The sequence below is a fragment of the Planctopirus limnophila DSM 3776 genome (assembly GCF_000092105.1).
GTDB classification, from domain to species: domain Bacteria; phylum Planctomycetota; class Planctomycetia; order Planctomycetales; family Planctomycetaceae; genus Planctopirus; species Planctopirus limnophila.
The window spans coordinates 815,514-873,184 of the sequence record NC_014148.1 but is presented as its reverse complement, the minus strand read 5'-3'; the positions used below and the strand labels follow the sequence as shown (position 1 = coordinate 873,184).

At 53.5% G+C, this 57,671-nt stretch carries 41 protein-coding genes and 1 tRNA gene (2 of these 42 cut by a window edge); 20 read left to right on the top strand and 22 right to left on the bottom strand.

Features of this window, described 5'->3' with window-relative positions; translation table 11 throughout:
* From PLIM_RS03575 to PLIM_RS03565, 3 genes are all read left to right on the top strand, one after another.
* Positions 1–824: the 3' portion of an efflux RND transporter periplasmic adaptor subunit gene (locus tag PLIM_RS03575; RefSeq protein WP_013108948.1), read on the top strand. 727 nt of this gene lie to the left of the window's left edge; 824 of the gene's 1,551 nt are visible here — the last part of the coding sequence; its start codon lies beyond the left edge, outside the window; it ends in the stop codon at positions 822–824.
* Between the two features lie 14 nt (positions 825–838).
* Entirely contained in the window at positions 839–4,117 is a 3,279-nt protein-coding gene (locus PLIM_RS03570) for an efflux RND transporter permease subunit (RefSeq protein ID WP_013108947.1), read from the top strand.
* Positions 4,118–4,228: 111 nt separating this feature from the next.
* Positions 4,229–4,816, top strand: coding sequence for a hypothetical protein (locus tag PLIM_RS03565; protein ID WP_013108946.1), 588 nt, complete (start codon positions 4,229–4,231; stop codon positions 4,814–4,816).
* Between the two features lie 293 nt (positions 4,817–5,109).
* Here PLIM_RS03565 and PLIM_RS03560 read toward each other — a convergent pair whose 3' ends face one another.
* From PLIM_RS03560 to PLIM_RS03540, 5 genes are all read right to left on the bottom strand, one after another.
* Positions 5,110–8,655: a PVC-type heme-binding CxxCH protein gene (locus tag PLIM_RS03560; RefSeq protein ID WP_013108944.1), complete on the bottom strand. Its 3,546-nt coding sequence runs from the start codon at positions 8,653–8,655 to the stop codon at positions 5,110–5,112.
* Between the two features lie 131 nt (positions 8,656–8,786).
* A complete protein-coding gene (locus PLIM_RS03555) occupies positions 8,787–9,788 on the bottom strand; it encodes a GDSL-type esterase/lipase family protein (protein ID WP_013108943.1) in 1,002 nt (333 codons plus the stop codon).
* A 269-nt stretch (positions 9,789–10,057) separates the two neighbouring features.
* Positions 10,058–10,130: transfer RNA gene (locus PLIM_RS03550), tRNA-Phe, on the bottom strand.
* Between the two features lie 170 nt (positions 10,131–10,300).
* Positions 10,301–10,981 carry a hypothetical protein gene (locus PLIM_RS03545; RefSeq protein WP_013108942.1) on the bottom strand — a complete coding sequence of 227 codons (681 nt, stop codon included), beginning with the start codon at positions 10,979–10,981 and terminating at the stop codon, positions 10,301–10,303.
* Positions 10,978–11,910 carry a DnaJ C-terminal domain-containing protein gene (locus PLIM_RS03540; RefSeq protein WP_013108941.1) on the bottom strand — a complete coding sequence of 311 codons (933 nt, stop codon included), beginning with the start codon at positions 11,908–11,910 and terminating at the stop codon, positions 10,978–10,980. The genes PLIM_RS03545 and PLIM_RS03540 overlap by 4 nt, the downstream gene beginning before the upstream one ends.
* Positions 11,911–12,604: 694 nt before the next feature.
* Here PLIM_RS03540 and PLIM_RS03535 point away from each other — a divergent pair.
* Entirely contained in the window at positions 12,605–14,248 is a 1,644-nt protein-coding gene (locus tag PLIM_RS03535) for a S41 family peptidase (protein WP_013108940.1), read from the top strand.
* A gap of 255 nt (positions 14,249–14,503) precedes the next feature.
* On the top strand, positions 14,504–16,042 hold the full coding sequence (locus tag PLIM_RS03530) for an SEL1-like repeat protein (protein ID WP_013108939.1): 1,539 nt from the start codon (positions 14,504–14,506) through the stop codon (positions 16,040–16,042).
* Between the two features lie 84 nt (positions 16,043–16,126).
* Here PLIM_RS03530 and PLIM_RS03525 read toward each other — a convergent pair whose 3' ends face one another.
* The 4 genes from PLIM_RS03525 to PLIM_RS22345 all read right to left on the bottom strand — a co-directional run bounded on the left by PLIM_RS03525 (position 16,127) and on the right by PLIM_RS22345 (position 20,150).
* On the bottom strand, positions 16,127–17,386 hold the full coding sequence (locus tag PLIM_RS03525; protein WP_148226960.1) for a glycosyltransferase family 2 protein: 1,260 nt from the start codon (positions 17,384–17,386) through the stop codon (positions 16,127–16,129).
* A gap of 190 nt (positions 17,387–17,576) precedes the next feature.
* Positions 17,577–18,716 carry a glycosyltransferase family 4 protein gene (locus PLIM_RS03520; RefSeq protein WP_013108937.1) on the bottom strand — a complete coding sequence of 380 codons (1,140 nt, stop codon included), beginning with the start codon at positions 18,714–18,716 and terminating at the stop codon, positions 17,577–17,579.
* A gap of 71 nt (positions 18,717–18,787) precedes the next feature.
* Positions 18,788–19,489: a class I SAM-dependent methyltransferase gene (locus PLIM_RS22350; protein WP_013108936.1), complete on the bottom strand. Its 702-nt coding sequence runs from the start codon at positions 19,487–19,489 to the stop codon at positions 18,788–18,790.
* A complete protein-coding gene (locus PLIM_RS22345) occupies positions 19,479–20,150 on the bottom strand; it encodes a class I SAM-dependent methyltransferase (RefSeq protein WP_013108935.1) in 672 nt (223 codons plus the stop codon). Before PLIM_RS22345 ends, PLIM_RS22350 begins: the two co-directional genes overlap by 11 nt.
* A gap of 287 nt (positions 20,151–20,437) precedes the next feature.
* On the opposite strand from PLIM_RS22345, the gene PLIM_RS03505 reads away from it, so the two are divergent.
* Complete coding sequence (locus tag PLIM_RS03505; RefSeq protein ID WP_013108934.1) at positions 20,438–22,357, top strand: tetratricopeptide repeat protein; 1,920 nt, start codon at positions 20,438–20,440, stop codon at positions 22,355–22,357.
* 39 nt (positions 22,358–22,396) lie between these two features.
* Here PLIM_RS03505 and PLIM_RS03500 read toward each other — a convergent pair whose 3' ends face one another.
* On the bottom strand, positions 22,397–24,451 hold the full coding sequence (locus PLIM_RS03500; RefSeq protein WP_013108933.1) for a hypothetical protein: 2,055 nt from the start codon (positions 24,449–24,451) through the stop codon (positions 22,397–22,399).
* 137 nt (positions 24,452–24,588) lie between these two features.
* The gene (locus tag PLIM_RS22335; protein WP_013108932.1) at positions 24,589–25,722 is read right to left on the bottom strand and encodes a nuclear transport factor 2 family protein; all 1,134 of its coding nucleotides are present in this window, start codon (positions 25,720–25,722) and stop codon (positions 24,589–24,591) included.
* A 324-nt stretch (positions 25,723–26,046) separates the two neighbouring features.
* Between PLIM_RS22335 and PLIM_RS03490 the strand changes: the two genes are divergently transcribed.
* Positions 26,047–27,342, top strand: coding sequence for a putative sugar nucleotidyl transferase (locus PLIM_RS03490; RefSeq protein WP_013108931.1), 1,296 nt, complete (start codon positions 26,047–26,049; stop codon positions 27,340–27,342).
* Positions 27,343–27,532: 190 nt separating this feature from the next.
* Here the strand turns inward: PLIM_RS03490 and PLIM_RS03485 are convergent, their stop codons facing one another.
* Positions 27,533–27,757: a hypothetical protein gene (locus tag PLIM_RS03485; protein ID WP_013108930.1), complete on the bottom strand. Its 225-nt coding sequence runs from the start codon at positions 27,755–27,757 to the stop codon at positions 27,533–27,535.
* Positions 27,758–27,903: 146 nt separating this feature from the next.
* Between PLIM_RS03485 and PLIM_RS03480 the strand changes: the two genes are divergently transcribed.
* Positions 27,904–29,511, top strand: coding sequence for a sulfatase (locus tag PLIM_RS03480; protein WP_013108929.1), 1,608 nt, complete (start codon positions 27,904–27,906; stop codon positions 29,509–29,511).
* Positions 29,512–29,595: 84 nt separating this feature from the next.
* Here PLIM_RS03480 and accD read toward each other — a convergent pair whose 3' ends face one another.
* The 4 genes from accD to gap all read right to left on the bottom strand — a co-directional run bounded on the left by accD (position 29,596) and on the right by gap (position 33,495).
* Positions 29,596–30,453 (bottom strand): acetyl-CoA carboxylase, carboxyltransferase subunit beta, encoded by an 858-nt coding sequence (gene accD, locus PLIM_RS03475; protein WP_013108928.1) that lies wholly within the window; start codon positions 30,451–30,453, stop codon positions 29,596–29,598.
* Positions 30,454–30,733: 280 nt separating this feature from the next.
* On the bottom strand, positions 30,734–31,534 hold the full coding sequence (locus PLIM_RS22330) for a histidine phosphatase family protein (RefSeq protein ID WP_013108927.1): 801 nt from the start codon (positions 31,532–31,534) through the stop codon (positions 30,734–30,736).
* 5 nt (positions 31,535–31,539) lie between these two features.
* Positions 31,540–32,244: a ribulose-phosphate 3-epimerase gene (rpe, locus tag PLIM_RS03460; protein ID WP_013108926.1), complete on the bottom strand. Its 705-nt coding sequence runs from the start codon at positions 32,242–32,244 to the stop codon at positions 31,540–31,542.
* 228 nt (positions 32,245–32,472) lie between these two features.
* Entirely contained in the window at positions 32,473–33,495 is a 1,023-nt protein-coding gene (gene gap, locus PLIM_RS03455; protein WP_013108925.1) for a type I glyceraldehyde-3-phosphate dehydrogenase, read from the bottom strand.
* Between the two features lie 400 nt (positions 33,496–33,895).
* Between gap and PLIM_RS03450 the strand changes: the two genes are divergently transcribed.
* Complete coding sequence (locus PLIM_RS03450) at positions 33,896–34,486, top strand: HD domain-containing protein (protein WP_013108924.1); 591 nt, start codon at positions 33,896–33,898, stop codon at positions 34,484–34,486.
* Between the two features lie 127 nt (positions 34,487–34,613).
* On the opposite strand, the gene PLIM_RS03445 is transcribed toward PLIM_RS03450, so the two are convergent.
* From PLIM_RS03445 to PLIM_RS03430, 3 genes are all read right to left on the bottom strand, one after another.
* Positions 34,614–35,876, bottom strand: coding sequence for a hypothetical protein (locus PLIM_RS03445; RefSeq protein WP_148226959.1), 1,263 nt, complete (start codon positions 35,874–35,876; stop codon positions 34,614–34,616).
* Between the two features lie 91 nt (positions 35,877–35,967).
* Positions 35,968–36,975: a hypothetical protein gene (locus tag PLIM_RS22325; protein WP_013108922.1), complete on the bottom strand. Its 1,008-nt coding sequence runs from the start codon at positions 36,973–36,975 to the stop codon at positions 35,968–35,970.
* Between the two features lie 228 nt (positions 36,976–37,203).
* Positions 37,204–38,070, bottom strand: a complete 867-nt coding sequence (locus PLIM_RS03430; protein WP_013108921.1) for a DUF3299 domain-containing protein — start codon at positions 38,068–38,070, stop codon at positions 37,204–37,206.
* Positions 38,071–39,071: 1,001 nt separating this feature from the next.
* Between PLIM_RS03430 and PLIM_RS24510 the strand changes: the two genes are divergently transcribed.
* From PLIM_RS24510 to PLIM_RS03365, 11 genes are all read left to right on the top strand, one after another.
* Entirely contained in the window at positions 39,072–43,853 is a 4,782-nt protein-coding gene (locus tag PLIM_RS24510; RefSeq protein ID WP_449300296.1) for a hypothetical protein, read from the top strand.
* A gap of 333 nt (positions 43,854–44,186) precedes the next feature.
* Complete coding sequence (locus PLIM_RS03420) at positions 44,187–45,320, top strand: aminotransferase class V-fold PLP-dependent enzyme (protein WP_041402801.1); 1,134 nt, start codon at positions 44,187–44,189, stop codon at positions 45,318–45,320.
* A gap of 73 nt (positions 45,321–45,393) precedes the next feature.
* Complete coding sequence (locus PLIM_RS03415; RefSeq protein WP_013108917.1) at positions 45,394–46,770, top strand: lipopolysaccharide biosynthesis protein; 1,377 nt, start codon at positions 45,394–45,396, stop codon at positions 46,768–46,770.
* Between the two features lie 41 nt (positions 46,771–46,811).
* The gene (locus PLIM_RS23570) at positions 46,812–48,149 is read left to right on the top strand and encodes an O-antigen ligase family protein (protein WP_196349522.1); all 1,338 of its coding nucleotides are present in this window, start codon (positions 46,812–46,814) and stop codon (positions 48,147–48,149) included.
* Positions 48,150–48,208: 59 nt separating this feature from the next.
* Positions 48,209–49,360 (top strand): glycosyltransferase, encoded by a 1,152-nt coding sequence (locus PLIM_RS03395; RefSeq protein ID WP_013108915.1) that lies wholly within the window; start codon positions 48,209–48,211, stop codon positions 49,358–49,360.
* Positions 49,361–49,395: 35 nt separating this feature from the next.
* Entirely contained in the window at positions 49,396–50,082 is a 687-nt protein-coding gene (locus tag PLIM_RS03390) for a class I SAM-dependent methyltransferase (RefSeq protein ID WP_013108914.1), read from the top strand.
* A gap of 1 nt (position 50,083) precedes the next feature.
* Positions 50,084–51,250, top strand: a complete 1,167-nt coding sequence (locus PLIM_RS03385; protein WP_052301476.1) for a glycosyltransferase family 4 protein — start codon at positions 50,084–50,086, stop codon at positions 51,248–51,250.
* Positions 51,250–52,290, top strand: a complete 1,041-nt coding sequence (locus PLIM_RS03380) for an NAD-dependent epimerase/dehydratase family protein (RefSeq protein ID WP_013108912.1) — start codon at positions 51,250–51,252, stop codon at positions 52,288–52,290. Before PLIM_RS03385 ends, PLIM_RS03380 begins: the two co-directional genes overlap by 1 nt.
* A gap of 43 nt (positions 52,291–52,333) precedes the next feature.
* Positions 52,334–52,924, top strand: coding sequence for a sugar transferase (locus PLIM_RS03375; protein ID WP_013108911.1), 591 nt, complete (start codon positions 52,334–52,336; stop codon positions 52,922–52,924).
* A gap of 108 nt (positions 52,925–53,032) precedes the next feature.
* On the top strand, positions 53,033–55,252 hold the full coding sequence (locus tag PLIM_RS03370) for a prenyltransferase/squalene oxidase repeat-containing protein (protein ID WP_013108910.1): 2,220 nt from the start codon (positions 53,033–53,035) through the stop codon (positions 55,250–55,252).
* Positions 55,252–56,061, top strand: a complete 810-nt coding sequence (locus PLIM_RS03365; protein ID WP_013108909.1) for an RluA family pseudouridine synthase — start codon at positions 55,252–55,254, stop codon at positions 56,059–56,061. Before PLIM_RS03370 ends, PLIM_RS03365 begins: the two co-directional genes overlap by 1 nt.
* Before the next feature lie 101 nt (positions 56,062–56,162).
* Here the strand turns inward: PLIM_RS03365 and PLIM_RS03360 are convergent, their stop codons facing one another.
* The 3 genes from PLIM_RS03360 to PLIM_RS03350 all read right to left on the bottom strand — a co-directional run.
* A complete protein-coding gene (locus PLIM_RS03360) occupies positions 56,163–56,585 on the bottom strand; it encodes a DoxX family protein (RefSeq protein ID WP_013108908.1) in 423 nt (140 codons plus the stop codon).
* Between the two features lie 129 nt (positions 56,586–56,714).
* Positions 56,715–57,413, bottom strand: coding sequence for a pirin family protein (locus PLIM_RS03355; RefSeq protein WP_013108907.1), 699 nt, complete (start codon positions 57,411–57,413; stop codon positions 56,715–56,717).
* A 108-nt stretch (positions 57,414–57,521) separates the two neighbouring features.
* Positions 57,522–57,671: the 3' portion of a MarR family winged helix-turn-helix transcriptional regulator gene (locus PLIM_RS03350; protein ID WP_013108906.1), read on the bottom strand. The gene runs 324 nt beyond the window's last position; 150 of the gene's 474 nt are visible here — the last part of the coding sequence; its start codon lies beyond the right edge, outside the window; the stop codon is at positions 57,522–57,524.

The window sequence follows — 57,671 nt, the reverse complement described above, 5'->3', positions numbered from 1 at the left end:
TCCTGAGAGACCTGCAGATCCGGGTGCCCTCTCCGGATCGACATGCTGAAGATGAGATCGAACTGACTGATAACAGCATTGCGCAGGTTCGTTTCCGTGAGAGTGATCACGATTCCCATCCAGCGGGTGAACCGCATCTTCGCCGTGATGGGCATGCGGCGGGGCAGGCAGAGAAAACGGCTCTCATTCTTCAGGAAGTCCTGGTCAGCAAAGGGGAGCGTGTTCAGGCGGGAGAGACTCTGGCGGTGCTATCGGATATGTCGGAATTGTATATCGAAGGACGGGCCTTCGAGCAGGATGCTCCACTCCTGGCGACGGCAGCCGCCAATCATTGGAAAGTGACGGCTGTGTTTGAGCGGGCCGGGAAGCCAGCCGATCAATTACCAGGGCTGGAATTGCTCTATGCAGCCAGTGATATCAACGTGCAGTCGCGAAGTCTTCCGTTTTATGTTCGCTTGCCGAATGAACTCACCCGCTCAGTTCCCTCTCCGAACGGACTGCGTTTCAACGAGTGGAAATATCGACCAGGCCAACGCTTGCAGCTCCGGGTTCCTGTCGAGGAGTGGCGTGAGCAGATTGTGCTACCTGTCGATGCGATTGCCCAGGAAGGCGCTGAAGCATTTGTCTTCCAGCAGAACGGGAAACATTTTGAACGTGTTCCTGTGCATGTGATTTATCGCGATCAGTCGTTTGCCGTGATCAAGAATGATGGTTCGGTCTTTCCGGGAGATGTTGTCGCGCTACGTGGTGCGCATCAATTGCAGATGGCCCTCAAGAACAAGTCCGGTGGCGGCGTTGATCCGCATGCCGGGCACAGTCATTGATCGAGAGGTTCGTCTTGCTCAACGCGATGATTCGATTTGCACTGCGGCAGCAGATGATTGTGATGGTTGTGGCTGTATTCCTGATGGGATACGGAACGTGGCAGGCCTGGCAGGCAACGATTGATGTCTTCCCGGATTTGAATCGACCGCGGGTGGTCATTATGACCGAAGCTCCGGGTCTGGCTCCGGAAGAGGTCGAAACGCTCGTTACGTTTCCGATCGAAACGGCCATCAATGGTGCCAATGGCGTTCAGGCGGTACGCAGTTCATCAGGGATCGGGATTTCGGTCATCTATGTCGAATTCGACTGGGGGACAGATATCTATACCGACCGTCAGATTGTCATGGAACGATTGCAACTGGTGCAGGACCGTATGCCTGCGGGAGTCGTGCCCACTCTGGCACCGATTTCTTCCATCATGGGACAGATCCTCATGCTGGGGATGTGGAGCGAAGATGGCAAAACCAATCCTGTCGAACTGCGAACGCTGGCCGACTGGGTGGTGCGTCAGCGTCTGTTAACTGTCCCGGGAGTTTCGCAAGTCTTCACGATGGGTGGTGGCAGGAAGCAGTTTCAAGTGCTGGTCGATCCCGACGCACTGCTGCAATACGGAGTGACATTACAACAGGTCAAACAGGCAGTTGTTGACAGTAATCAAAATGCGACGGGGGGTTATCTCGACCAGCAGGGGCCCAATGAATTGCTAGTGCGAGCGCTGGGGCGGATTCAATCACTCGAGGATCTGCAAAAGGTGGTGGTCACGGTACGCGATGGCCGGCCGGTGGCTTTAGCGCAAGTTGCCCAGGTGATGGAAGGGCCGCAAGTCAAGCGGGGGGACAGCAGTGTCTTTGTGCGTCTGAAAGATGAATTGGCTACGACCACTCCCGATGAATCTGCTGCAAAAGCAGAGCAGTTCAAATTTTCCGGAGGGCCGGCAGTCATCCTGACCATCAATAAACAACCGGGCGCAGATACTCGCCTCATTACAGAAAACATTCTTAAGGCTGTCGAAGAACTCAAAGCGGGATTGCCCTCTGATATTCGTATTCAGCCGACCTATTCACAAAAGGATTTTATCGACCGAGCGATCGAGAATGTGATGGAAGCCCTGCGCGACGGGGGCATTCTAGTCGTCATCATTCTGTTCCTCTTTCTGATGAATTTCCGCACGACCTTCATCACATTTACCGCAATCCCCTTATCACTCGCCTTGACGGCAGTGGTCTTTTCGATTTTTGGCTTATCGATCAACACGATGACGCTGGGAGGATTGGCAATTGCCATTGGTGAACTCGTCGACGATGCGATTGTCGATGTCGAGAATATCTTCCGCCGGTTGAAAGAGAATCGGCAGGCAGCGCATCCCAAGCCGGCATTGCTGGTGGTTTATCAGGCCAGCACAGAAGTTCGCAACTCGGTCGTGTTCGCGACGATCATTGTCTGCCTGGTGTTTGTGCCGCTGTTTGCTCTCACGGGGATGGAAGGGAAGCTGTTTACGCCCCTGGGTGTGGCGTACATCGTGTCGATTATGGCATCGCTACTGGTTTCCCTAACTGTGACCCCCGTGCTCTCTTACTGGCTGTTAGGGAATGCCCGATTGATGGAACACGGGCAGGACAGTTTTGTATTGAGAGGTCTCAAATGCGTCGCCGAGAAGATCATTCGCTTCAGTCTGACATTTCCACGGCTGAACCTCACGGTGACGATGGTCATGGTGGTGATTGCCGGAGTCTTTGTGGCTCATCTGGAGAAGGATTTTCTGCCTCCATTTAACGAAGGGACCATTCAGCTCAATGTGGTCTTGCCGCCGGGAACTTCGCTGGCGACCTCGAACGAGATCAATCGTAAAGTTGAAGAGCGATTACAGGCGGTCGCAGAGATTGACTCTTTTGCCCGCCGCACTGGGCGAGCTGAACTCGATGAACATGCCGAGGGCGTCAACATGAGTGAATATCTCATAGAACTCGACCCTCAATCATCACGCAGTCGGGAAGAATCGCTCAACGAAATTCGCGAAGCGATGGCGGATATTCCGGGAATTGTGACCGCCGTGGAGCAGCCGATTGCTCATCTGATATCGCACATGATCTCGGGAGTGAAGGCCCAGGTTGGTATCAAAATTTATGGTGACGATCTCGATGTGCTGCGGCGTAAGGCCGAAGAGATGCTCTCAGTCATGAAAGGGATTCCCGGAGTGAAAGATCCACTCCTTGAACCACAAGTGATGATCCCTCAATTGAGGATCGAGGTGGATCGCGACAAATTGCTGCTCAACGGGCTCTCTGTGAGTGAGATCAATGAATTCATAGCGACAGCGATGAATGGAGAAGTGGTCTCTGAGGTGCTGATGGGGCAGCGTCAATTCGATCTACTTGTCCGTTTGAATGACGGTGCCAGAGAGAATCTGGAAGCACTGAAAAGGCTGACCATTGATCTGCCTGAAGGTGGACAGGTGCCTTTGGAAGCGGTGGCGAAGATCTATCAATCAGGCGGGCCCAATACGGTGAACCGAGAAAATGTGCGCCGCAGGGTTGTCTTACAATGCAATGTCTCTGAGCGGGGCGTCGTCGATGTGGTGCAGGACATTCAAAAGAAAATCGAACCAGTGATCGCCAGCCTCCCGGAAGGCTATTTCGTGGAGTACAGCGGGCAGTTTGAGAGTCAGCAGTCGGCCAGTCGGATGATTGCTCTCCTCTTTGGTATTTCGCTGATGGGAGTCTTTCTAGCGCTCTATTCGATGTTTCGCTCTGTCAATTTATCACTCCAGGTGATGACGGCTTTACCCATGGCATTTATCGGTTCAGTGGTGGCACTAGTGATGACCGGGCAGACACTGACAATCGCTGCCATGGTGGGCTTTATCTCGCTGACAGGGATTGCTTCACGAAATGGAATTCTACTGCTGAATCATTATCTCCATCTCGTCCGTTATGAGGGTGAAGGCTGGACGAAAGAGATGATTGTGCGTGCCGGTCTCGAGCGGCTGGCACCTGTGTTGATGACGGCACTGACGGCGGGAATTGGCCTGGTGCCATTGGTGCTGGCAGCCGATGAACCGGGGAAAGAAATCCTTTATCCGGTCGCGACAGTGATCCTGGGAGGGGTCATCAGTTCGACGATGCTCGACTTCTTTGTCCACCCGGCTTTGTTCTGGCTGTTTGGCTTGAGATCGGCTGCACGGGTCGTCAGTCAGACAGATACAGAGATCCCTTTAATAGAACATGACGAGTTGGCAACTTTTCACGTTAAGGAAGACTCTGTCATTTCAGGATCATCAGTGGATGACAGATAGCCACGGCTATCTCTGGAGGCGGTTGTCTCAGCGAGTGCTGGCACAATCGCAGAATACTGCCTTTAACAAGACGCTGTTTATAGTTTGCTACCGACTCAAGGATGGAAAAACATGCTTACGACAACTTGTGTTCATCATCGTTTGGCAGGACGGTTCATTCCGGTGATTTGCCTGGCTGGACTGGGCCTCGCCGGGAGTTTAATGGCAGGTTGTGGAGGAGAGCCAAGCTCTGCGAAACAAACCACAACTTCCGCTACCCCTGCGAAGCCCCATGACGATCACGGGCATGCTCATTCGGCAGAAGGGCCGCATCATGGGCAACTCGTGGAATTAGGTAATGATGAATACCATGCGGAAGTCGTACACGACGACGAGGCGGGAACCGTCACAATCTATCTACTCGATGGAAGTGCAAAAAACAGCGTCCCGATTGAAGCGACCGATGTCATTGTCAATGTGTCACTGGAGGGAAAAGCCGAACAATTTAAACTGCCCGCGACGCCAGATACGAATGATCCAGCAGGAAAATCGTCGAAATTTGTATCACAGGATAAAGTGCTCTGCGAAAAGCTGGATGCGCACGGAGTCTCTGCCAAACTGGTCGTGACGGTCGATGGCAAGCCCTTTAGTGGTAAGCTCGCACACAGCCATGATCATGGGCATGATCATGAAGGTGGTGACCATAGTCATTCGAAGTGATTAAACGATTCGCGATGGTCGCTTTAATACGGATTCCAAAAAATAACTGCGGCGGGTGGCTGGGGTTGAGTCTTCGAACCCCCAGCGATTTTCGGCACGAACTGGGGGTTCGCGAAGTCGCTCAACCCCAGCTACCCCATACCAAAGAGCGCAGTTGAATACGGGAATCGGTATAATTGGTGCGTTTTAGCACCAGCGATATCAACCCAGAAATTCAAATACGACTTGAAGTGGTTGGCTTTCAAGTCGCATTTGATATCGACTCCAGACATCAAGGGCTCACTGATGACGATTTATGGCTTAATCTGCCATTTCGCCTGGGCCCCCTTCTCTGCCGCGAGTTCTAACTGCACTTCGTTCGTTCTTTTCTGCAGATCAATTGCCAGATGGATGACATGATTGCCGGCACCTAACGATTTGCGAACAATCTGCCCTTGAGGTATCGACTCGCCATCAATCCAGATCTCGACCCCTTCGGAATCATTGAGGCTCAAGACCACTTCCCCAGCGGTTGTCACTGTGGCGGTCGTCTTGAGGAACATCACCTGCCGGGCCTTTTCTGCCAGTCGGTCGCGTGTACGGAAGGCGGGCAGGTCAGCCAGTGGCAAGGCTCCATCCACCTGACTGTAGGCAGTCTTCCATTCCAGGCCCTGTCCTTGTCGCAATAACTCGGTATCCGAAGTGCGATACAGCTTCGTCCAGGCCGGATCTGTCGGCACCAGGACTTCCCAGCGCATCGCATACTTTCCGGAAGGGGGAGCATAGGGCCCGATCTTTCCCAGTTGTGAAAGGAAGGTGATCAAGTCGGCCAGTTCCGTTTGAGTCAAACCATCCGCCAGACCAGCCGGCATTAGCGAAGTCCCGGCACTCTGCTCTTCAATCTCTTTGACTGGCACAACAACTTCAACATCGTTGGCATCCCGCAGCACGATCTCACTGGCTGATTTGCGAGTGACAATCCCGCTTTGAACGCGACCATCCGCCAATGCCAGAATCACAGTGTTGTAATTCTCCTTGACCTGCTTATTCGGAGTGACCATCGAGTCGAGCAGATAATCGAGCTGGGCACTGGCACCAATACTCACCAGATCGGGCCCCACAGCTCCTCCGGCACCACCAATCGCGTGGCACTTCATGCAAGCCAGTTCGGCCCGGCGGAAGACTTGCTCGCCTCGGGCGGCATTCCCTTCGGTCGAGACCTTTTTGAGAATGCTCTCCAACTCCTCCGTTGACCAAACCTTCGGGCCGCTTCCCAGATGGCCAGATTCTCGCAATGCCGCTTGAAGCTGAGGTTCTTCCCGGCCCGAGCCTGTGACTGAACGCAACGCGAGCTTGGCGGTATCTTCGCTGAGTTTCACCGTGACCAGACTTTTGGCCAACAGCACGGCACCACCCTTTTCCCGCAGGAATGTCTGCAGCAGTTCACTTACGACATCAGGTGCTGGCCCTTCGGCCAACCAGAGAGCCGCTGCCTGAGACGACGCTTCGCTGGCTGAGACCATCAGCCCGCGAATCGCTGCCAGCCGCACTCCATCGGCCTCATTGACATCCGGAGCATTGGCCACCTTCTCGGAAGGCTTTGAAAGCTGCTCCAGAAGTGTCTGGTTCTCTGCTCCTCCCAATTTCGCGAGCGTCTGAACTGCCGCCACGCGCAGGCTGACATCCCGATTTCGATCACTTGCCAACTGGCGAATTTCGCCCGCTAATTGGGCCTGCTTCCACAACCCGGCCAGTTCCACGGCCACAAACTGCTCACGCAACTCTTTTGACTGAACGAAAGGAGCGATCTTTTCCAGATTTCCAGCAGGCTGAATATCCCGCGACTTCTTTGCTCCCGCGAGAGCTTCCAAAAGTATGGATCGCTGGGTGGCCTGAGTCGTCTGATCGATTGCGGCATTTAAAACGAGGCTTAGTTGAGGAGGGCCACCGAGACTCCCAATAATCTCCATCGTCGAGGCAATCTCAGCTTCAGGGATCTTTCCAGCCTGCAGCCATTGCACAAGCACCGGAATGAGCTGCACAGCTTTGGTCGCCTTGATGCCATACAACCAAGGTTCAATCGAACTCTTTGACGTAGCGGGTGATGTCGCTTGATCTCCGGGAGACCACTTTCCCTGGAGAACAGCCGCATGCCAGACAGGCGCCAGCTCATTGGCCGAAAGCCATACGGCATACTCCAGAAACTCATCCATGGGCTCTGCAGCGACATTCAATACGGCTCGTGCCGCATCGGCCGTTCCTAAGGCGGAAAGTGTCCGCACCACTTCCATTCTCACTTGCGAATGTGGGTCTTTCGCCAGTTGCAGCAATTTGACCATCACTGGCGATTCGGAATTCAAATCCTTCTGCCAATGGCCCAGCACACGCACTGTCGCGGCACGAAGGCGATAGTCGCTGGAATTCAGCAGTACTTCGCAGGTCTTAAAGTCTGGGGCTTCATGGGCGACTCTCACCCACAACGATTCCAGTAGCCAGTCATTCTTTAGGGGATCGTCGGCCGACAGACTGGCTGCGTGCTTTTCCAGCGTAGAGATCACCTCGCTTTGGGGTCTTTCGCGCAAGACGAGTTTGGCCTGCTGGCGGGTAAACTGCTCCGGAGCTGTCAGCAATGCCACGAGTTCTGCAGTCGATAGACTTTGCAGAGCAGGAGTTTTCACCAGTGGACGCCCCTTAGCCGTCACGCGCCAGATGCGGCCATGTGTGTGATCGCGACGGGGATCGCGAAAATCGACTTCACCATGCTGAATGATCGGATTGTACCAGTCGGCAATGTAAATGGCCCCGTCAGGCCCCTGCTTGATATCGATTGGTCGGAAAGCGACGTGATTGGTGCGAACGAGATCGGGCATAGGCTTGGAAACGTACCCTGTCCCTTCCGGTGTCAGTTTAAACCGACAGACGCGATGGCCGCGAAAATCGTTGGTGATCAAGTCACCCTGCCAGTCATCAGGCAGATGCCGACCATCCACCACTTCCAGTCCACAATGTTTGGGGCTTCCGGGATTCAGGCCATGGAGAATTCGCGGGCTGTTCGCCGCCGTCGGATACGAAGCCCCAGGCACCACAAAGTTAATCCCTTCACCACCCGCACCGTCTGTCGCAAACGACTGCCCATATCGATCAAAGTGATGTCCCCAGGTATTCACCCATCCTCGCGCAAAGACTTCGAGTTGTCCCGTCGGAGGACGATACTGCCAGATCCCACCCGCATTCAGCCGCCGCACTCCAAAGGGTGTCTCAATATGGCTGTGAATATAAATCGACTGATTCATATAGAGCAGCCCATCAAACCCCCAGCGGAAGGTATGCAGAATATGGTGGGTATCTTCTGTTCCAAATCCTGACAGGATCACTCGGGATTCATCAGCTTTGCCATCCCCATTGGTATCTTTGAAGTGCACGAGTTCGGTACTGTTGGCCACATAGGAGCCGCCATCTCCGGGGATGACAGCTGTGGGAATCAACAGCCCGTCGGCAAACACTGTTGTCTTGTCGGCCTGACCATCACCGTTCGTATCTTCAAGTACGAGAATCTTATCGTTGGCCACTTTGCCAGGTTCGATCTGCGGATAGATCTCCGATGCCGCCACCCATAACCTTCCCTGAGCATCGAAGTTCATTTGAATTGGCTTGTGGATCAGCGGATCAGCAGCAAACAGATTGATCTCAAACCCGTCGGCCACTTCCAGCGATTTGAGTTCTTCAGCCGGATCAGGAACCGGAATGTTCTTCAGGTCGCGCTGGGCGAACCCTTCATTACCCCAACTCAAGAGAGCGAACATGGCCAGAAGCAGCAGCCGCAGGCTGGGGAACTGATCTCGATGACACGAAGAAGACATAGAAAATCACCCTGTTGAATCAGGAAGTTCATTACATAGAGAGCAGGCCGGGGAAACCAGCCCGTCAGGATTAACGAGGGGCTCAATACAGTTTCAGTAGGCTCTGTATTGAGTACGCTCTATTCGAGAAATCAGTTGGTCGCAGGCGTTATGGCTTTCGCCTGATGACTTTTCAGCCAGGCAGCAATTGCCTTTTCGGCTTCATCGACCAGTGGATCGAACTGGGCAATCTCAACGGCGTTATTCCCCTGTTCATGCTTACGAAAGCCGGTCAGGTAGGTAATGTTCTGTGGCCGCCAGCGATGAAAAAAGAGCGTATTCTTCGCCACGATGGCTTTGCGAAGCTCTTCCTGTTCGGCCTGTGTCAGCTTCAACCCTTTGACAGCCTGGCCCTCTGCATTAACAAATTGAATCTGATCTGCCAGCCGACGGGCCAATCGACGCTCACCTTCCGGTTCCAGATGAATTCCGTTCATCGATTCCAGGGGCGGTTCCCCCTTTACTTCGGCAAATAAATCAATCACCGGAGCCTGCTGCTCGGCTGCCAGCTTGCGGATGGCTTCAACATACAACGCCATGTTCCCATTCTGCGAAGAAGGATCACGGTATTGCCCACGCGAATGAACAAACGCAAATGGCGTTACAAAAACGATTTTTGCCCCTGTGCTGGATGTGAAATCGTGGGCCAGCTTTTTGTACTGGCTGACAAATTTTTCCAGACCAGCCGGCCCGGCCCAGGACTCATTCGCCCCATAGCTGAGCCAGATCGTGGTGGGCTTCAGCTCTTTGGCCAACTCCAGCATTCGCGAATAACCAGCTGCTGGCGGGTCAAAAATCCCCCGGCTCTCCGCCCAAACCGTATCACCACTCCAGCCGAGATTCCTGAGTACAAACGTCTCACCTCCCAGGCGGCTCTGGAGTTCGGCTTCCATGGCACCTGTTCGCACATCCTGCTCGACCCATGTCGGGCCAATCCACACCAGTCGATCAGTGCTGGATAACGTCGCTTGCTGAGGTGAAACAGGTGCTTCCGCAGCCACGGCAATGCTGTCCTGTGCCAGGAACCCTACCATCAATAGGAAAACCATCAATCCTGCAGAAGTGCGCCAAAAATAGATCGGGGCGTTTGGCATGCCAGGTCTCACGGTGGGATCATTGAGGCAGGAAAGTCATTGCGACACACCACCTCAATATATCCACACTCATTGATGGATTCCAGCTTTCCCCAGCAAAGATCGAGGGCAACTCGTCGATGAGTACCGCTCAACAGAACGTCGGGCGAGAGAATCACACGCAGGTTGATCACGTTTTAGACTCACCCAAAGCTCGACAGACAGGAGCAGTGGGGAACACGAGCAAGCATCGATCGCCGGAAGCATTTGGCGAGACGCATAAAAGAAAATGGCTAGGGCCGGGATCGAACCGGCGACACCAGGATTTTCAGTCCTGTGCTCTACCAACTGAGCTACCTAGCCATGCAAAACCAAGCATCAAATCTGGCGCTTGCGTACTACGGGGATGAGTATAGGGAAGAGGAATGTGCGCTGCAAGTTGACGGACGAAGATCACTTCAACCGGGAAAAGCGGCTCTTGCCAGCTGCGGTTTAAGACAGATCTTCACTTTCAGTTGATGGGAAACTGAAATTTACGCCCCATGATCCGGAGGGGTGGGTCGGTCATCTTCGAGAATTGGTGGAGAAACTTTTTCCTGATTGCCAGGCGATGAGCCACTGGAAAGTTCCTGATTCGCAGAACTTTTCTGAGCACCAGGGGGCAACACAGGAGGAGATTTATTGATAAACCAGTATTCTGGAATCCGATGCTGCTGAGGAAGTGGACGACGGTTCAACCGCTTCAGCCGCCGAGCCCCGACAAGCGTTAACAGGATCAGCATCCCACCGGCTATCAGAATTCCAGCCAGCGCGACCAACCCGGCCCACGCCTTCGCTCGCAACTGCTTTCGCTTAACGTCATCTGCTAATAAACGGGATCTCGCCGCCTCCCCGTTATCACGAGCCTCTTGGGTGTCACCAGTCTCTCCACCCGCCTGGTTCACGGCAGATTTTACACCATTCTCTGATGGGAGAAGTGATTCTGCCGGTTCGACGAGTTCTATGGGTTGTTCAGACGCCCGTTGGACTGGATCGACGGTAGATTGTTCTGCACCAGGGGCAGCCGGCAGTGGATGAGAACCCAATAACAGCAGCACAGCAAGAAGCCACCAACTTCTTTGCCCATCAGTTTTAGTCGCTGGCGCAGCATTTATATCGACAGACGCTGGTCCGGGAATTGGACGTTTCCAGAGACCATCCACAGCTCTGTTCATATCCAGATTCCGTCACGGGGAGCGGCCTGACCGACGAGCTTCAATTTTTCGTAAAGTTCTCTCTCTTCAGCAGTTAATGACTTAGGAACCACGATCTTGATCACGACAAACTGGTCGCCAGCCGTCGCCGTTTTCGTCGCTGCCACCCCTTTTCCCCGGACTCGTAAACGTGCACCAGAAGATGTGCCGGGCGGGATGGTCAGAGTAATCATGCCATCAGCCAATGTGGGGACATCGGCCTTACAACCGAGCGCTGCTTCAGCCGGCGTCAGTGGAAGATCGACGAGAATATCCCGGTTTTCACGACGGAAAAATTTGTGGGGCGCGACAAAGACATCCAGCAGCACGTCACCCTGATTCTCCGGGCCCATTCCTCCCAGACGAATCTTCTTGCCAGTCTCAATCCCTGCCGGAACTGAGACCGAGACGTTTTCTCCACCATTTAAATGCGAAAGATGGACATCGATCTTTCCGCCAAGAATGGCCTTTTCAAAGGGAACGGTCACAGACATTTCAATATCGCGCGGTGCAGATCTTCGAGTCCTGCCACCTTCCCCACGACCTGCTCTGGCGCCGCCACCAAAACCACCAAAGCCAAAGCCACCGAGAAGTTCTTCCAGATCAACTGCCGATGCACCACCGGCTCCACCTCCGCCAAAAGGTGAACGACCGTAGGGGTTTGCGCCGCCTTCGCCATTGGAGGCTTTGTAGAAATCGTGCCCTAACTGATCGTACTTGCGACGCTTCTCTTCGTCTCCAATGACGTCGTAGGCTTCCTGGATCTCTTTGAACTTCTGGGCAGCCGCAGCATCCCCCGGACGGGCATCGGGATGGTACTCGCGAGCCAGCTTGCGATAGGTCTTGCGAATCTCATCAGCCGTTGCAGTTTTTGTTACACCAAGTGCTGAATAGTAATCCTGAGCAGGCATGTAGACTTTCCGGGTCCCGAGAAGAACACATTTTTGACAGATTATACGATGATTCGCTTCCGATTGTGGAGTCAGAACTTAAGTTGGCCGGTCCGCTGACGACAAATCGGCAAGCTGCTCGATCGCCCCACTGCGGAACGTGACTTGCTGACATCTCTTGCGGACATGACGTTTGCCAAGGAAGGAGCATATTCCAGCGGTACGAGACCTTGGGTCGAAGATCCCTGTTTGATGGCACCCATTTCGAAAAGGCGGTCGATGGTCAGCAGGCCATCGTATCGCTCATTGATATCGCCAGTTTGACTCGACCGCAGACCGCTGAATAGGCCCAGGCTTCAGGGAGCAGTTGTTTTCATAGGACGTCTGCTGAAGGATTCGAACATTTCGAACAACGATTGAAATCGTTGCTCGAAATATTGAGTCTCATCAGGCAGATTTCCCAAGAATCAATGAGCTGCTGTCCGTTTGTGACGGTTCTTACAAAGAGCGAAAATTGGCAAGAGGAATCCAGTTTGACCTGTGCACGGGGCGACCTATAGTCGTTTTGTACGGACAACAGAAGTTTCATTAAAGAAACATTGCTGTTGCCCACTTCCACTCGTCACGCTGTCTGAAGAAGGTTTTGCCACGCGGGTAGCGCAAAGCCTTCTCCGATTGCCGACGTTCTTGTTCGATCCTTGAGGGGGGCTTCAAGGTGCATCCACCATTTGGACTGCGCTCAAATTCCGTTTGGACTTATCTCGCATTTCTGGCATTGGGCTGGTCCGTGGCATTCGCCCCGACGGCTCAAGCAACAGAAAGCGAACCAGCCACTGAGAAAGCCGCCATCGAGCGCGCGGCTGATTTCGAAAGAAGTCGACAGTGGGTGGACGCCATCGGCCTGTACGAGAAGGCCCTCAAACAGTGGCCAGAAAATCCCCAGCTCAAATACGGCCTCAGACGAACTCGCATTCAGTTCTCGGTCGATCGTCGCTATGCCGACAAAAGCTATACCGACGGACTGACCGCCTCATCACTCGACGAATCGCTAGTCTTCCTCGATGACGCACTGCTCAAAGTTCGCAAATACTATGTTGATACGATTAGCCCCACTGCATTTATCGCCCACGGCACAGAGAGTCTTTACGTCGCTCTCACCAACGAAAAATTTCTCGCGAAGAATGTCTCCTCCGCCTCGCAAAGATCCATTGGTGCCTTCCGTGCCATGCTTCGTGATCGCTACTGGAATCGTCCTTGTAGCAGCATGGAAGAAGCCCGCATGGTTGTGACCGAAGTCGCACGCTCTGCCTATTCCGAACTGCGAATCGCGCCCGGTGCGATTGTCATGGAGTATGTCTTCGGTGGCTGCAATGCCCTTGATGAATACAGCAGCTTCCTGACACCTGGCCGCCTGGATGATCTCTACAGCAATATCGAAGGTGAATTCGTCGGGATCGGCATTGAAATGAAGGCCGAAGCTGGTAAAGGGATGCTGTTGATCAACGTCCTCAGCGAGAGTCCAGCCGAAGAAGGTGGTGCTGCCCCGGGCGACTACATCGTCGCGATTGATGGGATCAACTGCCTCAATATGAGTACTGAAGAAGCAGCCCAGCATCTGCAGGGAACTCCCGATAGCCGTGTGCGTCTCGATCTGAAAAATCCACGCACAGAACAGATCCGCCAGACCGAGCTGAGCCGCCGGGCCGTTAAGGTGAAGAGCATCCCCATTGTGCGAATTGTCGATCCTGCGAACGGGATTGGCTACATCAAGATGACTGGCTTCCAGAAGAACTCAGCCGCTGAACTCGATGCGGCACTGAAAGATCTCCGCAGCCAGGGAATGCAGGCGCTCATCTGGGATTTGCGAGGCAACCCGGGTGGTCTCCTGACAGCGGCTGTCGAAGTTCTCGACCGCTTCCTTGATGACGGTATGATTGTTTCCACCAAAGGTCGCACACAGGATCAAAACTGGAGCTACACCGCCACTCGCGGTAATGATTGGAATGTTCCACTCGTCATTCTTGTCGACGGCGATAGTGCGAGTGCCAGCGAAATTGTCGCCGGTGCCATTCACGACCATGGCCGCGGTGTGCTGGTCGGCCGCAAAACCTATGGCAAGTGGAGCGTCCAAAGCATTCTTCCCGGTCGAGCTTCGACAGGTCTTCGGCTCACAACGGCCAAGTTCTACTCGCCCAATGGCAACACTTACGGAAAAATTGGTGTTGAACCCGATGTCCAAGTGCCAGCAAGTTCAGAACAGTTAACCGCCTATCGCGGCCTGCGAAATGAAAATCCCGAAGACGATCAGGATCTCGCGGCAGGGATGAACTCCCTACGCAGGCAACTCGCCCGCAGGTAAACTGGCAACTTCCAGTTCCTCTCCAAACAGCGAATTCTAAGAACGCCCGATCCTCACCAGCAGGATCGGGCGTTTGCTGTTTTTCATGATGTTCAATGATCTCACTCAGCTGAATCGAGATCACATTTTCCGGCAAATCTGGAAAATCCTGGAAAATTCTGGCACAGATGATTCCTGCTTCTCGCATGTCATAGCGTCAGGAAAGCGCAGAGTTGCATCAGTCGATTGAGCATTCACGAATCGCCGGGAGAGAACATGAGAAAAAAGTCAAACAGCAGATTCCGTGGGTTGATGGCCGGCCTGTGGTTGATGGCCGTCGTGGGTCTTGTCGGCATCACCAGTACGCTACAAGCTGCTCAGGGAACGCCCTCTCTGGCAGAAGGCAAACGCTTGGTCACATCGAAGGCGGCGGCCGATCAGCAGCAGGCCTTCGAGATCTTCCAATCGCTCAGCAGAAAAGGGAACATCGAAGCTCATATCGAATTGGGACTCTGTTATCTCGATGGGATTGGTGTTTCCAAAGATGACTCGAAAGCCTTTGAACTCTTCAAGAAAGCTGCCGATGCCAAAGACGGCAGGGCGCTCTCCTTGTTGGGGAATATGTACCACTTTGGCCGTGGCGTTAAAGCCGAATCGACCAAAGCGTTTGACCTCTATCGCCAGTCGGCAGCCACAGGCAATCTGACGGGTCAAACCAACCTGGCCCGCTGCTATCTGGAAGGCAAAGGAGTCACAAAAAACTGGGCCAAAGGCGAAGAACTGCTCCGGGAAGCAGCAGCCAAAAATCACGCCGACGCCATGGTCACATTAGCTGCGGTATTGATTGACAGCCGCTCGAAAAAGGTGGATGCAGCCGAATCATTTCGCTGGATGAAACAAGCTGCTGAACTTCAAGATCCCGAAGCGATGACTTTGCTCGGCCATATGTATCGCGAAGGTGTCGGGACATCTGCCAATCCATCGTCAGCCGTTGAATGGTATCGAAAAGCCGCAGCTGCGAATGATACGAATGGCATGGTGGGACTGGCCGATTGCTACTTGCTGGGATCAGGTGTGGCCAAGAATGTGCAGACCTGTCAGACGCATTACCGCACAGCGGCAGATCGCGGCAACGCCCTGGCCATGAAGCGACTAGGCGATCTCTACCTGAATAACCAGGCACTCCCTCGTGATCTTCCGAAAGCGATCGAGTGGTACGAGAAGGCCGCCAAACTGGGGCAGCCCGATGCCCTCAATACGATGGGAGTCCTGTATGTCACTGGGACTGGCGTTACCCTCGATGAAAAGAAGGCTCTTGAATACTTCCTCCAGAGTGCCAATGCCGGTAATCCGTTAGCGATGCTCCATGCCGCCAAGTTTTTTGCGATGGGCCGGGGTGGAGTGAAGCAGAACTTCAAGACCTATGCCGCCTGGGTTCGCAAATCCGCCGATCTGGGCTACCCCGAAGGAATGTACGAATACGGCTTATGCTTTGCCTATGGCGATGGCGTCAAACGAAACGACAAGACAGCCGCACTCTGGATTCGTAAAGCGGCTGACGCCGGGTATGCACAGGCAAAAAAGGATCTCCCAGCAGCCGAGGCCGGTAATCTGGCCGAGATGCAAATGATCGGTCAGTTCGCTGAGCAGATGGGAAAAGTCATGAATGCTCTGGATGAAATTTCCAAAAGCATGCCCAGTTCCAATCAACCTGCCTGGGAAGGTTTTGGTGGTGGCTTGAGCGAAGGAACGAAAGAGGCCATTCGAGAAAACCGAGCCTGGAACGACGACATTCGCCGGATGAATGGCAATTGAATCAAGTTGTTCGATTCAGCCACTCAGCAAGACTCGATGGATTTAACTCAGATGCTCAATGAGTCTTGCTCAATCTGCGGACGACTAGAGTTTCTTTTGCTTGGAACGCTCAATCTGCAATTCGAGGATACCAATCAGAAACGAGCCAAACATGGTCTGGGTGCCCAGTACGAGCAACGTTCCCGAGAGAATCCACAATGCCGGTTGAGACACAGTTCCCGAGCGAAACCATTCGCTGACGACAGGGATTGTCAGACCGAGTCCGATCAGTGAAATCACGCCACCACTGATCAATCCTCGCTCCACCGAAAACGTTCTCAACAGCCAATCCATACGCGGACTGGCAAACACCGGATCGACCCGATGAGCCTGCAGACGGGCAATCAAACCGAGGAAGAAAATCTGTGCTCCGGCAACCGCCATGAAGGCCGCCATAATCAGAAAGTTCGGGCCGAAAATGGTCTCGTAGGTTCCATAACCAGCTAACAAAGCCACAGGGGCAGCCAACAGTCCCAGAGCGATCATCACCACTGCAGGCAATAGGAACAGGAACGAAGGCGAGTACATCAGAATCAGCTTGAGATGTCGCCAGCCATCTCGAAAACTTCGCAGATGAGGTGGTCGATCTCGCCCATCGGGCGAGAGCACAATCGGTATCTCACGGATTTTCAGTCGAGCCTTGCTGGCCTTGATGACCATCTCACTGGCAAACTCCATCCCCGGCATATGACAGCCCAGCGACTGGTAAGCCTCTTTACGAAAACCTCTCATTCCGCAGTGACAGTCACCCACTCCCGTGCGAAAGAGCAGATTCAAAAAGCCACTCAGCACCGGGTTGCCAAAATAGCGATGAAGTGGTGGCATCGCCCCAGGCTTGATTTCACCTTTGAGACGATTGCCCATCACCAGATCGGCACCGCCACGAAGTTCCTCGATGTACCGCTCCAGATCGGTGAAATCATAGCTGTCGTCGCAGTCACCCATAATGATGAATTTGCCGCGGGCTTCTTCAAATCCCTTCTGGAGAGCGCTGCCGTATCCTTTCTGCGACTGATGCACCACTCGCGCACCAGCCTCGGTCGCCAGTTCAACGCTCTTGTCCGTTGATCCATTGTCGGCAATCACCACTTCGCCCATGACACCCAGTCGGCTCATGGTCTGGAGGGCCTTTTCAACGCAAACCACAACTGTCCGCTCTTCATTCAGACAGGGCATCACCACGGAAACTTCAATCGCTGGCAAAGCATACTCACCAGAAAAGTCGGCAATCGTCACGCCGTCGTCAATCGTTTCAGGAAGCAACCGGGAAGAAATCATTTCGCGCACCATGATTCGAGAAGCCAAGCGATCATCGAGGTGCTGAGATCTTTCTGTCCTTTCGCGAATCACCGGTGAAGTCACTGTGAATTTCGGTTCACAAAGGACGACTTTTGCCAGTTAGCAGCCAATTCTTCTGACGGATAGACTGCGGGTGCTAATCACAGGACTCACAGTCAACAGCTTCTCAGCGAATGGGCTACTCTTTGAAAATTCTTCAACGGCAAAGCGACTCGAAAAGTTGTTCGTATTTTGAAACTGTCTCGTTCCAATCCCATAGGCCGCGAGCATAATTGGCAATCTGCCGCCTCCGAGAATCATCCAGAGGTGACTGCGCTTCCAGTCGCTGAAGAACTGCTTTTAAGGATTCGGCTCGAGGATCACAGGTACTGAGTTCGGGAAGATCACCACTCACACCCGATGCCGTTTCATGTGTGATCAAACAAGGCGTACCACTCGCCATCGCCTCCTGCACAACCAGCGGGAAGCCCTCACCAATCGAAGGCAAGACTAGCTGATCTGCCAATTGATAAAGCTCGACCAGTGCGTCAGGCTTTTGCCAGGGCAGCACCTTTAATCGTGGCGGCTTCTCAGATTCATGCCATTTCTCCGGGCTGAGCGGCCCCTGACCCACAAAACACCACTGGATGTTGGCAAAGTGCTGGCAGACTCTCTGTAAAAGTCTGAGCCCCTTCTTCTCGACAAACCTGCCGACAAACAGCCAGACGGGGGCGTCTGTCGAGAATCCCCATTTTTTTCGCAGTTCCTCACGACGGATCTGCTCTGCCGGAGTAAAGATCGTCAGATCTACGCCATTGGGGATTAACACCGGTTCGCGAGAATAAGGGAATCGCCCGTCAAAATGTCGTCTTGTTCGTTCGGAAATGAACACGGTCTGATCACACAAACCCAGGGTGGATGGAGCCAGCCGGCGGTCAGCCATGGCCATGGCCCATCTCAACAATGGATTACGATAAGGGACGGTCCCCACATGTTGTGTGATCACAACCGGACGGCCTAGTTGAATGGCCATCGAGAAGGCTTTTCGATTGCCCGAGTACCAGAAGTCATGGATGTGAACCAGATCCACATCGATCACTCCTTGCCTTAACTTTTGCAGGCTCCTGGAATCCCAGATAGGAAAAGGTGCGCCAGTCCATTCTTCAAGATGATTGCTGCCACTCATTTCGAGAGATGTCACAGCCCCGGCAGGTTTCGACTGAGTACGGGAAGGTGCTGTCGCTGCCCACACACATGCATGCCCCCGTGAGGCTAACCGCTCGGTGATCTGCTTCGCCACCGACTCAATGCCTCCGCCATGTTCAGCAAAGTAATGAGTGACCGTGAGAATCTTCAAAATGAAACCTCAAACAGATGTTGGCAGCCAGGCAAGATCCATCGATCGCCAATTCCGACAGACAATGGCACTCAACGGGGATGACTCACGGTGATATAGACGCAGGCATGGTTCTGGATCAGCGCCGGCGGAGTGATCCCATCTTCCAGGCACATGCGCACATTCATCAACAAAGCCATCAAAGAAGCCAGCAGATTTCCCACCAGCGGAATTTTCTGACAAACCATCCGGTAGCCCAGTAACCGCACTTGTGTGGTCCATGCTAAAGGGCCTACCAGCCCTTCAATCTTGTCCACAACCAGGCCCCGGGTACTAAGTTCTTCCGGCAATCCATCGACTGTCCATCGCCGGAAGTCTGTCGGATGTGGATGATACAGCCAGGTGCCATGCGTCGATAAAATCAGCTTGCCATCAGGCTTAAGGACTCGCCTGACCTCACTCAAATACCAGTCCAGATCCCAGACGTGCTCCAGGACCTGAAAGGATACGACAAAATCGATCGACTGATCTGCGATCGGCAATGGTTTGCCAGACTCAATCGGAATCTCGGCCCCATCACCCAGATCCGCAGCCAGGTACTTCGCGATGCCACTCGCTTGAAACAAAGTCCGATAAGGGGCATCACCACAACCAAAGTCGAGGACTGTGGCGTTTTTCAATGGCTGGTGATGTTCCTCAACAATTTTCACCACTGCCTGCGCGAGTGCCTTGAGCACATGCCGCTGATGATTGAACCACGAGGGATGGAGACGACCACTTTGATCAGGATCCACAGTCGCTCCTTCTCCAGACACTGACAAACTGCAGATGATTCGTACAACTTCCCAGCCAACCTTCATGGACAGGTGCCGGCCAGATCCGGCGCTCTTCCTGAAAGCCTGCTCTTTCCAGGAGACTCCACCATTCCCAGCCCTTCATGTAGCGATATCGGGAAGGAATGCCAAAACGCCGGTTACCCAACTCATCGAGCAGGCAGAGAGTCCAGTAACCGGCACTGGTGGTGTAAGTGTGATCCTTGATAACCAACCACTCTCGCGTTACCCGCGACAGTTCCTCTAATGACTTCATCGGATCAGGACAATGATGAAGCACATCGACGGCATAACTGAGATCAAATTGACGATCATCAGCAGGAATCCGCACTCCATCATAGGCGGTAACAGGATGCAAAAGCTGTGGCTGAATCTGCACATCAATCGCCGTCACCTGTGCACACAACCCTCTTTGCAGCAGATGACTGGCGAACCATCCATCCCCGGCACCAAAGTCCAGGGCTTTAACCTGGCGGACGGGCCAGCATTCCTCAAACAACGAAAATACCCGTTCGCGGTAGTTCGTCGGTCGATGGTCAACTACCGGCGGTGCTTCCACATCGGGCAGAACCCCCTGAGTTGCAACATCTTGCGAAGCGATTTGTTTGAGGCTGTCAGTCATTTCAGGCTTTACCAGGGATGGTTTGTCATTCGTCACGGAAGTTCAGCATATTGCTTCACAACCATAGGCCATATCCACTGAGACCCGCATCACCACCAGAGTTCTTCATTAGAAATCCTCTCGTTGTTCGGTCAGATCAGTCTCAATCAAACGTCGAAACCAGTGTGAATAAAACATGAAACTTTGAACAATTCGCTCATGAGTCACATCGGCCAACCGTGCAGGCCGACTCTCGACAGGTTAGAACACATGAGCTTTTCCTCCTGACACACTAAAGATCTTCCGAGATGCCCCAGCGACCATCAGCATCTAGCCGATCATCCGTTCTACCGGCCGAGGAACTGGCGATTGGAAGTCAAAAGCCCATTCATCAAGCACCGCTTGAGCCCGCTCTATTGAGTTTCTGCAACTCTTGGTGGCTGGCAGTTTTCCTTCTTCTGACAGCCGTGGCAGTGGCCTATGCCAACATTGGCTCCGCAGATTTCGTCTTTGATGGCCGGCTTTTTATTCTCTCCTACAAGCCCGTTCGCGCTCTCTGGCCTCCAGAATACCTCTGGTCGTCAACGCGCCCCGTTGTCTTTTTCACCTTTGCCCTCAATTATGCACTCAGTGGAGAACAGATCTGGAGCTATCAGGCCGTCAACCTGTGCATTCATCTTATCAATACGCTCCTCGTCTATGTTCTCACTCGACTCGTGATTGAACGAAGTCCTCATTCCGATCCGCGCATGATTTCGGATAGCTGGTGCATTGCTCTTTGCACGGCCGCTCTCTGGGCTCTTCATCCCTTGCAGACACAAGGCGTCACCTACACCTACCAGAGGCTCGAATCACTCACCTCTTTATGGTACCTGGCATCGCTGGTGGGGTTTGTATTGGCCGTCACTTCCCGGAAGAAAATCTTGATTCTGGGAACAATTCTCTGCCTGCTGCTGGGGATGGCCTCGAAGGAACTGATGGCGACAGCACCTCTGCTGATTCTCTGGCTCGACCGCGTCTTCTTTTCAAAGTCGGTTCGCGAACTCGTAATAACTCGCTGGAAACTTCATCTCTGCATCTGGTCCACACTGATTTTCCTCTTCGGAATCATGTGGGCTCATCGCGAAAACTACGATGATGGCGGAATTGGAGTCATCCAGAAGGGAACCCCCTGGCAATATCTGATTACTCAACCCAGCGTGATATTCCAATACCTCAAACTTCTGTTTTGGCCCGATGGTCAGGCGTTAGACCCCTGCTGGCCCTGGCGAATGTCACTTTCCGAAGCCTGGCCGGAAGTTTTACCATTTGCACTCGGACTCTGCCTGATTGTTTTCTTAATGGTTCGATTCCCCAGAACTGGCTTTCTTGCCGGGGGATGGCTCCTCGTGCTGGCTCCTACATCCAGCATTGTGCCGATTGCTGATGCCTATTTCGAGCATCGCATGTATTTGCCAATCGCCTTCCTGGCCGCAGGGTTTGTCCTGGCGATCTATCAGCTCGCTCGACTGGCCACAGACAAACTGAAGCTGCCTCAACAGTCACCAGCAGGGATCAGCTTACTTGTCTGCCTGCCGATTGCTGTGGCCCTGGGCTGTGTGACCTATTCACGGAACGCGGTCTACACGTCGGAAGAGGCCGCCTTTATGGATACGATTCAAAAGTATCCCGATGCTGCCAGGCCGCGATCTTCACTCGTTCGCAATTATCTGGCAGACAACCGTCTCGAAAAAGCGGCTACGCATGCGGCTTATCTCGTCAGAAACTATTCACGGAGTGCCGAATCTTATGCCGACTTCGGACTCGTGCTTCTCGCAATGAAAATCCCCGAAGATGCGGCTGTAATGTTTCGCAAAGCCCACGAACTTGATCCCAAAAACAGCCTGCATCTGCTGAATCTGGGCGATGCACTCGTCGAAGTCAATCCTCAGGAGGCTGTGGTCGCTCTCCAGAAATCGGCAGCTCTCAAGCGAGATCATGTCGATACTTGGTACAACCTCGGAAGAGCGTATGTCCGTTTGAATGATCTCCCCAAGGCGGAGGCAGCCTTGAGGGAAGGATTAACAATTCCCGGCCCGAACTTCGCCACCCGCGAGCTTCTCGCCGATATCCTCCTCGCCACCGACCGGCGCGAGGAGGCGATCGACATTTTGAACTCACTTCTCAAAGACAAGCCTGAGAGTCGCGAAGTTCTCCAGAAGCTCCAGCACGCTACCACCAACCCTTGAGCTGAGTGAAGTTTACGATTCTCACGCGACCACCAGCGATTACTCATCTTCTGGTGGATCGAGCCGAATCATGAGCCAGTTTTCGGTCGTCTCAACTCCAAAATGAGCCAACACGGGGACTTCATTCTGAGTGAGGTTGTAAAGTCCGGTTTCGATCACCAGATCATCCGTGGTGCCAATGCGGAAGGCCACTCTTTGCGTCTCAGAATCAACCTGACCCTGCACAGATGTTGCTTCATCGGTCTCTGCGTTAAAGAGCGTTCCACCGATGATCCCCGTGCGTGTCACAGCCAGTTGAATACTGAGTGAAGGGCTCTTGTCATCGCGGTCTGTCGAAATGGCAAATGTCCCCAGTGGCATCCATTCCATCGCTGCCGCCTCTTCGTCATTGGCCGGTGCCGGGACTGTCGCCAGAACTGCAGCACTTTCTGCAAACTCAGCCGGTGTCGCCACCACCTGACCATTGATCAACACGGAATCCGAGTTGATCACCACATTTCCACCCGTCCCATAATCAAAGAAGACTGGCTGTGACCACACGACGGCGGGAGGAGGCTGCCTCCAGGTGAACCATGTGGCAAAGGTCGTCCAGACAGGCACTCGCCACCAGAAACTCGGGCTTTGCCAGACACTCCAGCGATGAAAATGCCAACCACCCCAGCCATGAGGATGACTCACCCACCAGTTGGGGCCATACCAGTTTCTGTGAAAACCGTTGTATCTCCACGATGAACGAACACTACCGCCCCAACTATTCCAATAATCTCGGCGGTTAGGGTGATCATTGAGCCAGTTCCCCATGCCGGGCTGACCTGGCAAGGGCCTGATCGCATTCCCCCAGTTGTTTCTGATCACATTGATCTGATTGTTATTGATGTTCACCCAGCTCGGGCGGTTGTTGATGTTAATATCACCTGGACGTCCCGGACGTGGCCTGTCTTCAGGTCGACTCCAGTCTGGCCGTTGACCGTTTCCAATCCCGGGTCGCTCTCCAATCCCGGGGCGATCTCCAATACCTGGGCGATCTCCAATACCGGGCCGATCTCCAATCCCAGGGCGATCTCCAATACCAGGGCGATCGCCAATACCGGGTCGATCTCCAATACCTGGCCGATCTCCAATACCGGGTCGATCTCCAATACCGGGTCGATCTCCAATACCTGGCCGATCTCCAATCCCGGGTCGATCTGGTAATGGGCGTACGGGAGGTTCCGTTGGTCGGATAGGCCGTTGCATGCCCAGAAAATCACCCAGATCCCCCGGCGTCGGGCGTGTGACCCCACCCACACCCGGACGGCCTGCCCCGCCCCCAATCTCTGGACGAGAAATGCCCGGTCGAGAAATGTCTGGGCGAGAAATGTCTGGGCGAGAGATCTCCGGACGCCCTGTTCCAGGACGAGTGATCTCAGGTCTGGTGATATCAGGTCGCGTCGTACCGGGGCGATTGATCCCCCCTTCAGGCAGTGAAGGACGAGTTACTCCGGGACGATTTCCACCAATGTTTCCAATGCCGCCGGGAAGTGTGGTTCCCGGATTTGATGTCCCGGGGCGATTGATGGAAGGCCTGTTGCCACCAACTTCGGGGCGATTGCCAATCCCGGTCCCAACGCCCGGACGGTTCTCCGGAAGTGATGGTCGGGTTTGAGGCAGCGTCGGGCGTGTCTGGGCTGCACCACCACCTGCCCCAGGCCTCGTCGTGGGCAATGTCGGCGCTGTCGGCCTTGTTGTCGGTAACGTGGGGCGATTGTTTCCTGAAGGTCTGGAGATCCCACCCGATGGCAACGAATTCGGCCGATTGGCCGGAAGTGATGGACGGGCCGCTGGCGTATTCGGTCTGGCGGTCGGCAGGTTAGGCCTCGCTGCTGGTGCACTGGGCCGGGCCGCTGGCGCACTGGGCCTCGCCGTCGGTGCAGCAGGTCTGGAGGGCATGGATGGCCGGGCTGCTGCTGCTCCCCCCCCACCACCGCCAGAAGGTCGCGAGATATTTGGCCGATTGCCACCGCCACCGCCACCTCGACCACCAATCGCCCAGACGGGCGAGAGCGATGCCAGCGATAGCGAAACCGCCAAAGTCCATGAAAATTTCTGATACATGATCGCTCCCTGGATGTCGCCCGGCATATGGAGTGGAGTCGTGGTCTCGAAAAACAATGCTTCTGGGTCTCAATACCAATGTTGGCGTTCAATATCTGAGATGGCTCCAGCCTCAGAACAGGTACGCCCTAAGCAACTCACCGACCTGGAACATTCGCATTGGGAGCTGATTCCACCTGAGTCATCGACTCGCTGTTGACGCGAATCACGCGGATCTCTCCCGTGGATGGAAGTGGCACACCACCCAATTCGCGACCAACGGATTCGACCGTGTAGGCATCTGCCGATTCCGGCCTCAAGATCTGCCGCGAAGATCCGCGTGTTCCATCAGCCAGTGTCATTGTATTGCGAATCGTCCATTCCCCACTGGCCAGGGTCCAGAGGCCTTCACCAAAAGCACCATCCGATTCAAAATTCCACGAACGGATCGTTTTCTGCTGCGCGTCCCAGCCGATCACTTGTGTCCCTTCATGGCTGATCTCGTCATCAATTCGCACCTTGTAGGCCCGAATCAGAAAAGCCTGCTGACTTGACCAGCGCACAGTCGTCTCAATGGAAACATCCTGATTGTCGTCGCGCCACTCACCCACCAGCCAGGCCAGGTTCTGCAACATGGCCTTTCCTTCGACCGCAGCCGATTCTTTCACCGAATCGAGTAACCACTGATTCCCTTCCTTGACGAGCACAGCCTCAAAGCTTGAGACCGTGGCGTCACTCTCTGGAGCACTGGTCGTGACGATTCCTTCGAACATCAGCACTTCCTTGGTGACGGGTCGCACCGATTGCACATTCGCAATAATCCGCAGGCCCGGGTTTTCTTTGAAGAGGTTGCCGAACCCTTCTTTGAGTGCTGCATGGCCAGTCACAATCAGCCCATCGGTTTCGTCCTCATAGGTTCCCGTCGCACGCCACAAGGCAATAAGGTCATCGATCTTCGCAGCATTGAAGGCCTGGCCATACTTCTCAGCAAAGCTGGTGACAATGGCCAGTGGCTCTTCACTCGCAGGTGGTGCAGCAACCGGTGCCGCCACAGGAGTCGCCCTTGAGATGGGTGTCGGCGTTGGTGCCGCACTCTGCTGGGCGAATGCCGAAGAAACTGTTCCACCCAGCGTTCCCAGAACACCCATAACCAGCAGGACGGCACTCACCCGCAGCATGCGTGTGGCGCCTGTCGATGTTCCAATCGTGATCCAGCAATCGGCCTGACCATCACTGACCTGTAACCTTGCAGGCTGAGACCCATTAAAAGTCGATATTTGAGGAGCAAGCATGATGGAACTCTTAAAGATGGAAGGTGATGGGATCACTCAGACGATTGGAAAACCAACCTGGACATCGTGAGAAAGTGGCCGTCACGCACCACGCACTTTCATCCACGATTGACGACTAACGCACCACAGTCAGCTTATCAAGCCGTTTCAAAGAAGGGAGTGAAGTTTGTGTCAACGTAGCAAATTTACCCAAATCGCTCCCCCTCCACCAAAACCACACGTATGAATTCAAAAGTCGTCTTCACCAGAAAATTCGAATTGCCTAAATTGACAACGACAAAATGAAAATTCTGCAGGAAGCACGACAGCGAAGGGAATCCCGTCATGCGTCTGGCAATTTTTGAAAACTCCGCTTCATCAGCTCTTGAGCCACTCGTCTGGGTCCGTCCCGTGTTCGAGTTGCTGACAGGCCACTTTTCCACACGTGAACGCTGGCTGAAAGTTTTGCAGCCGGATGAATGGGGGGCGATTATTCGTCCGCACCTTCTCGAAACGTATCGCGAATCCCATCCCGATGCTTACGTCAATGATGCCCGCTGGCTGGCTGGTGGTCACACACTGTTGCTGAATGGTCAATGGCTCTGCAATCCCGCAGAAGTCCCGGAATTCAGCGATGAATCTGTGGGAATCGTCGATGGAGAAATCGCCTGGCTAGTTTGCGATCCACTCGAAGCCACCTTGCTACTCGATCATCACCTCGACGAATCGCTCGTCCGGCTGGCTCAATCTCGCAAGCGAGTCGTCTCACCCGGAAAGATCCTGCGAAGACCATGGAATCTGGTCAATGAGAATGAGCAGCAGATCTGTGAGGATCATGCCTTCCGACAATCATCCTCAAGTGAACTGAAAGCTCATCCAAACCAGACCTTCACAATCGTGGGGCCAACGCAAGCGCTGTGGGTTCATGAATCTGCCAAAGTCGATCCTTTTGTCGTCTTCGATACGACGGGTGGCCCCATTTACATCGACCGCGATGCCGTCATTCAGGCGTTTACCCGTATGGAAGGCCCCTGTTATGTTGGCCCGGGGACTCAACTTTTCCGTACGAACCTCCGCGCGGGTACCAGTTTTGGCCCCATGTGCCGGGTGGGTGGAGAGATCGAGAATTCCGTCTTCCAAGGCTTCTCGAACAAGTACCACGATGGCTTTCTGGGCCACAGCTATGTCGGCTCGTGGGTGAATCTGGGGGCCATTACGACCAATAGCGACTTGAAAAACGATTACTCGAATGTCTCCGTCCCCATTGGTGGCACATCGATCGCAACGGGTGAGAAAAAGGTGGGCTGCTTTCTTGCCGACCACGTGAAAACGGGTCTGGGGAGCATGTTCAATACGGGAAGTGCCGTGGGCGTGATGAGTATGATTCTCCCGGCGGGCGAACTCCTCCCCAAACATATTCCCTCGTTTACCCGATTCTGGCACGGAGAGATCGAAGAGCTATCCAGCATCGAACCCCTGCTCGAAACGGCAGCCATTGCCATGAGCCGTCGTGGCGTAGAGTTTTCGATCGCTCAGGAAAGAATGCTTCGATCTGTCTGGCATGCCACGAAACCCGAACGCCAGAAAGCCCTGGCACGCCAGTCGTCTCGATCAATCGAAACTTCCAGACAGAACCAATAGAGCGATATTCCATCGAATCGAGAGCAATGAACACCTGACTCGGATTCGTCGATTAAGAGTAATTTGTGTGCCATGCTTGCGGCTTCGAGCAAGCATGCTTGACTGAACCCAACGCTCTATTGATTTCTGGGATTTGTCGACTCGTCATGATGAGAATGTGTTCGCACGCACCAACAAGTCCCCATCCAACCTAAATCGGGGTCTTGAAGCCCATCGCGCGAATGGCACACCAGCCTTTGCGGGCCTCATAAATTTGAAATGCCCCCGAAATCAGCAGGGCAATCCCGGTACAGACCATCGCAATCACCGCCAGTCCGGCAATGGCCACACCCAGGCAGACCAGTCCGCCAATCGTACAAACAATACCGCCAATCATGCGGACCCGGCGTCCCTTCTGATCGATGTTGCACTGCATGGGATGACCTCACTTTCTCTTTGTTCGCAGCAAAATCGTGGCAGATGATCAAAATTCGTTATGCGATTTCGCGGGATATCTGCCAAGCTGTGCTTGATGCCACTGAGAATTCACACCAATGCCGCAGTTCATTGCAGGAGTTCCCCATGATCCACCGCTTTGCTGGCCTGTCTGTCTCTTTGGGAATCGCTTTTTTCATTATACACGCGGTCTCCCCACTTCTTGCCGAAGATCCATCACCAGCCGTCAGTTCTCAGAAAACAGCCCGTCCGAACATCCTTTTCATTATCGCTGATGATCTGAATAACTCTCTGGGATGCTATGGTCATCCTCTTGTCAAAACGCCTCACATCGATCGACTCGCTCAGCAATCAGTTCGCTTCGACAAAGCCTACTGCACCTTTCCTTTATGCGGCCCCAGTCGCAATTCCATTCTGACGGGTCTGTACCCCAACTCGACCGGTATTCTGCAGAACTCGCAGATCTTCCGGCAATCGATCCCTCAGCACTCCAGTCTCCCCGAACAGTTTCGCAAGGCTGGGTATTTCTCCGCTCGAATTGGCAAACTTTATCACTACAACGTTCCGACATCGATCGGGACGGATGGTCATGACGACCCGGCTTCGTGGGAACTGAAAATCAATCCCGCAGGGATCGATCACCTGCAGGAAGAAGACAAGATTCACACTCTCACACCCCGGCAATTTGGTGGCACACTGAGTTGGTATGCATCCCCCGGCAAGGATCTCGAACATACCGATGGCAAGGTCGCCACCGAAGCCGAACTTTTACTCAAACGTTTTGCTCAGCATCCGCAGCAGCCGTTCTTTCTGGCAGTTGGCTTCTATCGCCCACACACACCATTCGTGGCTCCTGCCGAACCTTATTTCGGTTGGTATGATCGACCTCAAATGCCTTTGATCCCCGGCATCCAGGAAGATCAACTCGATATCCCGAAGCCGGCACTGGCCAGTGCCAAGAAAGAGCAGGATCAACTTACCGATCCCATGCGGCAGGAAATCCTGCAAGCCTATTTTGCCAGCATCAGCTTCATGGATGCCCAGGTGGGGCGAGTCCTGGCCTCGCTGAAAGAGAATGGCCTCGCCGACAACACGATTGTCGTTTTCACCAGTGATCATGGCTATCACCTCGGGGAGCATGGTCTCTGGCAGAAGCAAAGTCTGTTCGAAGAAAGTGCCCGAGTCCCACTGCTGATTTCTGCTCCCGGAATCTCCAAGGCTGGCCAGGTGGTTACAGAACCCGTTTCTCAAGTGGATCTTTATCCAACTTTGGCAAAGCTGGCGAACATTCCCACTCCCGCCAGTCTGCAAGGCCAATCGCTGGTTTCGTTGCTGACTGATCCGCAGGCCAAAGGTCGCGGCTGGGCGTTGACTCAGGTCATGCGGAATCAAGGAAATCCCAATCGTGCGGGAGCCGCAGCCAAAAAGGGAACCGCTGCGTCAGTTCCTCAACCACAGCCCACCAGCAATCGGTTTTTTGGCTACAGCCTGAGAACCGACAAGTACCGCTACACGGAATGGGATGATGGCCAGCGGGGTCGTGAGTTGTACGATCACTTGGCGGACCCCAAAGAGTTGAATAACCTGGCCGAAAAACCTGAATACGCCGCCAAAATCACCGAGCTTTCGGCTCTCTTGAAAGAGGCGGTTGGCAAGTCACTTCCTCCGGGTGGCGTCACTCCCGAAGTCTCTGACAAGGACTGGCCTCCCGTTCTGGCACCTCTGCGAGATTAGTCCTGCTCCGCCTCGTTTAAGAGGTGTTTGGCAGATCTCAAAGTTTACAGAGAACAGAGAGCATGTGCTCTGCATATAGACCGATCACCACGACTTGGAACAGTAGTCGATGATCCGCACCAGTTCCTGCTTCAATTGCGGCCGGGAGACAATGCGATCGACAAAGCCATGCTTCAGCAGGAACTCGCTGGTCTGAAAATCATCAGGAAGTTCAATTTTGCAGGTTGCTTTGACCACACGCGGGCCGGCAAAACCAATCAGGGCCTTGGGCTCAGCAATGGTAATATCACCGAGCGAAGCAAAACTGGCAGCCACACCACCCATCGTCGGGTTCGTCAGCACGGAGATAAACAATCCACCCGCTTCGTGATAGCGAGCGAGTGCCGCAGAGACTTTACCCATTTGCATCAAAGAGACAATCCCTTCATGCATACGGGCGCCGCCACCAGAGCCGGAAACAATCACCAGTGGCAGTTTTAATTCGGTGGCCTTCTCGACCGCACGCGTCAGCTTTTCGCCGACCACTGATCCCATCGACCCCATGATGAAAGCAGAATCTGTCGTGGCAAAGACCAATGGTCGGCCACGCATATAACCTCGGCCCACCGTACAGGCATCGCGCATGCCCGTTTTCTTCTGCTCGGCCTTCAGTCGCTCGTGATAGGGCCGTGAATCGACAAAGCCCAGAACATCCTTGGGGGCCAACTCACTGAACCACTCTTCAAAACTGTCTTCATCCAGCAGTTGGGCAATGCGTTCAGCCGTCGGAACATAAAAATGGTGGTCGCATTCGGGGCAAAGGTGGAAATTCTTCTCCACCTGCTTGCGAAAGACGGTCGCCTTACACGATTCACATTGAATCCACAGACCGTCAGGGACGCCCCGCTTAGGTCGCATCTGGCCATTGGAAGTGATTGCGTCCAAGGGTGCGCCGGTGCTCATTGATGATCCTTACCCCAGTAAGCCCTGACAAATTAATCTGCTCAGGATACTGACTGTTGAATTTCGATGTCCAGGGTATCGCTTGTTCCGATGATCTCACAGGAACACGGTTTTCGTACGTTGACTGTCGGCGGAAATGTCCTTTGGCCACAGACTTTCATGCGTGGCAGTATAACGAAAACGGGAAATTTTGCCGAGAGTACACGACAGGTCGTGAACAAACCGGGATCAATTTTTTTCACGGCAATGCTGGAAATGCCTCAGCCTGATATCCACGCACTTAAATGGTCTGCGATTCTGTCACTGCTGTCACTGCTGTCACTGAGTTGGAATTGGCAACAGATGACTGCCCCATCCAGCCACTGAAAATTGACCAGCGACTGGCCATCCGTGGTGCCGGGATCGTGTTGCAGATTGTTAATAATTCGCAGTGGCAATGATCAACTTCTGCCACTTTAACTGTCGACAGCTCATGGCCAGATTCGCCCAGGGAACTGGTAGATTTCTGCAATTCGGGAGCAGTCTGAGACGATGAATTTCCCTTCTCAGGAGCTTCCAGAATCATCGTTTCGGCTGGCGACAGAAACTCCCGCACATAGCGAATCAGCGGATCATCGGCCATAATGATCAATCCCAGATACCGTCTGGTGGCCTTTTTCAAGATCGTGGCGACACGCTGGCGCACATCATCGCCAGCTTCTCCTTCGGGAGGCGATTCCACATCCAGAAAGGCACCTTTCGAACAGAATCGGCGTCCATACTTCCGCTCGATTTCTGACCTCTGCAGGCCTTCCCACAATCCCAGCGACTGATTGGCCAGCAAAGGTGTAGCAACAATTGGAAAACCCAATTGAGTGGCCAGGATCTGGGCAGCTTCGAAAGCGGGCCCGGAGTCTGACGAGTAAATCGCCCCGACAGCCAGATCTTTGGTGACCAGTTCGTGAAGAAAAGTTCCCGTCGCAGCGACTTGCTCAATCCCTCGGGGAGAAAGCGAAACATCGAGCCCACCAACAACACGCATTTGTGAACACAATTCCGTTGCCCCTGGTTGCACCAGAACAACGTGTGAACAGCGAGACATATGCCTCAACACTCCAAAGAAGAAGATGCCAACTGCTCCAGTTGCCTCATGGCAATGGCATAATCGCTGACATCAAAAATTGCACTTCCTGCAACAAACAGGCGTGCCCCCGCAGCTGATGCTGCAGCAATCGTCGTCGTTCCTATCCCGCCATCAATCGAAAGCCGGACATGTGGTGCGAGCCGGCTTCGCAAAGCGCGAACTTTATCAAGCACCTCGGGCATAAATTTCTGACCGCCAAACCCGGGCTGCACACTCATCACCAGAACCAGATCGCATTGATCAAGCCATGGCTCGAGGTGCGAAAGTGGTGTATGCGGGTTAATCGCCAGACCAGCATGCGCACCCCCTGCACGAATTCTCTGGAGAATCTCGGCAGGCTCTGGTGCCGCTTCAATATGAACTGTGATGGCGTCACATCCGGCGGCTAAGTACTCATCCACATACTTTTCCGGATGAGCAATCATCAGGTGTGCGTCAAAGAACAAGGACGTTCTCTTGCGGACACTGGCAATCAGCATGGCTCCATACGACAGATTGGGAACAAAGTTCCCGTCCATCACATCCCAGTGCAGCAGATGTGCATGGGCCTCTTCCAACCGACTGACTTCTGTCGCGAGATCTGCAAAATCGACTTTGAGCATTGACGGAGCGATCACAGGGATCTGGCTACCCAATGCCGCATCAAGTCGAGAAGGATTCGGAACCATACAGTACCTGAGGACAAACCATCATTGGCTGTCGGAAACCAGACCTGCATCATTTTTTCGATGCAGACTGGCTAAATCATCCACGGATTCCAAAGAAACCGTCAGACCGACAGGGCCGAGGACATATCCTCAGCCAGAGATTCTGATCATTGAACTCGCGCTCATCGACCAGTGAAGAGTAAAAAATGACCACCAGAGCCATCCGCCCTGGTGGTCATCATCATCCAATTAGAGCTTGGCAACCTTGGCAATGAGGTCGGCTGTCCGGTTGGAATAGCCAAACTCGTTGTCGTACCAGCTCAGAATCTTGATCATCCGCTTCTGGAGAACCATGGTCCAGGGAGCGTCGAAAATCGAGCTGTGAGCATTACCAATCACATCGCTCGAAACGATGGGATCGGTGTTGTACTGCAGAATTCCCTTCAGCGGGCCTTCGGCAGCAGCTTTCACAGCAGCATTCACTTCATCAACAGTCACGTCCTTGCCAAGTTCGGCGACCAGGTCGGTAATGCTGCCGCAAGGCACAGGGACTCGCAGCGAAATCCCGGTCAGCTTGCCATTGAGTTCTGGCAGAACTTCACCGACGGCCTTAGCGGCACCGGTCGATGTGGGGATAATATTCACGGCGGCAGCTCGTGAGCGATGAATGTTATCGTGCAACTGGTCAGCGAGACGCTGGTCGTTGGTGTAGGCGTGGCAAGTGGTCATCAAACCCTTGACGATGCCAAAGTTTTCGTGCAGCACCTTCGCCACGGGAGCCAGGCAGTTGGTGGTGCAACTGGCATTCGAGATGCACTTGTGCTCGGGAGTGAGCTGATTGTCGTTGACGCCCACCACGACGGTCAGGTCAGGTGTATCCTTGGCAGGTGCAGAAAGAATGACCTTGCGGGCACCAGCTTCCAGATGGCTGTCGTAACCAGGCTTTCCATCCTTCGCACGAGCAGTGAAGAAACCAGTCGACTCGAGAGCGATCTCGACGCCCATTGCCTTCCAGGGAAGCTGGCGGGGATCGCGTTCAGCGACCACTTTGACCTTCTTGCCGTTGACGACGATTGAGTCGCCATCGACTTCCACAGTTCCAGGGAATCGGCCATGAACGCTGTCGTACTTCAGGAGCATAGCGAGAGAATCAGGCTTACCCAGGTCGTTGACGGCGACAATTTCAAATTCTTCCGGGCGGGCTGCCATTGCACGAAATGCGACACGCCCAATACGTCCAAAACCGTTGATGCCAACCTTCACCGGGGCCACAAGCACACTCCTCAACTGAAGTACAGTCTGGACATGTCTCAACAACGAAGTCGGACAGTTCGCAGACGATCTTTCTTATGCGTCGAAGAGTATACGGCTGCGCAATGCCGTCAACAAGGTGCTGACACAACGCATCCACCATCACCAATGCGATAACTGCTTCTCACCATCTCGACGTCAATTCCACACAGCCTCAACAGGCCGCGCAAGTTCAAGTTCACCGACTCGATGAATTTTCTCATAAGGAAACATTATGGCATTGAAAGTCGATAACATTCCACGCGATATTGTCAGGGTAATCGTGTAAAGAAGTTCGATCCTGCCGTGTTATCAGCCATTGGTGTGGCCACTGCCTTCATGGATCGTTGATTGTCCTTGGAATGAATACGGAGTGATCATCATGGCGACCACGGGAACATGCGGCAGCGAATCGCCTCAACAGGTGATGGAATCCATCGTGAATCTCTTTGCTCAGCATGGCGATTCCAATTATGGCAAAGAGGCCGTTACTCAGCGTGAGCATGCCCTGCAAGCTGCTCACTTCGCCAGAAGCTTCAATGCTCCCGAGTCTGTGGTCGTTGCGGCTTTGCTGCACGATGTCGGCCATCTCCTGCACGATCTTCCCGAAGATGCACCAGATCATGGTGTCGACGATATGCATGAAACGTTGGCTTTTCAGTGGATGGAACCCCGCTTCATTGAAGCGGTTACTCAACCCGCCTGCCTGCATGTCCAGGCGAAAAGATACCTGGCTGCAGCAGAACCCGGTTACTTTGCACAGTTAAGTGCTCCATCGGTGCAAAGCCTTGCCTTGCAAGGTGGCCCGATGTCTGCCGACGAAGTGGCTGAGTTTGAAAAACATCCTTTTTTCAAAGAAGCCACACTTCTACGCCGTTGCGACGAAGCAGCCAAGGTGCCCGAACTGCAAGTTGCTCCCTTAGCCGAATACCTCCCTGCCATCGAACGCTGTCTCAAGCCCCAGGCTTGCTGATCAGGACTTCAAGATTTGACTTAGACAGCGCCAGATGTGCCATGCTTGCGGCTCTGAGCAAGCATGCTCGACGACCCACAACATGCCATTGATTTCTGGGACGTGCAGAGCCACTGCCTCATGAGTTTTACTTGATCAGCAGAAATCGGCGGGCATCTCGAATCAAGCCGGGATCGGTTTCTTCGAGCTTCTTGAGCCACTCTTCGGCCTGCTGGCCAAGAGCTTGAACCTGTGCCAGCTCTTCAGGTGTCAGCTTCGATTCCGACGCTGGCTGATTTTTCACTTCCTGAGCATCTTTCGCACAGTAAATCATAAAGCGAACAATCGCCCGGCGGATGGAAGGGATGCCAAACTCAGGATCTTCAAACTTGGCAATCAGCAGCGGAACCACTTCCCAATCCTTCCAGCGGGCAAGATCAGCAATCACCAGATCAGCCAGCTCAGGCCGGGTCAGGAGCAATTCCATCGACTTCCGCAGACGTTTGGGGCTGATGGTCTCGTTACCGTATTGCCACATGAATCGCAAAGCCTGCATGGCGGCATAAGTTTCGCTGAAGGGTGCCTGCTTATCGGCGAGTTTCGTCCGCTCAAGAACCTCCAGACCCGGCTCTTTTGCGAGAAGCAGATAGCCCCCCATCACCCCATCGATTCCCAGGCGGAAATCGGTATTGGGTTCGAGGATTTTTTTCTCCATCAGTTGCCGGTCTTCGTCATTCCCAGAAAGCCCCATCATCAGGCCATACAAGCCCAAGCGGCTGGGAGAAACTTTGGGATCGACGAGCCATTCTCGCAACTTCTCGCGGGGCATTTTTGAAGAAAGTGGAGTGATCTCTTCGTACGGTGCATTGGCAAATTCACCGTAGGCGTCATCAGAAATGGGTGTTTCGCTGTTTTCCAGATAGCCCATGAAATAAGGCAGTCGCTCGCGATACGGCAGATTCGGCTTCGGCGCATTCTGCAGGTACTCCACCAGTGACTGACTGGCTGCCACCGGAGGTTGCCAGTCGAGTTCAGCTCCGGCTGCATTTCCAAATAACAGATAGCGATCCGTCTTTTCACCGGGGCGATACCTGGGAAGCGTAATCAGATCGTTGACTGAGAACTCATCTTTGGCCTGCTTGATGACCTTGAGAATGCGAAAGGTCGTTGAACCGACATCGGTCTGCTGAGCATCTTTGGCAGATTCCCAAGTCACTTCCAACAAAGCCGAAGCATCACTCACCTGCTCGGAAAGTGTTTTGCTGGGTGCCGAACAAAATGGGCACGCCCGCACAGGTGACACCATCAGCCCCAGGGCCAATATGAGACAGAGCCAACTGATCCATCGCTGCCAAACCGGCTGGTGACCCCGTGATGATCGGCTTACGACTGGCGAAGAAAACATCGTCATAGGATTCTGCATTCTGGTATTTCTCTGATCGATCTTCAGGGATGATGATCAATCCACTTCACTTATGAATTTCAATGGCTTATGGGACGGTTCAGCGCTCGTTAATGACAGCGTCACGAATCCAGTACAGCCCAAAAATCTCGCCTTCAGCCGAGGCCTTTTCAATCACAAAGGTTCCGGTCACATCGAATGGTCGATTGGGAATGTAGTGCGTGGTTTTTCCCGCTGCCATCTTCACACCAATCAGGTCGTAAACTTTGGGATTTCGACCAAAACAGCAAATCTGATTGTCACGAGCCAGCACAAACTCAGTAATCCCTGTCGCCTCGAACGTGGGATACATAAAGCCCCGAATACGCACCTTTTGCCCATTGAGTTGTTTAAGCCAATCGGGCATCAGTTCCACACATTGATCGGTCACAGGTTCCATATTCAGAACCTTGAGCAGATCCAGATCGTCGTAGGAGACCCGCAGTGCCTGATCTTTCCCTTCAGCACTGAACTGCTTTTCCGGAATCAGCAGCTTCACTTCCCGCAAAACGGGGGTTTCGGAACTGTTGCCGGCCTGATCAGCCGGCAACACCTCAGAACCTCGCTGATCAACATTGGAACTGTTAGCTGCTTTGAGAGCCGAAGCAGGTGCCGATGCGGTCCTGGATTCAAACCCTGCTTCGGGAGCCAAAATCAGATCGCTGCGCAGGCTGCTCGCTTTGGTTTCTGGCCGGACGGGTGTCATCTTTCCATCGGCGCTGGCAAGGTTTTCAGCGGCCCCTGCATCAGCCACGATGGCAGTCGTTGCCTGAGGATCAGCAGCTTGTGGCTTATCAGCGCCGACAGAGGCTCGTTCGGTCTGAGACGGTTCTTTGCTGGACGTTGCGACCTGAGATTCTGCCTGGTCTTCACTTTGTCCGCTCGCCTCTGGTGCGGTTTTCACCAGATCTGCATCACCGAATGTCTTGTAATCGCTGTAATCACTCTGAAAACATCCTGAGGCCGTCGTCAGCACGAGCAGCATGGGGAGCCATCGCAAGCGATCCTCGAACCCCCGTTGAAGAGATTGGGGCTTGGATCGGGCTGCAAAACCTGGCTGTGACCACATCGCACTGCTCTCCCATAAACCGCAGGAACACCAATAGAGAGTACGGTTTTTTGCATTTTGAGAACAGCACGATTGACTGTGTGAGCTTGCAAATTCGCCAGATGAAACCACCGGCAGTTGCAATCAAGATGCAGATACGCCTGATTTCAAGCGACTGGATCTTCCAATTAATGGTCACTTCCCTCGGCGGAGGCTGATCAGAGTTCCGAGAAAATCAGCCCGGATCCATCAATAAGCCGTACGGGCAGGACTGTAAAACTGATCGGCATTCAACTGATAAACCGGTGACTGCCCGTCAGCTTCGGCTCCATTTGCCAATGTAAATGTTCCAGCCACCGCTTTGAGTCCGGGAGAAAAATCCACAGCTTTCTCTTTGGGAACACTGATGAGAATCATATCCGTTGGCTTGGGTGCTCCACCAAAACAGCAATCCCCACTGTCTTTGCAGAGTAAAAACTTGGTAATCCCAGCCGTCTGCTTGGAAGGGTACATGTAGCCTTTGATGAAGATCGGTTGGTTCTGCAGTTTCTGAACAGCATCGGGAAGCTCCACCTTCCCTTCAACCACCTTCATGCCGTGAGCGCTGATATCCGAAGCAAAGCTCACCCGCTGATACCCTTCGGGGACTTCCGTAATGTAGGCCATCGCATGCAGCGAGCCAGCCCCCGCGATGATCAGCGACGCACAGACCATCATCGCTTTGCAGGCTCCGGCACCAGAATAGGCTCCTTCGGAGTTGCGAATCTTCCGTAGCGCCATCAGGGCTGCAAACATCCCCAGCAAGGGCAAAACCAGCATCCATTCTGTCAAAAACGACGAAAGACCCAGAATCACCAGGCCTGCGGAGATCGAAACGAGCACTGGAACGGGGCGGTAAGAAAACTCTTCTTCTGAATAGCCACCTTGAGGCAATTCGAGGCCCAATGAACTCACACGAGTTGTCGCAACCCTTTTCTCGTCCAACCTTTCAACAGGCAGCGCTTCTCCGGGGCAATCCACCTCTCCGGGGCGATCCAATGGGGAAATTTGGCCAGCCACTTCGACGGTGTCGGAGCCTGGGTCAATCACTGCAGAGTTCACGGCACTCATATTCATCTGGGAATTCCAGGATCAAACCAGAAATACCAATCTTCGCCAGTAGCCATCCTTGACTTCGCATTCACTTAGCATTGCATCCAATCGTTAGGTCGTCGGGGAACAACCTATCGCGCCCAGAATCCATTCCCGTTATCATCTATTCTGTAGAGTCCTCTCCGGGGTTCAAGCGGTTTCTGGAGATTCCTCGCGAAGAGTTCACACCTTCCACCCGCGCCATCTTACGTCTCCATCATTCGCAATGTTGGATTTAACCCCTGAGATCGATGCGACAGGCCATCTCCAAACGGTTGCAGCGTTTTTTTCTCAACAAAACCTCTCAGGGGAGGCTCAACTGCTTGAGAAACACCGCAACCTGTTCACATATCAACAGTTAATGTCAATTCGACGCTTTCATCGTAAGAGTGAGCGGATGCTTCCGGGTAGGCAGATTCACATGAACAAAAGAGACCCTGTTAAATGGTGACGGCTCACAAAAATTCCATGATGCTTCGCCCCCGAAGTTTTTCCAAAAGCCTGACTAAACCGGGCAACCCACAACCACGTCATTCCCTGCAACCCGTTATTATAAAATAGGTTACAGAATTTATTCTCTTCCCATTTGGAACCGCAATCCCCATTGTCGGCAGCATTCAACTTCCGGGCTCACCAGTCACCAACAGCCATTCTGACGGATCGAGTCTCCATTTTGACCACAGGATGGCAGGAATTGCCGAAACTCCAGCAAACAGCAAACGTTACGAAAAAAATTTCTTGGTCACGAGTCCGACTCCGTATTGACCAATCCTTCAGGTTTGAAATACCACTCTCCGTGTAATGAAGAGATGGTGTCAATCGGTCTCATGGTCTTCCCGGATCAGGTCTCCATTTCCAGCACTCTTCATTCTGTTCCAATCACACGTTCAATGAATGTCGATTCGATTGAGGAACCCAGCGTTCTTCAGCCAACTCGACGGCGATCAAACCGGCGGCAAGGCAACGCCAGACTGATCGTTCCCTGAATGCCAGCCAACTATCACATCACTCGCGGACGCATGACAGGAAGTCGGGCGCATCACGCATGCCTTATGGAGGAGGCTACCTTGGGTAGGGTCATTGGTTTGATCGCGTGCAGCAGTTTGGTCGCCGCTGCACTCTGGCTGACAAATCTTGCGACCACAACAAGGACATTGTCTGCCGGGAATGCCCCGCGGACAGAACAGCAGGCGATGGCTGCCCGAGACGCTTTCAAGCGGGGCAAAGAGCTCTACCTGCGTGGCCGGTACGAAGAAGCGATTCCGCTCCTTCTCTCCAGCAGTGTCAACAACAGCGAACTCAACCTGGCCGAACGTCAGGTCGCTACCGAGTACCTGAGCCGGGCCCGCCAGCGAACATCGGGTTCGCCAGTGGCCAGCAGGTCCACTTCGGCCGACCAGAGTTCGATCCGGTCTCAGTCGCCCGAAGGCTCCAGTCTCCCGGCTGGTGTCGATGAGGCGGCCAAGACTCGTGTCGAGCGACTGATGTCGCAGGCCAAAGTGGCTGCACAGCAGGGGCGCACTAAAGATGCGACCACTCTGGCAACCCAGGCCTTCCAGATCTCTCGCGAGGCTCGCCTCAAATTCTCCAAGGGTGAAGTTTCACCCGGTGAATTTCTGGCCATGCTGCAGGATGGAACATCTGCCAAAGCCGATCAGATGGCCTGGGCCGAACCGTCAACTCCTGCTCCTAAGAGCGAAATTCAACTCACCTCAGGCCAGACTCCCGATTGGGCCAGCCTGACTGCTGATGAAGAGGCATCTTCACCTGCCGTGAAAGGACTGACAGGTAGTTCCGCCAAGGCTCAAGCCGAAGCACTGGTCACTTCCGCCCGTAACGACATTCGGACCGGTGACTACGATGCCGCCCGCAAGAAGGCACTTTCGGCCATGGAGCTGAAAGTCAGCTATGGTCTCTTTGATGATCGCCCCGAACTGGTGATCGCCGATCTGGATCGTAAGCAGGGAACCACCACTGTGACTGGGGCAGCGACCAAGCCCACAGTCACCATGGCTTCCGAGCAGCGACCAGAAGAAGCGGCCAGCCAGCGAGCCACTGCCCTGATTCTCGAAGCTCGCGAAGCCATGCAGGCCGGACAGTTGAGTGTTGCCAAAGCCAAAGCCATCGAAGCTCAGAAAATCGGTGCTTCCTACAAACTCTTCGATGATCGCCCCGAATTGATTCTTTCCGAAATTGAAACTCGCAGCCAGTCTGCCGCGAAAATCGCTCAGGCTTCTGCTGCCCAGGATGCCCCCAAGTCCAACGCCGATAACGCTGCCAAAGCACAGGTCACCCAGTTGCTGGTCGAAGCTCGTTCGGCTTTGAAGGGTGGACTGATTGAAGAGGCTCGTCGTAAGGCCATGGACGCAGAAAAGCTGGCCAGTGCCAACAAAGTGACTTACCAGCTCTTCGAAGATCGTCCGGAGATCGTGATTGCCGATGCCGCTCGTATGGCCACACGGGGCAACAATGCCGCCAGTGGTGCTACCGTCGCAGATCAAGATCCCGCCGTCATCAAGGCCCGCACGGAAGCTTCTGAACTGCTGAAGCAGGCTCGCAATGCACTGGCTGCTGGTCAGGTTGAGAAGGCTCGCGCTCTGGCCACCAAAGCCGAAGCGATGAACGTGGCTTACGAAGTCTTTGCTGACACTCCTGATGCGGTTCTCGCCGATATCGAAGCCGAATCCGCCACTATGATGGCCAGTCGTACCAAGGTTCAACCCGCCGGTGCTACAGTGCCAGCCGGTGAAACCAAGTCTGCTGCCGTCGATCTGGCACGAGCTGATCAGACTCCGGCAGCTTCCCCCTGGGAAGATGATCCTCAGGCACCAGCCCCGATTGCTGCTGCTCAGGGACTTTCTGCAATCGATCTCTATAACCGTGGCATGTTCGAACTCAATCGCGGCAATCGCGAAGCAGCCTACCAGGCTTTCAGCCAGGCTTACGAATCTGGCCAGAAGCTCGATCGCTTCCGCGCTCAGCGATTGCGGGATTACATGCGGGAACTCGCACCTAAGGGTGGCCGAGATGTTCAGATGGTGAACCATCAGACCGAAAGTGGCCCAGCTTTGACCGAAGGTGGCGTGATTGATGACGCCGCCAAGGCCAAGTCGCTCCAGTTTGATCGTCTACGCACAGAAACTTTGAGCACCATCTTCAAGGCTGAGCAGCTTCGCGAAAAAGATCCCGAAACTGCCCTCCAGATGATTGATCGCCAGTTGGCCACCATCGAAAGCTCCGAGCTTTCTCCAGAATCGATGGCTCAACTACAGTCTTCTCTGGGCAAGACTCGCGTTTCGCTCACCAACGAAATTGAGCAGCGTAAGCCAAACCTTGATCAGAAGCGTCACAACGAAGAAGTGCTCGCTCGCATCAAGGGTTCGACCGAAACCAAGATCCGCATCGAGCAGGAATATGCCAAGCTGGTCGAAGAATTCAACGAACTCTTCAAGCAGAAGCGATTCGCCGAAGCCGAAGTCGTTGCCAAGAAGGCTAAAGAACTCAACCCCAGTGAACCTACTTCCGAAACTTTGATCTACAAGTCTCGCTATGCTCGCCGCAACGAGATCAACGCTCAGCTCAAAGATCGTAAAGACGAATCTCACTGGAAGATGTTCAACGATGTCGAGCAGGCCATGCTCGTGAACGTGGGCGATGAAAACCCAGTGGCCTATCCAGAAAACTGGAAGGATCTGTCAGCTCGTCGTTCGAAATTCGGGACCGATAACCGCAAGCGAACCGATGCCGAACTCAAGATCCAGGAAAGCCTGAACCGGGCTGTCTCCCTGCACGAAGACAACGTCCCCCTGGGTGAAGTCATCAAGAAGATCTCCGCCATGACGGATATCAACATTGTGATCGATCCTCGTGGTGTGGAAGAAGAAGGAGCCACGACCGACGCTCTCGTCAGCATCGATGTTGATGGCATTCCTCTGAAGAGCGTGCTGAACCTGATTCTCGAACGCTTTAACCTCGCTTACATGATCCAGGACGACGTCCTCAAAATCACCAGCCGTCTGCGTCAGCAGGGGCAGATGATTGCCGTAACCTACCCGGTCGCCGACCTCGTGGTCCCTATTCCCAACTTCGCCACAGGTGTCGGTGTCGGCATGAACAATGTCGATCCTCGCAATGGCAGCCTCAACCAGGCAGCCGGCAGCATGATGTCTGTCCCCGCCGGGATGGGCGGCATGGGTGGCCAGTCGATGGCTCAGGTGGCACCAAACGTCGCTGGTGGCCTGAATCAGGTCGGTAGCAATCCACGTGCTCCTCAGCAGCCCACTCAAAGCACCGATTACGACACACTGATCGAACTGATCACCCGCACCATCGCTCCCGATAGTTGGGAACAGGTCGGTGGACCGGCATCGATTCAGAGATTTGAAACCACTCTCTCGCTCGTCATCCGCCAGACCCAGGCCGTCCATGAAGAAATCACCGATCTGCTCAAGCAGCTCCGTCGGTTGCAGGATCTTCAGGTGACAGTCGAAGTCCGCTTCGTGACAGTGAGCGACAGCTTCTTCGAACGCATCGGTGTCGATTTTGACTTCAACGTCAACTCGACAGTCGGTGGTCCGGAAACCGACAACCAGGGCTTGCCATTGCCACCATTCGGTGCCGTGCAGTTGCCCACACAAGGAACTTCATCAGCGAATACTGCGGGCACGACAGGCACTACGGGGACTGCCGGCACCGCTGGTACCGCTGGCACCGCTGGCACCGCTGGTCAAGCGGGAGCCGGGCTCTTTGGAACACAACCAACGAGAAATACGACTCAGCGAAGCAGCTATCAGAAGGGTGGCACAATTGTTGGTCTGGGCAGCCAGAACAGCTTCACACCCGATCTGGATATCCCCTTCCGTCAAGGATCGTTCGATATCGGTGTGCCTGACTTTGGTGGATTTGACCCCACCGCCGGTATTACCACCGGTCTGGCCATCCTGAGTGACCTCGAAGCGTTCTTCTTCATCCAGGCCGCTCAAGGCGATAGCCGCAGCAACCTGCTGTTTGCCCCCAAGTTGACCTTGTTCAACGGCCAGACAGCCACCGTCTCCGATACGGTGAACCGCTTCTTCGTCACTGGTTACAACACGACAGTCGGTGTCGGTGCTGCTATCCAGACGCCACAGATTCAGCAGTTCCCCGAAGGTGTGAGCTTGACGGTTACCGCCGTGATCTCTGCCGACCGCCGCTACGTCCGCCTGACCATCATCCCCAACTTCACCAGCATCACCGATGTTCAGACCTTCTCGACAGCCAGTGGTGTCACCGGTAACCAGGCCCAGGCAGGCGGTGCTGGTGGTGGTCAGGCCTTTGGCGGTGTTCAGGCCGGTGGTAATCAGCAACAGCAGCAGTTTGGATTCGGTGGTATCGGTGGCTTCGGTGGCTCTGCCCCGATTGCCAACCAGGCCAGCCGTGTCACCATGGGCCAGGTCAACCAGAACGGTAACAACCAGAACGGCAACAACCAGAACGGTCAGGTTCAGCAGCCTGCCCAGGTCGTTCAGCTCCCCGTGGTCGAGCAGGTCACTGTGCTCACCACAGTGAGTGTGCCCGATGGTGGTACCGTCCTCTTGGGTGGCGTGAAGCGACTCCGCGAAGGACGGAACATGGCCGGTGTCCCCATCCTCAACAAGATTCCTTACGTCAGCCGGTTGTTCAAGAACTCCGGTGTGGGTCGCGAAACCGAGAGTCTCATGCTCATGGTGACACCTCGAATCGTGATCCAGGAAGAAGAAGAAGAGCTGCTGGGCGTCGAAATCGACTAACCCCGCACAAGTGAAAACCAGGTACTCCCGATTCGATTCCTGACCTGATCGACCAGAACTCCGATCCACGTCGCCCAGGCCGCAGGAAATCAAAATCACCACCTGACGAGGATCCGTCGCAAATCCTCGCCCGCCGCAGTCACTGGCCAGTGACTGCGGCGTTTTCTATTTTACAGGGATGGTATTTGGCATTTGATGTTCGGCATTGGATCAATACCTCGTGCCATGCTTGCAGCCCTGGGCAAGCATGCCCAGGCAAACAAACCTCAGCCATTCCTCAAACAAGCCTTTCACAAACCATCAACTATCAACCAACAAACACCAAACTCCTCCATGCCCCGACTTTACTGCGACAACGCCGCCACCAGCTTCCCCAAAGCCCCCGGTGTCGCCGAAGCCATGCTCAAGTACCTCACCGAATGCGGAGCTCCCGCCGGCCGAGGCGCCTACCGCTCTGCTCTCGAAGCCCAATCGATTATCGATCAGTGCCGCCTCAAAGTCGGTCGGTTCTTCAATGCCCCTCCCGATCGCTTCGTCTTCACCCTCAACTGCACCGATAGTCTCAATCTCGCCATTCGCGGCTTGCTCAAGCCCGGCGACCACGTCGTCACCACTCTGCTCGAGCACAATTCCGTCCTCCGCCCCCTCGCCTGGCTCCAACAAACCCTCGGCATCACCCAGACCCTGCTCACTCCTAACCAGCAAGGCTGGATTGAACCTGCCGATCTCCGCGCTGCACTCAGGCCCCATACCCGGCTCGTCATCACCACCCACGCCAGCAACGTCACCGGCGTCATTCAGCCCATCGACGACCTGGGCACAATCTGCCGGGAAGCGGGCGTTATCTATCTTGTGGATGCCGCGCAAACCGCCGGGATTCTCCCGCTGGATATGTCCTCCCAGCCTGTGGATATCCTTGCCATGGCGGGGCACAAAGGCTTGAAGGGCCCTCTGGGAACCGGCCTGCTTTACATTCGAGCGGGCCTCGATGAAGAAATTTCCCCCTGGCGATTGGGCGGCACAGGCCTCGCCAGCGAAGATCTCGCCCCACCCACCGCCGGGCCCGCCAGGTTCGAGGCCGGCAATCAGAATCTTCCCGGCATCGCCGGACTTTCCGCCGCCCTGGATTGGTTAGCCGGGCAATCATTGAAGGAAATTCAAGAGCGCGAGCAATTTTCACGCTTAGGCTGGCAAATTGCTCTTTCCACATTTCCGGGAATTCGGCTAATTTTGCCAGAGAGTTCCAGCGTGAACATTTTGAGCGTGACGGCGGAAGGATTCTCGCCGCACGATTTAGCAGTCATTTTTGAACAGGAATACGGCATGGAAGCCCGCCCCGGCCTACACTGCGCCCCCCTCTGCCACCAATGGCTAGGCACCCTCCCCACCGGCGGCACACTACGCGTGAGTGGTGAGTGCGTTCCTCGTGATGATGAACATCTGAAGTTCCACAATTTAAGCCGATGAACACGCACTGAGCGATCTCGGTTAACTCTCACTGATTACTTCAATTGGCGAAGTTTTCGTGGATGGACGACTCATGCCATTGAATTCTGTCAGGCAACTCCTCCAAGTAAAACCAGAATCCCTCATTGCATTCCTAAATCACTGCTTGGGCTACACGCTTCAATTAGCCATGTTTGGCCTATTCGCAATCAAACTGAGCCCAAACGAATATGGTGTATTTGTAATCTGCTTAGCGTGGTCTCTAATAATGGCTCGGCTCGCTGCCCTTGGTATTGACTTCACAATGACAAGGTTTATAGCCAAATATGATTCAACAAAAAGTAACGCCACCTCTGCAGCCCTGATAAGCTGGGGGTATCGCCGTATACTATTTGCGTCGATAATCCTTTCCATTCTAACTTTAACACTTGGAGGACTCTGGAACCTACAATTCGAAGGAAAGTACACCCTTGAAATCGCATTCACGGCTCTCCTCATACCAGTAAACACTTGCATAAACGTTCTGTTTGCAGAACTAAGAGGCAAGGCCGAAGTTTTACTCTCAACATTTGGTTTAAACTGCGTAAGGCCGCTAATCGCACTGCTATCCTTATTTGTCATCAGCGGCAACAACAGCTCAACAATATCGGAAGCGTTTGCAAGCTACCTGCTAGGATCACTCTCGTCATTGGCACTGCTTACCATTGGATGCGCAAATACACGAAAAGAGAAATCACACCACATTGCTCATCTAGTGAATGAGAATAAAAATGAATGGTGGAAAGCCAGTTGGCCATTACTGATCACAGGCCTTGCACAATTAGCACTAAGACAGTCAGACGTCATCATCCTTGGCATGGTAGCCACCGCTGAGGAAGTCGCATATTACAGTCTCGCTGCCAAAATTGCTGGGATATGCATTTTTGGCGTTCCAATCATCGATAGCATAGTAGCAGCCAAATTCACCGGACTTTACGAGACTGGAGTTCACCAACCGCAGCAATCATTAGTTACAAAAGCAGCACGAATCAACTTACTTATCACCATCTTTGCTGCCATTGTAGCTGTCAGCACGTCACTCCTGATTACTTCAACAGAACCTCGATTCGATGCAAGAATGGTCCTACTAACCTCGATAATCTCATTCGGATGGGTACTTGTAGCATCCATCGGAACTGGAAACATTTTGTTCGCAATGAGCGGAAAAGAGGGAGTATTACTCAGAATAACCTTCATCTTCGGCTTAGCAACCATCATATCGAACTTCATCTCCGGTAGTTTGCTGGGATCATCTGGAATGGCTGTCAGTGTTTCGGCAATCACTGTTTTTTATGCATTATACTCCCGAAAAATGATCTTCACCCACCTTGATCTAAATGTGGATCCATTTTCCTTCGCTCTCGTGGGGCCAACAGCAGACAAGATCAAACACAACGACGATCGATCGTCACTTACAGGTAAGGCGGCCTAACCCCAGGACATCTTCGCTCGATGAACAAAAGGCAAGCGAACGTGCTAGCAAACAGCTCAGTGATCGCCGTCAATCGATACAGGACTCAGAACCTGTATAGCTCTTCCACACACATTCGCACTGCTAAAACAAAGTGGTTTTTGCCGGTCCTTGGAGGCGTTTTTCTTTGCTTCTTTGTTGCAAAAGCTGATGATCTGCTCTCCGTGAGATTCGATGCACCAAATCCATGGATCATGCTTATCGCGGCAGGATGCCTGTTTACTGCTTTTAGCAGTAGAACTGTGCGGTTACCGTACCTTTTTCAGCAATTGAGCACTGTCGGCGCTCCACTTGGCATTATGCTCCTGCTTAGTGGATGGGGTGCTTTTTGCAGTGTCATGTTCGGCGTTGCAAAGGGAACCGAAGAGCATTATCTCGTACTTCCCCTTTTTGATGGCATATGCTTTGTTTTCGGGTTGTTTATTGGAATTGCGCTTAGCGTTAATGGACATAATTCCTACACGGTCTGGAGATCTGTTTCCTTCCTGTGGCTTTGTGCATATTCGATCAGCATCGCAATCGACCTGATCAATCCGGGGACATTCTCAACAGTACCCAGCAGAAGCGCCGGTTTCGCCATGAACTCGAATGACGGAGCATTCTGTATCTGCTTTTTATGCATTTTGTCTCTGGATTGGAGAAACGGAATCATTGACTTGATGTCATTCTGCTCAATTTGCCTTTCACTCGGCTGCGTTTTTGCCACATACTCACGAAGCGGCTTATGCGTTCTCGCATGCGTATGCGTTCTATTTTTATCAGTCGTTTGCAGGAAGGGCTGGGGTACAATTCTCATTGGCCTAATCACTGCGTCATTAATGGCCATCACTGCGCCCATAGTCATAGGCATGGTTGTTGAAAACACAAGCCAAGGAAGTGGTTCAGCGAGGGCAACAGCAATTCTTAATGGGGACTTTGACGTTGTCTTCAATAAAGATGATTATCGCGCCCATCTTGCAAAATATTTCTTGGATCTTGCATGGAAAGAACCTGTTCTGGGCTGGGGAACACGTTTTTCTTATTCTCTGATTCACGATCAAGGCCCACATAATATTTATATTGCTCAGTTCCTTGATAATGGTCTTCCGGCCCTAATCCTGCTTGCTACCTTGTTTGCTACAATTCTTTTGCGGGCGATTCATCGGCGTGACATGATGGCTATATGCATGATATGCACGGTGATTTTATATGGTTTTTTTTCTCACAATGTGCTTGACTTACGGGGCGTTCTACTTCTGTTAGGTTTCATTTCATGTAAGTCTCATGGAATGTATCTGGCGAAGGACATACGCGCATATCGTGACCCTTTAGTTGTAAGCAGACGGCGAACCGCTGCTTGATATTGTGATTTTCTCGCCCCTTTCTGGTCGTTTTGTCTTCCTGCTAGTTGAAAAATTTGATGAAAGTACTTCATATCATCAACAGTTTTGAACTCGGAGGGGCACAAAGAGCTCTTCAGAAAATTGTGCGTTATTCTTCCACAAAAGGTATTTGTTCATTTGTTGTTTCGCTGACATCACGAGGCAATTTAGGAGAGGAATTCCGTAGCTTGGGCTGCGAAGTAGATTGCATCCGGATGGATTATTCACTTACGGTGCCGATTGCTTGTATAAAATTGCTCAGATTGCTGAAAGTGATTCAACCCGACGTGGTTGTGACATGGCTTTATCAATCTGATTTTTTTGGCGGCCTACTGACCAAATGTGTCGCAAGAAAGGTGCCCGTTGTCTGGAATCTCCGTACCGCCGCTGGCGACGACATCGCAGGGAGAACGGCACGTTTCTTTCGGTTTCTTTGTGCCTCTATTTCGCGGTGGATTCCATCGCTCATCATTGGAAATTCACCTTCTGTCCTCTTAACTCATGAACGGCTGAAATATCCTAAAGATAAACTCAGGATGATTCCTAATGGCTTCGATTCTGATCTGTTCCGTTCGGATCCTCTGGTTCGAAAACAGGTGCGTGAAGAATTGCAGGTTGCGAAAGATGAGATTCTGTTTGGAATGGTTGCCAGGCGGCATAAGTCAAAAGATCACGAGACATTCCTTCGGGCAGCCGTTCTGACTTGTGCTCAGGTTTCAAATGCCAAGTTTGTCCTGTTCGGCCATGGCATTTCTGGGGATGATCCTGTGTTTCAGGAGATCCTTAAAGATTGTGAACACCGTTCGCACTTTCACTTCTTACAACCTCGCAGCGATGTGAAGTCGATTCAGATGAGTCTTGATGTCGGAGTCCTCATGTCGAATGTTGACGAAGGATTTCCCAACAGTATCGGCGAGGCGATGGCGTGTGGAGTTCCCTGTATTGTCAGCGATACAGGAGGTTCCAGCTTTGTCGTAGGCGACTGTGGGGTCGTGGTACCAAAACACAGTGTTGATAAACTTCACGAAGCGATGCTTGAGTTTGCATCTAAAAGTGAGGCTTCCCGACTGGAATTGGGCGAATCATGTCGCGAGCGAATTGTGCATGAGTTCGGCATCGAGGCAACAACCATGCAGCATATTGATTCCTGGCGCGAAGTGATAACGAATGTGAACTCTAAAATGCAATGAGTATTTCTCATGGATTGATACTAAGGTTTTATATAATGAATATACGTCATTCTCTCCTCAATCCCCGGCACTGGGTGCGTCAGATGTTGCCGACTTCGCGGCGGTTGCTGCTGGAGAAGTCGTTGCGGCAGCTGGATCTTTCAGCCTGCAAATCGGTCCTGATCTGCGGGGCGGGGCATGATCCTTACCGGCATCTGTTCCAGGGCGCCCAGGAGTATGTCTGCCTCGATATCGAAGAAGTACCCGGCGTGACTGACGTGGTGGCCGATGTCCTCAGTATGCCCTTTGAAGACGGACGCTTTGACTGCGTCGTGGCCACCGAATGTATGGAACACATTGCGGATCCATTCACACTCTGTTCGCAGATTACGCGCGTGCTCAAGCCGGGCGGTCGTGTGGTGCTTTCTGTCCCGTTCATGTTTCATCAGCATGGCGACCCTTACGACTTCTGGCGACCCACCCGGCATTGCCTCGAATCGCTCTTTAAAGAGTTTGACAACGTGGAGATTATTTCTCACGGACATCGCCTGCATGTCGTTTCCGATCTTTGTTCGACAGCTTCGCCCGGGTGGTTGTTTGCCCCTTTGCGGCTGGCCAATCACCTGCTGGCACGGTTGCCGGGGAGTTTGCAGCGGGGGCATCGAACCCCATCGGCAACGACAGGGTTTCTGTTGACGGCCACCAAGTCGGCCAACTCTTCCCTCCATGAACGGGCCGCCTGACGTGACGCAGCCACATCTGGTTTATCTGATCAGTGAAGACTGGTATTTCTGGTCGCACCGCCTGCATCTGGCCAGGGCCGCCATGGCGGCGGGCTACCGCGTTTCTCTAGTCACACGTACCAGCACTTATCAAGAGAAAATCGAATCCGAAGGGATTCGTGTGATCTCGTTTGCATGCCCGAGACGTTCGATTGACCCTTTCAGCAATCTGCGTGTCGTTACCCGGTTGGCGAAAATTCTGCGAGAGCTTCAACCCGATCTTGTGCATAACGTCGCATTAAAAAATGTGTTGCTGGGTACATTGGCAGCTCGTTTGGCGGGAGTGCCGCAGATCGTCAATGCGTTTGCAGGACTGGGTTATGTCTTCGCCGCTAAAGGATGGAAGGCTGCGTTGGGCCGTACCGCCATCCGGACGATCCTTAGAGGTTGTTTTTTGGGTCTTCGGTCACCAGTCATCGTTCAGAATAGTGATGACGAGCGTGAGTTGGTCGATTCCGGGATCGTTCGACAAGAGGAAATCTGTTTGATCCGAGGCGCGGGCGTTGATATCGAGTCATTTCACCCGGTGCCTGAACCGGCACAGCCATCGATTGTTGTCATGGCCTGCCGCATGCTGTGGTCTAAAGGCGTGCAGCAATTTGTGGATGCTGCTCAGTTACTAAGATCTAAGGGTTGTGAAAGTCGCTTTGTGCTGGTGGGGCGGACAGATACAGACAATCCTGATCATGTATCGGAATCGCAGTTGCGGGCATGGCAACGAGATGGCGTCATTGAATGGTGGGAACACCAGTCAGATATGCAAACTGTTTTCAGCCAGGCGCAACTTGTGTGCCTCCCCAGCTTCTATGGAGAGGGACTACCAAAAGTCCTCCTCGAAGCTGCGGCTTGCGGCAGGGCCATTATCACGACAGATATCCGAGGCTGCCGGGAAATTTGCCGCCCTGGGCTCAATGGCTGGTTGATACCCATTAAAGAGAGTACAGCTTTAGCAGAAGCGATACATTTTGCACTATCGCATCCTGAGATACGCCAAACCTTCGGACAAGGTGGACGTCGTTTAGTAGAAGAGGAATTTACTTCGACATTGATCGCAGAGCAGACGATTCGACTCTATCAAAGGCTCGTACCCGTCAGTGACGATTCGATCACACGTCGGAAAGCGGCATAATGGAGTTTGCTACTCATCAAAATCACTGTGAGGTGATACCGCAAACCGTCGCTGTTACTGGGGCAACCGGTGCGGTGGGGCGGCAGGTTTGTCTGGGGTTGCGAGTGGCGGGTTTTCATGTGCGGGCCGTGGGGCGTTCGGCAGTAGGACTCGATATCGCTGATGAATCCGTCGTCGCCGATCTTGACGACACGCGTGCGCTGGCCACGGCGATGAGCGGTGCTGCTGCCGTCATTCATCTGGCGGCACTTCTACATATCAATAATCCCGGGAGCGACATTAAGCAGAAGTATTGGCAAGTGAACGTCGCTGGCTCCCGCCATGTCTGTGAGGCGGCCAGCGAATGCGGCGTCAAACGTGTGATTTTAGCCAGCACCATCAATGTTTATGGCTCGGCCTTTCAGCAGGGCGTGGTGAATGAATCGACGGCTCCTTGTCCAATCGACTGGTACTCAGAAAGCAAGCTGGCAGCTGAGGAAGTGGGCTTAACCTTTCCGAATGTCACCATCTGGCGGTTGGCCGCTGTTTTGGGACGGGGGCTCAAGGGGAACTATCGAACCCTTTTAAAGCTGGGACGATATGGAGTGCTGCCATGCATTGGCGACGGATCGAACCGCCGCACGTTGATCCATGCGGCTGATCTTTCGCGGTTGATCGCTGCCGAGTTGAAAGCCGATCCATCGACACAACGTATCTGGAATGTTTGCGACTCGACGATTTACTCACTCAATGAGATCCTGGCTTCAATCCGCGAAGCAACAGGTGGACGTGCGAGAATACTGCGTATCCCCAGAAACATGACGCGGAGTGGGTTGGGTGTGGTCGAGGCCATGTTTCATGCCGTTCGGCGGAAGGCACCCGTCGGCAGGTGGCTGGTGGACAAAATGTGTGAAGATGTGGCGGTGGATGGGTCGGCACTTTGGCGGGAGCTGGGGATGGCTCCGGCAGTTTCCCTGGTGGATGGCTGGCGAGATGCGGCTGGCGAACTGAACTTGATCGAAACTCTTGAATCGGCGAGACATTGTCAACGGGCGGCTTAGAGCCGTTGGCCATGAGGATCGTGTGCGAGATTGAGGTTTTCAGGTGAAGCGTGCATTTGACGTTGTGCTGGCCTTATCAGCAGGAATGGTGCTGCTGCCGCTCATGATGGCGATTGCCTGCGTGGTGCGACTGACATCGCGTGGGCCGGCACTTTACTGGTCGAACCGAGTCGGCCAGAACAACGAAATTTTCCCGATGCCGAAGTTTCGCTCGATGCGGATCGATACGCCGGTGGTCGCGACTCATTTACTCACTGACTCACGTTCGTGGATCACGCCAGTGGGTCATTTTCTCCGCAAGACGAGTCTCGATGAACTGCCGCAACTGTGGTCGATTCTGCGGGGTGATATGAGTTTTGTCGGCCCGCGTCCGGCACTGTTCAATCAGGATGACCTCGTGGCAGCACGGACAGCGGAGCGCGTCCATCTATTGCGGCCAGGCCTCACGGGCTGGGCACAGATCAACGGTCGCGATGAGTTATCGATTCCCGAGAAAGTCGCTTTAGATGCCGAGTACGCTCGTCGGCAATCTTTGTGGTTTGATCTGCAGATTCTGTGGATGACTTCCATCAAGGTGTTAAGGCGAGAAGGAGTGCGTCAGGCCGACGAACCAGCAGGTCGTCGAGCTGCGTGAAATTGCCGGGCTTTGGCTGAACTCCCATTGCTTGCTCCGGTGCTCGCTGTACACTCAATAAATTATCAAAACTTATTGATGCGTTTGCTTGAGCAAAGGGAGTGGCAAATGAGCCGATCTTTACGCCTGTGGATTGTGGGTATCGGGCTGGCTGCCTTCGTACAGAGTTTGGCGCATTCGTCCGTCACTTTTGCGGCCGATCCTGCGGCCATTGAAGCCGGGCGACTCAAAGGGCTGGAATATCTGAAGTCGAAGCAGGAGGCCGATGGAAGCTGGGTGTATGAAGGGCACCAGGTTGGGATTACCGCTTTGTGTACCCTCGCGCTCATTGAGAATGGTGTGCCGTTGTATGACCCGGTCGTTGATAAAGGCTACAAAAGTGTTCGACGGGGGATTGATGGCGAGCTGAAACAGACGTACGACCTCACGCTGGCGGCACTGCTCCTGGCACGCGTTGGTGATCGTGCCGACAAGGCTTTGATTCGTACGATTGGCGCCCGATTACTCGCTGGCCAGTTGGAAAGCGGCGGGTGGACATATACCTGTCCGACGGTCGATGCGACTTCGCTTTCGTCCACGGCCCGTGCCCCGAAGCGAAAAGCTGGCATGGGAGATAACAGCTGTACTCAGTTTGGTGTGCTGGGGTTGTGGGTCTGTTCGCGGTACGGCGTACCGATCGATGAAGCGATGCAACTGGTCGCTGCACGATTTGTCGATTCGCAAAATGAAGACGGTGGCTGGCCTTACAACCCCAAGGGCACGAAAACGGATAGCACAGGTGCGATGACATCAGCAGGTTTGTTCTGCCTGACAGTTGCACGAGCCACCAAGATTCGCGAAGAACTTCAGAAGAATGCAGCCACCCGCAATTCATCAACCGCGAAAGGCGCCGAAAAAGCCACGTTACTGCAAGATCCTGTCTATGCCAAAGGATTCACTCAAGTTGGCTACTACGCCAAAGGGATGAGCCCCGGATCGGCCCGCTATTTCATGTGGTCCATTGAGCGTCTGGGTGTGCTCCTGGGATTGGAACGCCTCGGAGACGTGAAGTGGTTCGATCAAGGGGCCACAGCTCTCTTGAAGGCTCAGAAGCCAGATGGTTCGTGGCCAGATTCCAAAGAAAGCCCGGCTGATACCGCCTTTGCGGTTTTGTTCTTGAGGAAGGCCAATCTGGGCAGCGATATTTCGCGATTGCTGGAAGGGGAGCCTGAACAAGCCTTTTGTCTGCCGGGACGCGAAGGCTTACCACGCTTTTCTTCCCTGCAGGAAGCAGTGGCCGCTGCCAAGCCTGGGGAAGTCATTCGTATTGATGGGAATGGCCCCTATCGCTGCCAGAACGATCTGTTCAAGCAGGATGTCACGATCACAGCAGGCTTCGGCTACACACCCGTGCTTGAGTATGGTGTGGGATATGACAGCACTGGCCTGAGATATCGACCTGAGAAAGATGAGATTGCCCGTGCCCTGTTCACGATCGACAGTGGTGTCGTCACGCTGGAAGGACTCCGATTGCAGATGGATCCACCGTCGGGATCGTCTTCGATTCCATGGAAAATTCTGCAGGTGAATGGCGGGCAGTTGCGATTACTTAACTGCGCCCTCTCTGAAGGAACCAAACGCGGAGTGGTGGCGATCAGTTCCAAAGGAAGCGCTGTCATCGTCGTTAAAAATTCGTTGCTGGCCACCAGTGCGACAGCCATGCAACTCGATGTCGCAGATAACCAGAAGGTAACAATCGATAACAGCGTGATTTTCGCCACGAAAGGATTTGAAATCTCTGGTCAAAAAGAGCTGTCGATCGGCATTTATGCAAGTGCTGTGCATACGATCGATGGCTTTGTCGCAGAGAAATTCAGCGGCGAACTCAGTGTGAAAGCACTCCACGATGTCTTCAAGTGCGATTCGCTGGGCATGTCGTTCCTGGGAGCTGATGGAAGCCCGAACGGACGCCAATGGACAGGACGGAACAACGTTTACAATGTTTCCAAGTGGGTGGGATTCAAAGGGAAGCCGGTCGTCATTGTGAAAGACCCACCCAGCTTCAGTAAATTCTTTAACGGTGGCGAAGTGGACCCCTCCAAACTGACCATTGCTTTCCTCAATTCCCGTAAGCCAGGTACTTCCATCCATGGTTTGAACACACAGGAGTGGGATCTCTCCGAGAAGAGCGAACTCGCCTTTTCAGCGAAAAAGTACGGCATACTCTCGGCCATCACCGGCCCTGGTGGTGGATTCAGTCGCTTTCGTGAGGAAATTGGTTACAACCAGTGGCAACGTGGAGAGACTCCACTTTCTGTTGCTGAACTTGAACCGCTGGCTAAAAACTGATGTCCCCGAATGTTCTGCCGACACACCTGATGATCGAGCCTGCCTGGAGCCTCGAACCTCAAATCCTCTTAGAAGATGGTCCTCTTCTTGCCATCTGGAAGCCGGCAGGGCTGTTAACTCAGGGAGTTCCCCAGGGGCTGCCCACGCTTGAAAACTGGGTCAAAAACTGGATTCGGGAGAAGTATGCCAAGCCAGGGAATGTCTACCTGGGGATCCCCCATCGACTGGATCGACCAGTCTCTGGTGTGATGCTCTTTGCTCGAAATTCCAAAGCCGCGGCCAGGCTGGCCGAGGTCTTTCGTGATCGTCGAGTCAAAAAAACATATACCGCAGTGGTGGAAGGGATGCCTCCACAGACGACTGGACGACTGACCAATTATCTTCTCAAGGATCCTCAAGCCGCCCATAGCCAGATCGTGGCGGAAGGGACACCGGGGAGTAAATCTGCCATTCTGGATTACCGTCTTCTCGGTACTGTGGCAGGTCGCAGCCTGCTGGAGATTGAACTCCAGACCGGGCGGATGCATCAGATTCGTGTGCAGATGGCAGCGATGGGTTGTCCGGTCGTGGGGGATCAGGAGTACCAAACGCCACAGGCTGGAGATACGACGACACGAACGGTTGAAGAGCAGTCGACGACGAATCTCACAACACAACCGAGGGGATCCGAGCGGATCGCCTTGCATGCGAGTCAGATCATTGTCCCTCATCCCATTCGCTTTGATGAAGTGACGATCCATGCACCATTCCCAGCCGAGTGGGCCAGTTATTGGCCAGAACCAGAAAGAGATCTCGCTGGCGGAGTTTGAGCCGCATTTCGACTTAAATAAAAAGAGCTGACCCCGCTACGAGGTCAGCTCAAATCTTGTGGCCTGACGTTTGATTTAACGGAGAGGTTGCACGATACAGTTTACTTCTTTCCCGAACGCTTGGAAAAGACCGATTCGAGGCTTCCTGCTCCCGGGCCATTGGCCATGATGAAGAGCATGGCTCCACACAGCGAGAGGTTCTTCAAGAACTGAATCATTTGAAATTCCTTGGCGGCGAGATCTTTAACTGTCCAGAAGTCATGAAAGAAGTACGTCGCGAGAATCAGAAAAATCAGGAGCAGAGTCGCGCCCAGTCTGGCTTTGTAACCAACGAGGACCAACGCACCCCCGACAATCAAAAAGGCAATTGCTCCACCCAAAAGGATCTGTGGTGCGGGAACACCTTCGTTCGCCATATAAGCTGCTACTTTGGAATAGTTCGGGATTTTATTCCCGAGAGCACTCATCAGGAAAATCGCAACGAGGGCGGCTCGCCCCAAAATGGAAAGGAGGGACTGAAACATGGGAATACACTTTCTATCAAGAGTTCGGTATGAGTGATTTTGCAGAGATGCGATGATCACAGAATTCTGGAAACGTCGTCAGGAGAATCCGGACGCAGCAACTGACTGGCTGTGAACTGGAATGCGAGATTATTCAAGTTCAAAGAGCAGCAACTGGCCATCGGCTTTCGTGACCACATCGAGGCGATCTTCTTCACTCCAGTAGAGAGCATCCCCTTCCTGCACCTCGTGGCCATCGATCAGGAATTGACCCTTCAGGATTTGTAACCATCCTTTGTGCGAAGTCGAAAGGTCTTTTCGCAGCGATTGACCTGCTGAGAGATCAGTCAGCCACAGATTCGCCTTTTGCTGAATAGTTAGCGAGCCATCGCGGCCATCTCGTGAAGCCACCAATCGCCATTGATTCAACTGTTCTTCACGTGGAAATGGCTTCTGCTCATAACCTGGTGTGAGATCTTTCTCCTCAGGAAACAGCCAGATCTGGTATAGATGTGTCGGTTGACTCGAACTGGGGTTGAATTCGCTGTGACGAATACCGCTGCCCGCTGTCATTCTCTGCAATTCGCCCGGGCGGAGAACTTCTCCATTGCCCAGACTGTCTTTATGCTCCAGTTCACCCTGAAGCACAATGGTGACGATCTCCATATCTTTGTGGCCATGCATCCCAAACCCCTGGCCTGGTGCCACCACATCTTCGTTGATGACCCGGAGTGTATGAAAGCCATTCCAGCCCGGGTCGAAGTAATGGCCGAATGAGAACGTATGGGCCGTCTTCAACCAGCCATGATCAAAATAACCGCGATCCTCAGCTCGACGTACCTGTTTCATGATGTAACGCCTTAACCAGACAGACAGTGACAATCCACCGGCCAAGCAATGTCAGCATGACCAGTCGATAGATTACATGTCATGTATTACTGGCGTTCCAGCAGAACCTTACGCGTCGGGTTCGACCTGCTGGCGAGTTTTTTCCAGCAGGTGAGTTAACTGCTTCAGCCCCTCTTCATCGAGATTACTGAACATCTCGGAAATCAGCTTGCGTAAGGGTTCATCCAGTTGAGAGATCAGCTCTCGACCTTGTTCAGT

What these genes read in the sequence shown, in the direction of transcription:
- PLIM_RS03565 (WP_013108946.1), top strand. Translation starts at nt 4,229, where the DNA reads ATGCTTACGACAACTTGTGTTCATCATCGTTTGGCAGGACGGTTCATT.
- PLIM_RS03560 (WP_013108944.1), bottom strand. Translation starts at nt 8,655, where the DNA reads ATGTCTTCTTCGTGTCATCGAGATCAGTTCCCCAGCCTGCGGCTGCTG.
- PLIM_RS03555 (WP_013108943.1), bottom strand. Translation starts at nt 9,788, where the DNA reads ATGCCAAACGCCCCGATCTATTTTTGGCGCACTTCTGCAGGATTGATG.
- PLIM_RS03545 (WP_013108942.1), bottom strand. Translation starts at nt 10,981, where the DNA reads ATGAACAGAGCTGTGGATGGTCTCTGGAAACGTCCAATTCCCGGACCA.
- PLIM_RS03540 (WP_013108941.1), bottom strand. Translation starts at nt 11,910, where the DNA reads ATGCCTGCTCAGGATTACTATTCAGCACTTGGTGTAACAAAAACTGCA.
- PLIM_RS03530 (WP_013108939.1), top strand. Translation starts at nt 14,504, where the DNA reads ATGAGAAAAAAGTCAAACAGCAGATTCCGTGGGTTGATGGCCGGCCTG.
- PLIM_RS22345 (WP_013108935.1), bottom strand. Translation starts at nt 20,150, where the DNA reads ATGACTGACAGCCTCAAACAAATCGCTTCGCAAGATGTTGCAACTCAG.
- PLIM_RS03505 (WP_013108934.1), top strand. Translation starts at nt 20,438, where the DNA reads ATGCCCCAGCGACCATCAGCATCTAGCCGATCATCCGTTCTACCGGCC.
- PLIM_RS03500 (WP_013108933.1), bottom strand. Translation starts at nt 24,451, where the DNA reads ATGTATCAGAAATTTTCATGGACTTTGGCGGTTTCGCTATCGCTGGCA.
- PLIM_RS22335 (WP_013108932.1), bottom strand. Translation starts at nt 25,722, where the DNA reads ATGCTTGCTCCTCAAATATCGACTTTTAATGGGTCTCAGCCTGCAAGG.
- PLIM_RS03490 (WP_013108931.1), top strand. Translation starts at nt 26,047, where the DNA reads ATGCGTCTGGCAATTTTTGAAAACTCCGCTTCATCAGCTCTTGAGCCA.
- PLIM_RS03485 (WP_013108930.1), bottom strand. Translation starts at nt 27,757, where the DNA reads ATGCAGTGCAACATCGATCAGAAGGGACGCCGGGTCCGCATGATTGGC.
- PLIM_RS03480 (WP_013108929.1), top strand. Translation starts at nt 27,904, where the DNA reads ATGATCCACCGCTTTGCTGGCCTGTCTGTCTCTTTGGGAATCGCTTTT.
- accD (WP_013108928.1), bottom strand. Translation starts at nt 30,453, where the DNA reads ATGAGCACCGGCGCACCCTTGGACGCAATCACTTCCAATGGCCAGATG.
- PLIM_RS22330 (WP_013108927.1), bottom strand. Translation starts at nt 31,534, where the DNA reads ATGTCTCGCTGTTCACACGTTGTTCTGGTGCAACCAGGGGCAACGGAA.
- rpe (WP_013108926.1), bottom strand. Translation starts at nt 32,244, where the DNA reads ATGGTTCCGAATCCTTCTCGACTTGATGCGGCATTGGGTAGCCAGATC.
- PLIM_RS03450 (WP_013108924.1), top strand. Translation starts at nt 33,896, where the DNA reads ATGGCGACCACGGGAACATGCGGCAGCGAATCGCCTCAACAGGTGATG.
- PLIM_RS03445 (WP_148226959.1), bottom strand. Translation starts at nt 35,876, where the DNA reads ATGACGATGTTTTCTTCGCCAGTCGTAAGCCGATCATCACGGGGTCAC.
- PLIM_RS22325 (WP_013108922.1), bottom strand. Translation starts at nt 36,975, where the DNA reads ATGTGGTCACAGCCAGGTTTTGCAGCCCGATCCAAGCCCCAATCTCTT.
- PLIM_RS03430 (WP_013108921.1), bottom strand. Translation starts at nt 38,070, where the DNA reads ATGAATATGAGTGCCGTGAACTCTGCAGTGATTGACCCAGGCTCCGAC.
- PLIM_RS24510 (WP_449300296.1), top strand. Translation starts at nt 39,072, where the DNA reads ATGCCAGCCAACTATCACATCACTCGCGGACGCATGACAGGAAGTCGG.
- PLIM_RS03420 (WP_041402801.1), top strand. Translation starts at nt 44,187, where the DNA reads ATGCCCCGACTTTACTGCGACAACGCCGCCACCAGCTTCCCCAAAGCC.
- PLIM_RS03415 (WP_013108917.1), top strand. Translation starts at nt 45,394, where the DNA reads ATGCCATTGAATTCTGTCAGGCAACTCCTCCAAGTAAAACCAGAATCC.
- PLIM_RS03395 (WP_013108915.1), top strand. Translation starts at nt 48,209, where the DNA reads ATGAAAGTACTTCATATCATCAACAGTTTTGAACTCGGAGGGGCACAA.
- PLIM_RS03390 (WP_013108914.1), top strand. Translation starts at nt 49,396, where the DNA reads ATGAATATACGTCATTCTCTCCTCAATCCCCGGCACTGGGTGCGTCAG.
- PLIM_RS03380 (WP_013108912.1), top strand. Translation starts at nt 51,250, where the DNA reads ATGGAGTTTGCTACTCATCAAAATCACTGTGAGGTGATACCGCAAACC.
- PLIM_RS03370 (WP_013108910.1), top strand. Translation starts at nt 53,033, where the DNA reads ATGAGCCGATCTTTACGCCTGTGGATTGTGGGTATCGGGCTGGCTGCC.
- PLIM_RS03365 (WP_013108909.1), top strand. Translation starts at nt 55,252, where the DNA reads ATGTCCCCGAATGTTCTGCCGACACACCTGATGATCGAGCCTGCCTGG.
- PLIM_RS03360 (WP_013108908.1), bottom strand. Translation starts at nt 56,585, where the DNA reads ATGTTTCAGTCCCTCCTTTCCATTTTGGGGCGAGCCGCCCTCGTTGCG.
- PLIM_RS03355 (WP_013108907.1), bottom strand. Translation starts at nt 57,413, where the DNA reads ATGAAACAGGTACGTCGAGCTGAGGATCGCGGTTATTTTGATCATGGC.